This window comes from Shewanella sediminis HAW-EB3, from assembly GCF_000018025.1.
In the GTDB taxonomy this organism is placed as follows: Bacteria; Pseudomonadota; Gammaproteobacteria; order Enterobacterales; family Shewanellaceae; genus Shewanella; species Shewanella sediminis.
This window is the reverse complement of record NC_009831.1, coordinates 3171930-3229600: the sequence shown is the minus strand read 5'-3', so window position 1 is coordinate 3229600 and position 57671 is coordinate 3171930. Positions and strand designations below refer to the sequence as shown.

Annotated in this window: 55 protein-coding genes (2 of these 55 cut by a window edge); 33 read left to right on the top strand and 22 right to left on the bottom strand. The window is 45.9% G+C overall.

Going from position 1 to position 57671, the window contains the following annotated elements:
- Positions 1-334: the start of a glutathione S-transferase family protein gene (locus SSED_RS14005; RefSeq protein ID WP_012143009.1), read on the bottom strand. The gene continues 680 nt to the left of window position 1, outside the view; the window shows 334 of its 1014 coding nt (coding positions 1-334); it begins with the start codon at positions 332-334; its stop codon lies beyond the left edge, outside the window.
- A 168-nt stretch (positions 335-502) separates the two neighbouring features.
- Between SSED_RS14005 and SSED_RS14000 the strand changes: the two genes are divergently transcribed.
- From SSED_RS14000 to SSED_RS13990, 3 genes are all read left to right on the top strand, one after another.
- Positions 503-1174, top strand: a complete 672-nt coding sequence (locus SSED_RS14000; protein ID WP_012143008.1) for an alpha/beta hydrolase — start codon at positions 503-505, stop codon at positions 1172-1174.
- A 365-nt stretch (positions 1175-1539) separates the two neighbouring features.
- Positions 1540-3249 carry a bifunctional UDP-sugar hydrolase/5'-nucleotidase UshA gene (ushA, locus tag SSED_RS13995; protein ID WP_012143007.1) on the top strand — a complete coding sequence of 570 codons (1710 nt, stop codon included), beginning with the start codon at positions 1540-1542 and terminating at the stop codon, positions 3247-3249.
- Between the two features lie 303 nt (positions 3250-3552).
- Complete coding sequence (locus SSED_RS13990; RefSeq protein ID WP_012143006.1) at positions 3553-3996, top strand: Hsp20 family protein; 444 nt, start codon at positions 3553-3555, stop codon at positions 3994-3996.
- 119 nt (positions 3997-4115) lie between these two features.
- Here SSED_RS13990 and ilvN read toward each other — a convergent pair whose 3' ends face one another.
- The 7 genes from ilvN to SSED_RS13955 all read right to left on the bottom strand — a co-directional run bounded on the left by ilvN (position 4116) and on the right by SSED_RS13955 (position 11474).
- Entirely contained in the window at positions 4116-4610 is a 495-nt protein-coding gene (gene ilvN / locus SSED_RS13985) for an acetolactate synthase small subunit (protein ID WP_012143005.1), read from the bottom strand.
- Positions 4610-6331: an acetolactate synthase 3 large subunit gene (locus SSED_RS13980; protein WP_012143004.1), complete on the bottom strand. Its 1722-nt coding sequence runs from the start codon at positions 6329-6331 to the stop codon at positions 4610-4612. Before SSED_RS13980 ends, ilvN begins: the two co-directional genes overlap by 1 nt.
- Positions 6332-6893: 562 nt before the next feature.
- On the bottom strand, positions 6894-8120 hold the full coding sequence (locus SSED_RS13975; protein ID WP_012143003.1) for a multidrug effflux MFS transporter: 1227 nt from the start codon (positions 8118-8120) through the stop codon (positions 6894-6896).
- Between the two features lie 381 nt (positions 8121-8501).
- A complete protein-coding gene (locus tag SSED_RS13970) occupies positions 8502-9134 on the bottom strand; it encodes a class I SAM-dependent DNA methyltransferase (RefSeq protein ID WP_012143002.1) in 633 nt (210 codons plus the stop codon).
- Positions 9135-9260: 126 nt separating this feature from the next.
- Entirely contained in the window at positions 9261-9764 is a 504-nt protein-coding gene (locus SSED_RS13965) for a hypothetical protein (protein ID WP_012143001.1), read from the bottom strand.
- A complete protein-coding gene (locus SSED_RS13960; RefSeq protein WP_012143000.1) occupies positions 9761-10717 on the bottom strand; it encodes a YbgA family protein in 957 nt (318 codons plus the stop codon). Before SSED_RS13960 ends, SSED_RS13965 begins: the two co-directional genes overlap by 4 nt.
- 97 nt (positions 10718-10814) lie before the next feature.
- On the bottom strand, positions 10815-11474 hold the full coding sequence (locus SSED_RS13955; RefSeq protein ID WP_012142999.1) for a glutathione S-transferase: 660 nt from the start codon (positions 11472-11474) through the stop codon (positions 10815-10817).
- 217 nt (positions 11475-11691) lie between these two features.
- Here SSED_RS13955 and trhO point away from each other — a divergent pair, with 217 nt between their 5' ends.
- A complete protein-coding gene (gene trhO / locus SSED_RS13950; protein ID WP_012142998.1) occupies positions 11692-12672 on the top strand; it encodes an oxygen-dependent tRNA uridine(34) hydroxylase TrhO in 981 nt (326 codons plus the stop codon).
- 154 nt (positions 12673-12826) lie between these two features.
- Here trhO and SSED_RS13945 read toward each other — a convergent pair whose 3' ends face one another.
- Together SSED_RS13945 and SSED_RS13940 are read right to left on the bottom strand one after the other, a co-directional pair.
- Positions 12827-13627, bottom strand: coding sequence for a slipin family protein (locus SSED_RS13945; RefSeq protein ID WP_012142997.1), 801 nt, complete (start codon positions 13625-13627; stop codon positions 12827-12829).
- Positions 13608-15092, bottom strand: a complete 1485-nt coding sequence (locus SSED_RS13940) for an NfeD family protein (protein ID WP_049772118.1) — start codon at positions 15090-15092, stop codon at positions 13608-13610. Before SSED_RS13940 ends, SSED_RS13945 begins: the two co-directional genes overlap by 20 nt.
- A 167-nt stretch (positions 15093-15259) precedes the next feature.
- On the opposite strand from SSED_RS13940, the gene SSED_RS13935 reads away from it, so the two are divergent.
- The 4 genes from SSED_RS13935 to SSED_RS13920 all read left to right on the top strand — a co-directional run bounded on the left by SSED_RS13935 (position 15260) and on the right by SSED_RS13920 (position 19667).
- On the top strand, positions 15260-15769 hold the full coding sequence (locus SSED_RS13935) for an aminoacyl-tRNA deacylase (protein WP_012142995.1): 510 nt from the start codon (positions 15260-15262) through the stop codon (positions 15767-15769).
- 176 nt (positions 15770-15945) lie between these two features.
- Positions 15946-17325: a molecular chaperone gene (gene yegD, locus SSED_RS13930; RefSeq protein ID WP_012142994.1), complete on the top strand. Its 1380-nt coding sequence runs from the start codon at positions 15946-15948 to the stop codon at positions 17323-17325.
- The gene (locus SSED_RS13925; protein ID WP_012142993.1) at positions 17325-17825 is read left to right on the top strand and encodes a CreA family protein; all 501 of its coding nucleotides are present in this window, start codon (positions 17325-17327) and stop codon (positions 17823-17825) included. Before yegD ends, SSED_RS13925 begins: the two co-directional genes overlap by 1 nt.
- 273 nt (positions 17826-18098) lie before the next feature.
- Positions 18099-19667 (top strand): YadA-like family protein, encoded by a 1569-nt coding sequence (locus SSED_RS13920; RefSeq protein ID WP_041421701.1) that lies wholly within the window; start codon positions 18099-18101, stop codon positions 19665-19667.
- A gap of 166 nt (positions 19668-19833) precedes the next feature.
- Here the strand turns inward: SSED_RS13920 and metG are convergent, their stop codons facing one another.
- Positions 19834-21912, bottom strand: coding sequence for a methionine--tRNA ligase (gene metG / locus SSED_RS13915; protein ID WP_012142991.1), 2079 nt, complete (start codon positions 21910-21912; stop codon positions 19834-19836).
- 161 nt (positions 21913-22073) lie between these two features.
- On the opposite strand from metG, the gene apbC reads away from it, so the two are divergent.
- From apbC to SSED_RS13875, 8 genes are all read left to right on the top strand, one after another.
- Positions 22074-23189: an iron-sulfur cluster carrier protein ApbC gene (gene apbC, locus SSED_RS13910; RefSeq protein WP_012142990.1), complete on the top strand. Its 1116-nt coding sequence runs from the start codon at positions 22074-22076 to the stop codon at positions 23187-23189.
- Positions 23190-23201: 12 nt separating this feature from the next.
- The gene (udk, locus tag SSED_RS13905) at positions 23202-23837 is read left to right on the top strand and encodes a uridine kinase (RefSeq protein ID WP_012142989.1); all 636 of its coding nucleotides are present in this window, start codon (positions 23202-23204) and stop codon (positions 23835-23837) included.
- 253 nt (positions 23838-24090) lie between these two features.
- The gene (pabC, locus tag SSED_RS13900) at positions 24091-24906 is read left to right on the top strand and encodes an aminodeoxychorismate lyase (protein WP_012142988.1); all 816 of its coding nucleotides are present in this window, start codon (positions 24091-24093) and stop codon (positions 24904-24906) included.
- The gene (gene mltG / locus SSED_RS13895) at positions 24903-25910 is read left to right on the top strand and encodes an endolytic transglycosylase MltG (RefSeq protein WP_012142987.1); all 1008 of its coding nucleotides are present in this window, start codon (positions 24903-24905) and stop codon (positions 25908-25910) included. The genes pabC and mltG overlap by 4 nt, the downstream gene beginning before the upstream one ends.
- Positions 25907-26539 carry a dTMP kinase gene (gene tmk / locus SSED_RS13890; RefSeq protein ID WP_012142986.1) on the top strand — a complete coding sequence of 211 codons (633 nt, stop codon included), beginning with the start codon at positions 25907-25909 and terminating at the stop codon, positions 26537-26539. Before mltG ends, tmk begins: the two co-directional genes overlap by 4 nt.
- A complete protein-coding gene (holB, locus tag SSED_RS13885) occupies positions 26539-27453 on the top strand; it encodes a DNA polymerase III subunit delta' (RefSeq protein ID WP_012142985.1) in 915 nt (304 codons plus the stop codon). Before tmk ends, holB begins: the two co-directional genes overlap by 1 nt.
- A 7-nt stretch (positions 27454-27460) precedes the next feature.
- On the top strand, positions 27461-27787 hold the full coding sequence (locus SSED_RS13880) for a PilZ domain-containing protein (protein WP_012142984.1): 327 nt from the start codon (positions 27461-27463) through the stop codon (positions 27785-27787).
- Positions 27788-27899: 112 nt separating this feature from the next.
- The gene (locus tag SSED_RS13875; RefSeq protein WP_012142983.1) at positions 27900-28688 is read left to right on the top strand and encodes a TatD family hydrolase; all 789 of its coding nucleotides are present in this window, start codon (positions 27900-27902) and stop codon (positions 28686-28688) included.
- A gap of 202 nt (positions 28689-28890) precedes the next feature.
- Here SSED_RS13875 and rsmF read toward each other — a convergent pair whose 3' ends face one another.
- A complete protein-coding gene (gene rsmF, locus SSED_RS13870; RefSeq protein WP_012142982.1) occupies positions 28891-30327 on the bottom strand; it encodes a 16S rRNA (cytosine(1407)-C(5))-methyltransferase RsmF in 1437 nt (478 codons plus the stop codon).
- 222 nt (positions 30328-30549) lie between these two features.
- Here rsmF and SSED_RS13865 point away from each other — a divergent pair, with 222 nt between their 5' ends.
- On the top strand, positions 30550-31776 hold the full coding sequence (locus tag SSED_RS13865) for a spore maturation protein (RefSeq protein ID WP_012142981.1): 1227 nt from the start codon (positions 30550-30552) through the stop codon (positions 31774-31776).
- Positions 31777-31842: 66 nt separating this feature from the next.
- On the opposite strand, the gene SSED_RS13860 is transcribed toward SSED_RS13865, so the two are convergent.
- The 3 genes from SSED_RS13860 to SSED_RS13850 all read right to left on the bottom strand — a co-directional run bounded on the left by SSED_RS13860 (position 31843) and on the right by SSED_RS13850 (position 34154).
- A complete protein-coding gene (locus SSED_RS13860; protein WP_012142980.1) occupies positions 31843-32277 on the bottom strand; it encodes a hypothetical protein in 435 nt (144 codons plus the stop codon).
- Positions 32278-32621: 344 nt separating this feature from the next.
- Positions 32622-33503, bottom strand: a complete 882-nt coding sequence (locus tag SSED_RS13855; protein WP_012142979.1) for a hypothetical protein — start codon at positions 33501-33503, stop codon at positions 32622-32624.
- A gap of 279 nt (positions 33504-33782) precedes the next feature.
- Entirely contained in the window at positions 33783-34154 is a 372-nt protein-coding gene (locus SSED_RS13850) for a diacylglycerol kinase (RefSeq protein WP_012142978.1), read from the bottom strand.
- Between the two features lie 317 nt (positions 34155-34471).
- On the opposite strand from SSED_RS13850, the gene SSED_RS13845 reads away from it, so the two are divergent.
- Both SSED_RS13845 and SSED_RS25175 read left to right on the top strand, forming a co-directional pair.
- A complete protein-coding gene (locus SSED_RS13845) occupies positions 34472-35317 on the top strand; it encodes a DNA ligase (protein WP_012142977.1) in 846 nt (281 codons plus the stop codon).
- Positions 35318-35339: 22 nt separating this feature from the next.
- A complete protein-coding gene (locus SSED_RS25175) occupies positions 35340-35459 on the top strand; it encodes an arsenate reductase/protein-tyrosine-phosphatase family protein (protein ID WP_086022449.1) in 120 nt (39 codons plus the stop codon).
- A 49-nt stretch (positions 35460-35508) separates the two neighbouring features.
- Here the strand turns inward: SSED_RS25175 and ylqF are convergent, their stop codons facing one another.
- Both ylqF and SSED_RS13835 read right to left on the bottom strand, forming a co-directional pair.
- Entirely contained in the window at positions 35509-36447 is a 939-nt protein-coding gene (gene ylqF / locus SSED_RS13840) for a ribosome biogenesis GTPase YlqF (RefSeq protein WP_012142976.1), read from the bottom strand.
- 190 nt (positions 36448-36637) lie between these two features.
- A complete protein-coding gene (locus tag SSED_RS13835) occupies positions 36638-37477 on the bottom strand; it encodes an isopenicillin N synthase family dioxygenase (protein ID WP_041421700.1) in 840 nt (279 codons plus the stop codon).
- 319 nt (positions 37478-37796) lie between these two features.
- On the opposite strand from SSED_RS13835, the gene SSED_RS13830 reads away from it, so the two are divergent.
- Positions 37797-38702, top strand: a complete 906-nt coding sequence (locus SSED_RS13830) for a bifunctional methionine sulfoxide reductase B/A protein (protein ID WP_012142974.1) — start codon at positions 37797-37799, stop codon at positions 38700-38702.
- Positions 38703-38771: 69 nt separating this feature from the next.
- On the opposite strand, the gene SSED_RS13825 is transcribed toward SSED_RS13830, so the two are convergent.
- Positions 38772-40328: a SulP family inorganic anion transporter gene (locus SSED_RS13825; RefSeq protein ID WP_012142973.1), complete on the bottom strand. Its 1557-nt coding sequence runs from the start codon at positions 40326-40328 to the stop codon at positions 38772-38774.
- 132 nt (positions 40329-40460) lie between these two features.
- Positions 40461-44066, bottom strand: a complete 3606-nt coding sequence (gene rne, locus SSED_RS13820; RefSeq protein ID WP_012142972.1) for a ribonuclease E — start codon at positions 44064-44066, stop codon at positions 40461-40463.
- Positions 44067-44657: 591 nt separating this feature from the next.
- Here rne and rluC point away from each other — a divergent pair.
- A complete protein-coding gene (gene rluC, locus SSED_RS13815; RefSeq protein ID WP_041421699.1) occupies positions 44658-45617 on the top strand; it encodes a 23S rRNA pseudouridine(955/2504/2580) synthase RluC in 960 nt (319 codons plus the stop codon).
- Positions 45614-46264, top strand: a complete 651-nt coding sequence (locus SSED_RS13810) for an HAD-IIIA family hydrolase (RefSeq protein WP_012142970.1) — start codon at positions 45614-45616, stop codon at positions 46262-46264. Before rluC ends, SSED_RS13810 begins: the two co-directional genes overlap by 4 nt.
- A gap of 110 nt (positions 46265-46374) precedes the next feature.
- Here the strand turns inward: SSED_RS13810 and SSED_RS13805 are convergent, their stop codons facing one another.
- Together SSED_RS13805 and SSED_RS13800 are read right to left on the bottom strand one after the other, a co-directional pair.
- Positions 46375-47778, bottom strand: coding sequence for a sensor domain-containing diguanylate cyclase (locus tag SSED_RS13805; RefSeq protein ID WP_012142969.1), 1404 nt, complete (start codon positions 47776-47778; stop codon positions 46375-46377).
- 128 nt (positions 47779-47906) lie between these two features.
- Positions 47907-48497: a Maf family protein gene (locus SSED_RS13800; RefSeq protein ID WP_012142968.1), complete on the bottom strand. Its 591-nt coding sequence runs from the start codon at positions 48495-48497 to the stop codon at positions 47907-47909.
- A 337-nt stretch (positions 48498-48834) separates the two neighbouring features.
- Here SSED_RS13800 and yceD point away from each other — a divergent pair, with 337 nt between their 5' ends.
- The 11 genes from yceD to SSED_RS13745 all read left to right on the top strand — a co-directional run bounded on the left by yceD (position 48835) and on the right by SSED_RS13745 (position 57379).
- Entirely contained in the window at positions 48835-49359 is a 525-nt protein-coding gene (yceD, locus tag SSED_RS13795) for a 23S rRNA accumulation protein YceD (protein ID WP_012142967.1), read from the top strand.
- Between the two features lie 17 nt (positions 49360-49376).
- Complete coding sequence (gene rpmF, locus SSED_RS13790; RefSeq protein ID WP_012142966.1) at positions 49377-49547, top strand: 50S ribosomal protein L32; 171 nt, start codon at positions 49377-49379, stop codon at positions 49545-49547.
- A gap of 15 nt (positions 49548-49562) precedes the next feature.
- Entirely contained in the window at positions 49563-50591 is a 1029-nt protein-coding gene (gene plsX / locus SSED_RS13785) for a phosphate acyltransferase PlsX (RefSeq protein ID WP_012142965.1), read from the top strand.
- Between the two features lie 11 nt (positions 50592-50602).
- Positions 50603-51562: a beta-ketoacyl-ACP synthase III gene (locus SSED_RS13780; protein WP_012142964.1), complete on the top strand. Its 960-nt coding sequence runs from the start codon at positions 50603-50605 to the stop codon at positions 51560-51562.
- 53 nt (positions 51563-51615) lie between these two features.
- The gene (gene fabD, locus SSED_RS13775; RefSeq protein ID WP_041421698.1) at positions 51616-52542 is read left to right on the top strand and encodes an ACP S-malonyltransferase; all 927 of its coding nucleotides are present in this window, start codon (positions 51616-51618) and stop codon (positions 52540-52542) included.
- A 9-nt stretch (positions 52543-52551) separates the two neighbouring features.
- Positions 52552-53298, top strand: a complete 747-nt coding sequence (gene fabG / locus SSED_RS13770) for a 3-oxoacyl-ACP reductase FabG (protein ID WP_012142962.1) — start codon at positions 52552-52554, stop codon at positions 53296-53298.
- A gap of 159 nt (positions 53299-53457) precedes the next feature.
- Entirely contained in the window at positions 53458-53691 is a 234-nt protein-coding gene (acpP, locus tag SSED_RS13765; RefSeq protein WP_011496723.1) for an acyl carrier protein, read from the top strand.
- Between the two features lie 225 nt (positions 53692-53916).
- Positions 53917-55155 carry a beta-ketoacyl-ACP synthase II gene (gene fabF / locus SSED_RS13760; protein WP_041422167.1) on the top strand — a complete coding sequence of 413 codons (1239 nt, stop codon included), beginning with the start codon at positions 53917-53919 and terminating at the stop codon, positions 55153-55155.
- A 284-nt stretch (positions 55156-55439) separates the two neighbouring features.
- Positions 55440-55808, top strand: coding sequence for a hypothetical protein (locus SSED_RS13755; RefSeq protein WP_012142960.1), 369 nt, complete (start codon positions 55440-55442; stop codon positions 55806-55808).
- A gap of 96 nt (positions 55809-55904) precedes the next feature.
- Positions 55905-56387, top strand: a complete 483-nt coding sequence (locus SSED_RS13750; protein ID WP_012142959.1) for an acyl-CoA thioesterase — start codon at positions 55905-55907, stop codon at positions 56385-56387.
- A gap of 116 nt (positions 56388-56503) precedes the next feature.
- On the top strand, positions 56504-57379 hold the full coding sequence (locus tag SSED_RS13745) for an NAD(P)-dependent oxidoreductase (RefSeq protein ID WP_012142958.1): 876 nt from the start codon (positions 56504-56506) through the stop codon (positions 57377-57379).
- Positions 57380-57450: 71 nt separating this feature from the next.
- Here the strand turns inward: SSED_RS13745 and cdd are convergent, their stop codons facing one another.
- Positions 57451-57671, bottom strand: the 3' end of a protein-coding gene (gene cdd / locus SSED_RS13740) for a cytidine deaminase (RefSeq protein WP_012142957.1). Its footprint extends 670 nt past the window's final position; 221 of the gene's 891 nt are visible here — the last part of the coding sequence; the start codon falls outside the window, past its right edge; its stop codon occupies positions 57451-57453.

Below are 57671 nucleotides of genomic sequence, written 5' to 3'. Positions count from 1 at the left end.
CTTTGATATGAGAAGCAGCATCGCTTTGATTCGGGCCGGAGAACTCCCATCCGTTATGTAACATATGGGGCTCAACAACAGAGACGCTGATATAGGCTTGCAGAGATTTTAGCTCCCTGAATATCAAGGTTCGGTGCGCCCACGGGCAGGCGAGGGATACATAGAGATGATAGCGCTGCGCTTCGGCGATAAATTCAGGGGCATTTTCATCAACAGACCCTCCTTCTGGTGTTATCCTGTGCCTGAACTGTGACTTCTCACGAACGAACTTACCGCCGTTCTCTTTGGTTGGATACCACTGGTCTTTCCACACACCATCTTGAAGTAATCCCATAACTGTTCTCTTTCTCGTATCTCGATGTATTGAGTGTAGGCGGTGATATTCAACAGGAAAAGCGAAAAGACTCGACAAGAATGAACGATTTTATTGAACGTTTGGGTCATCGCCATCGCTTTGGTATGATGTCGCTCACAAAAATGACGGCGAGTTTAAAGGAAGAGAATGTCTACAAGAGTATTAGAGCGCATTACGATAGAACCTGAATCGACTGCTACGTCGTGTGTTATCTGGTTGCATGGTTTGGGTGACTCGGGGGCAGGCTTTGCGCCGGTTGTTCCGGCTTTAGGACTGCCTAGCGATCACAGCATCCGTTTTGTGTTTCCTCATGCCCCGGAGCAGGCGGTAACCATTAATCAAGGTTATGTGATGCGAGCCTGGTATGACATAAAGAGCATGGATCTGCATAACAGGGCCGATATGCCGGGCGTGCTTGAGTCTGAAGCTGCTGTTTGTGGATTAATACAGGAACAGATAGAAGCCGGCATTCCCGCCAACAAAATCGTTTTGGCTGGCTTTAGTCAAGGCGGAGTAGTGAGCCTCTTTAGCGGGCTAAGGTATCCTGAAAAACTGGCCGGGATCATGGCACTGTCTTGTTATCTGCCAACCGCAGAACAGATGCCATCTGACCTGAGCGAGGCTAATAAAACGACCCCTATTTTGCAGCATCACGGTGAACAAGATGATGTCGTTCCTGTCTCCGCCGGCAAGATGGCAAACGAGATGTTACAAGCTGATGGCTATAGTGTTGAGTGGAAAACATACGCTATGCCTCACACTGTTTTACCTCAACAACTGACAGAGATCTCAAAATGGCTCATAAGTAGATTAGATTGAGTTAATGTTTGGTTAAGAGATGGTGTTCAGGATTGCGAAAATGTAACGAGCTGTTCATGAATACAGACAATCGTTTTAATGCGTGTAAAGTGATAACGCGTTGAAATAAAAAGCTAAGCCTGATGGAGGGTCAGGCTTATAAAAATTCCTTCCTGCTTATCCTAAATTCGTTGTTACACCTGTTCTTGTATAAGGACAATAGGTTATACAATATGCTTTAGAAATAAACATTTAGCTCACGTTTATTCATAAAATTGACACAAATTCGATATATTCTTTGCTATGATGCTTGGCAGCGAGATCATAGAATCCGTAATTGTAAAAAATGATGGTAACTAATAAAGATAATCTAGGGGTTGATAGTAATGACAAATAAGCTAATAAAAGGTTTAGTTGCAACTGCAGTACTAGTGGCATTAACTGGTTGTGGTAGTGATAACGATGACAACGAAGTTGTTCTGCCTGCAACATGTGCTGAAGCCGGTGAAGCTTGTACAATTTTCACCGTACTTCACACCAACGATAACCATGGTCGTTTCTTTGAAAACAAATACGGCGAGTACGGAATGGCGGCTCGTAAGACGCTGATCGATCAGATCCGTGCTGAAGTTGAGTCAAACGGTGGTGAGTCACTCTTACTTTCCGGTGGTGATGTGAACACAGGTGTACCAGAGTCAGATTTGCAAGATGCACGTCCTGATTTCGTCGGTATGAACCTGATGGGTTATGACGCTATGGCTGTCGGTAACCACGAGTTTGACAATCCATTAGAAACAGTTGATATGCAGCGTGAACTGGCTAACTTCCCTATGTTAGCGGCTAACATTTATGACAAAGTGTCTGGCGCTCGTTACTTCGAACCATACAAGGTATTCGATGTTAATGGTCTTCGCATCGCGGTTGTCGGTTTAACGACAGAAGATACTGCTCAAATCGCTAACCCTGAGTTTATTGGTGGTCTTGAGTTTACCGATCCAAAAGAAGAACTTAAGAAAGTTATCCAGGACATTAAAGACGCCGACGCGGCTGACTTGGTCTTCGCTACTACTCATATGGGTCACTACGCCGATGGTAACAACGGTAACAACGCCCCTGGTGATGTTGCTCTGGCTCGTGCAATGGCTGAAGGTGAGCTAGCTGCTGTTATCGGTGGTCACTCTCAGAACCCAGTTTGTATGGAAGGTGATGCGTATGATCCTGAGTTCACCGCTGGTGGCGAATGTAAGCCAGACGTTCAGAACGGTACTTTCATCATGCAGGCTCACGAGTGGGGTAAGTATGTTGGACAAGCTAACTTTGAATACTTCAATGATAAGCTACACTTAGCCAGCTACAAGTTAATTCCTGTTAACTTGAAGGAGAAGAACGAAGAGGGCGAACGTGTCCTTATCGGTGAAGCAATCACGCCAGATGCTACTGTACTTGAAATTATGCAGCAGTATCAGGATAAAGGTCAGGAAGAGCTTCTTGAAGTTATCGGTTCTACCGATGGCAAGCTTGAGGGTGACCGTGGCGTTGTTCGTACACAACAGACTAACCTGGGCCAACTGATTGCCCAAGCGCAGCGTACTAAAGTTGATGCCGATTTTGCGGTAATGAACTCTGGTGGTGTCCGTGATTCTATCGAAGCCGGTGAAATAACATACAAAGATGTACTGACAGTGCAGCCATTTGGCAACTCAATCACCTTGAGCACACTGACAGGTGCTGAGATCACTGAGTACCTGAATGTCGTTGCTACTGTAGATATCGGTGAAACTGGTGCTGGTGCATACCCTCAACTTGCGGGTATTAAGATGGATGTTGATTGTGAAGCTAAGACCGTCGCTATTAACGACATCAATGGCAAAGGTTATGACGCTGCTTCAACTTATACCTTCACTGTACCTAGCTACAATGCCGCAGGTGGTGATGGCTACCCGGTACTGACTCCTGTTATGACTGGTTATGTTGATGCTGAAGTTATGTACACCTTCATCAAAGATACTGGTGATATCAAGGTTGCTGATTTCGCTCCTGTAGCGAGTGACATTCAGTTCTTGAACAGTAACAGCACTTTAGCTTGTCAGCGTTAATTTAGAGTTTATTACTTTCAAAAAGCAGCCTTCGGGCTGCTTTTTTTATGCCTGTTTTCATGCTTATCTGCAAGGTCTCCTCAATATATAAAAATAATTTTAAACTTTCCCTTGAAAACAAAAAAACTGACTACATATATTGAATATGGGACGCTCAATGAGGTTCCAGGTTAATGAAAATCTTGATGCCTTCGGGGTCAAAGCTAATTAACCGACAGAAGAAAGGTGCGATAGATTGCAGTATGTTCTGCAGATGTTGGCCAACTTAAATTATCTATATTGCTTTATAAAAAGGATATACACATGCGTAATTATGATTTAACTCCCCTATACCGTAGTGCCATTGGTTTCGATCGTTTAGCCCAGCTTGCAGAGCATGCGGCCTCGAACAAAGGTAACTCAGGGTATCCCCCGTATAATATCGAACTGCTTAACGAAAACCGTTATCGTATCACCATGGCCGTCGCCGGCTTTACAATGGATGAACTCGATATCACCAGCGAAGGCGATAAGCTACTGGTGAAAGGCACTAAAGCTGAGCAGCAAGAGAAAGAGCGTAAATACCTCTATCAAGGCATTGCCGAACGTGGTTTCGAGCGTACGTTTCAGTTGGCAGATTATGTGACCGTAATTGGAGCCAATCTTGAAAACGGCTTACTCAATATCGATCTTCAACGTGAGATCCCCGAGGCATTAAAGCCACGTAAAATTGAGATCGGTACATCGAGAGTTATTGACTCTGAATAGTTGTATCAGGTATTAGTTTATGGCCTGGACTCTGTGAGCTAAAAACCGATTCAATTAGAGTAGTGAAAAGTAAAAGGGAGCCTGAGCTCCCTTTTTTAGTACTTAAGTTGATATGGTTATCAGGCTCTCATAGCCTTCTCACCGCGAGCGAGGCCTACAACGCCTGAGCGTGATACTTCAACGACTTTGGTCACATCACCGACTGCAGTAATAAAGGCATCGAGTTTTTCACTCGTTCCAGTGAGCTGCACCGTGTAGAGATCGGCGGTAATATCGACGACCTGTCCACGGAAGATCTCCGCAGTGCGTTTGATCTCATCACGCATATTGCCTTTGGCTTTTACTTTAACCAGGGCTAGCTCTCTCTCAATATGATCCGACTCGGTAATGTTTGAAACCTTGAGGGTATCGATAAGCTTATGCAGCTGTTTCTCTATCTGTTCGAGTGCCGCTTCATCAGCCACCAAAGAGATATTCAGACGAGATAACGTGATGTCATCTGTCGGCGCAACGGTTAACGTTTCGATGTTGTAGCCGCGCTGAGAAAAAAGCCCGACAACCCGTGAAAGTGCACCAGGTTGGTTTTCAAGTAATACAGATATAATACGACGCATTAGCTTTTCTCCGTTTTGCTCAGCCACATTTCGCTCATCGCTCCACCGCGGATCTGCATGGGGTAAACGTGTTCAGTTTCATCGACATTAATATCGACAAATACCAGCTTATCTTTCATGGCCAGGGCTTTTTCAAGGCCGGATTCAAGTTCAGCAGGATCGCTGATGGTCATCCCCACATGGCCATATGCTTCGGCAATTTTTGCAAAATCCGGTACCGAGTCCATATAGGAGTGAGAGTGACGCCCGGCGTAGATAATATCCTGCCACTGTTTAACCATGCCTAAGAAACGGTTATTGAGGTTGATGATCTTGACCGGAGTATCGTATTGCAGCGCTGTAGAAAGCTCTTGAATGTTCATCTGAATCGAACCATCTCCGGTTACACAGATAACAGTCTCATCGGGCTTTGCCATCTTGACCCCCATCGCTGCGGGAAGGCCAAAGCCCATGGTGCCGAGTCCACCGGAATTGATCCAACGACGTGGCTTATCGAACGGATAGTAGAGCGCGGCAAACATTTGATGTTGGCCCACATCGGATGCAACGTAGGCATCACCATTGGTTAGTTTGTGAAGCGTTTCAATTACTTGTTGTGGTTTGATTTTTTCACTGGTTTTATCGTAATCCAGGCTCTTACGACTGCGCCACTGACTGATCTCACTCCACCAAAAGTCGATAGCAGCTTCATCTGAATTCGTTTCACCGCTTGAGTCCAATTGCGCTAACATCTCATCGAGGATCTTTTCGGCAGAGCCAACGATGGGGATATCGACTCTAATGGTTTTCGAGATAGAGGAAGGGTCGATATCGATATGCAGTATGGTTGCGTTAGGGCAATACTTGTCAATATTGTTAGTGGTGCGATCGTCAAAGCGTACACCTATGCCGAAGATAAGGTCGGTATTGTGCATCGCCATGTTGGCTTCGTAGCAGCCGTGCATGCCAAGCATACCTAAGCTATTTTTATGGGTGCCGGGAAAGGCACCCAATCCCATCAATGTGCTGACAACCGGAATATTTAACTTTTCAGACAGGGCTAAGATCTGCTTATCACACTCAGAGATAATCGCGCCACCACCGACATACAGAACGGGCTTCTTTGCTTTTAACAGCGCCTGCACGCCACGACGGATCTGCCCTTTATGCCCGGTTGTTGTTGGGTTGTATGAGCGCATACTGATGTCATCAGGATATTTATATTCATGCAACATGGCTGGATTCATGCAGTCTTTCGGTACATCGATAACCACGGGGCCGGGACGGCCGCTGGCCGCGATAAAAAACGCTTTCTTTACTATCGTGGGGATATCTTTTGCGTCTGTGACCAGGAAACTGTGTTTAACGACGGGTCTTGAGATACCTATCATGTCACATTCCTGGAATGCGTCATTACCAATTAAGTTACTCGGTACCTGTCCGGATATCACCACCATAGGGATAGAATCCATATAGGCAGTGGCAATACCTGTAATTGTGTTCGTCGCTCCGGGACCCGATGTGACGAGTACTACGCCGACTTCACCCGTTGCACGAGCATAGCCATCGGCCATATGTACGGCTGCTTGTTCATGACGGACGAGAATGTGTTCGATTTTAGATTTTTCGTGCAGAGCATCATAGATATCTAACACAGATCCGCCTGGATAGCCGAATATATGTTTTACGCCTTCGTCGATAAGAGAACGGACGATCATGCTGGCGCCTGATAGCTTTTCCATTTGTAAACCCTCATAAGTTACCGCTACGGTATGCAGTATCTCGCTACAGCGACGGTAATCGCTTGAATTTATGAGTTTGGATGGTGATCCTAAACTCTCGATATGTCGATTAACTTAAGGTATGAAGTTAATGTTCACCTTGTAAGGTGCGACACCTGTTTCAAATGAACAGAATTTCATCATATAAAATTAAGCGCGCAATTCAAGCATTTTATTGAAAAAAAAGTGATAAATGAAAAAAATTCACTGTTCATCATAGGGGCTAATGGCTGAATGTAAGCCTATAAGCTGAAAAGTGAGAAATATTGAGAGCTTAAATCTAAGAATTTAAACAGATGTGAACATCAGTGAATGTACGAAATTAGTCATTACACTGGCTAAAAATGACATTCGGGCTAGAGGTAAACGATTACTTTTGTCCTTTATCGTAGGACTAAGGCGTAAAAACGCCATAATGACAACTATGTCGATTGGTATTATTACGCATAGATCTCGCCCCGATCCGAGTCTTTAGTTATCAGAATCGGGGAGATTTTCAAATAAGGTATTAAGCCAGTCGATATTAATTTGGGTTTTGAACACCTGTAGGTGCATAAAACTGACAGACTCCTACTAAGACCACAGAGCTCAACATCAGAGCTGAGAAGGGGACTGCTGTTCCGGTATAAAACAGGGCTAATAATGGACCCGCGAGCGCACCGCACCCGAAACGAAGAGTGCCAATGACCGCGGTAGCCGTACCGGTTTCCTGTTTAAATTTCATTAATACTATCGCGTCGGCATTGACTGACATTACACCGAGAAACCCCATGAAAGGAATAAGGGTTGCGACAGTAAAATAGAGGCTCAACCCAAACCAGTTCACCAGAAACAGCGCCGAACCGGCAAGCATGGCCAGTATGGTCGATACTCTGAGCATTCTTCTCGAACCATAACGGCCTACGATACGGCTGTTGATCACGTTGGCCAACATGAGAGCGCCTACATTGGTACTAAACAGTATGGCGAACAGAGATTTATCAAGACCGAATACCTCCATATAGACGAAGGGTGAAGCGGTAAGGTAGCAAAAAAAGGCAAATGAGGTTAATACGCCACTGGCAATATGCAGTTTGACTCCGGGTTTAGTGAATACGACCGCATAGGCGCCGAAGAAAGACTTCTGGCTACGGTTTCCTTTATCGCTGTCACTGGGCATTTTCAGCTTCCATAGCACCAGAGATAACAGGATGCAGGCATAAAAAGCTAAGATAAAAAAGATAAGGTGCCACTCACCAAACTCTAAAATTAAACTCCCCAGACTGGGGGCCAGCAGTGGTGCCAACATCATGATCAGGCTGACATAGGACATACCTTTGGCCGTATTCTCTCCATAGACCTCTTTTATATACCCTGGCACAACGACGGTTGCGGCGGCGCCGATAAATGCCTGGGCGAACCGCAGCGTAAGAAACACCTCGATACTGGTGACAAAAGCCAATGCCAGGCTGATCAACATAAAGCCTGTCAAACCCATAATGACCAGTGGGCGTCTGCCTATTCGGTCGGCTAATGGCCCAAAACAGAGCATTCCCAAGGAATAACCCGCCAAATATAGGCTTAAAGATTGCTGTACCGTAGTGATGTCGGAATGAAAACTCGCGGCTAAGGTAGACATGGCCGGTAGGTACATGTCGATTGCCAATGGGGTGATTGCTACTATCGCCGATAACATAGGGATCAGTAGGGCAAGGTTTAAGATGGCTGCGGGTTTGGAAACGGTTTGCGCTTGAATTGGACCTGTTTGCACTGATACCTCTTAGGAGAAGAAATTAATAAATTGGTTAACTCGCTGTCATCGAATGACGATTTTTTACCGAAACACTATCTAATACCGATTAGTATAAACAGGGCTGAAACCTGTTATTTGAGAGAGTAAATATTGTACGGCCAATGATGAATATTAGCCACGGCTATTTATCCTGATTTCCCGATTTGAACGCTAAAATTTGTAACTAAACTTTTGCTTTCAAGTCGGGGTTACCACAGATTTAACGTCGCTAAACTACCGAGTATGTGCTCAGGGAAAGACTGATGATTGTCGAAGCAGTCCACATACACGATTACATAGGAATTAGAGAGAGGCTTATCACTTCTGAGCTTAGTAACTGCTGATAGCATACCCTAGAGGTTAGAGTTGTGCGACGATAAACAGATCTGTGTTGTCAGTTCCATCTGGCTTAGAGGTGGTTTTACGTTTCACATCGATAATTTCAAACCCACTTTCGTTCAAGCACTGGGTTAAGTGTTCGGCTCGATGGAAGTAAGTGAAGACCCTATCTCCTGAACTCGACACATCAAATTTAGAGGCTTCATAATCGCCCTCCATGGTGCTGAGATAGATGATGCCTTCGTCCCTCAACAAACCTGAGGCATCGGCTATTAGCTTTCTTGCATCATCTTTCGAAATGTAAGGTAAACAAAAGCCACACATAATCGCATCGTATTTGCTATCGACCGTGTGTATCTCTCTGCAGTCCATCACTTCAAACGTCGCGCCAGGATTATTCAACTTTGCCAGTTCAACCATATTGGGCGCCAAATCGGTGCCATGAATGGTTAATTCGGGACACAGGTTTAATAGGAACCGACTGATATTGCCCGGTCCACAACCAATTTCGAACAGTGAGGGGGTATCTTTATCATTCAGTCGCTGACAGAAAAGATCAAAGGTGTCGTCATATAGCGCCATATCCATATATTTGTCTTGATACTTTTGGGCTAATTTATTAAATGTATTGACGGTAATGCTGTATTTATCCAACTAAGAGGCCTCGGTGATAATAGCTGACTGGAATTAGATTTATATTTACATATTAATCATTAGTAATGCAGATAAATTTTCCTTTAGGAGAAGAGGGGCCTGAAGAGGGGCAATATCGCTTCATCTCTATATATTTCTTGAGTCGTAGGCCCAGTGTAATAAAGCCTGTCTCTGTTTCTTTCGGCATTGATAGTCAAAGGGTTCGCAAAACTTCCTTACAGCCCCCGCATGGCGACTGAAAGACTTCCACCTGTTGATCTGACGAATGTCCTCTTGAGCGGTTCGCCTCCCCATATAATATCGGCAGTACCATTGAAACCAGCCTCTGGGATCTTGTGGGTGGATCCACCCCTTTCGTACCCATTCGCTTAAAGGAAGAGAGGCGTTCACAGAAAAATAATTCAGGCTGATATCTTTCTCTTGTTTGGCCAGCTTCGCATCTGCAAACCAATCGCTGGGGAACTCTTCTGTGCAGTCGTTTAAATACTTGCCGCCAAATACTCCAAGTTGCAGCATCTCTTTCGGAGTCAGCTCAGGCCTGAAGTTGATGGCAAATTCAGCCCCCATGGGCGCGACACATTCATAGGAGTAATTTGTTTGCATTTTGTCGGTGACCAGGACCTTAATCATAAATTATTTAACAACATAAGTTCACCCGGGTGAGGCTGCATGTAAAAGGACTCGGTAATATAGGTATTTGGGTAGAGCCTGAAGTGATGACGCAGGAGTGTAATAGGGACTATCAAAGGTAACAACCCTCTGCGATATGCTTCAATGCTTGCCTGCATTTCCTGTTTGTCGTCAGCCGTTAACTGCTTTTTCAGGTACCCCTGAATATGTTGCAATGTGTTGACATGATTATTTCTGCTGGCGACTTTTTTCAATAGGGCCATCATCTCGGTGAGATAGGTTGAACAGAGATCCTCCAGCTCGGTAGCGCTTCCATTGGCGAGCAGGTTACCCAGTTGCTTAGCCCTGATCTGGTCGTGGCTCATAAAAATATATTTATGTCGGGCATGAAAATTTTGTAACTCACTCAGTGAAAAGCCATTTTGCTTTACTGATTTCCATCTCGAAAAGATGTAGACCCGTTGAATAAAATTTTCTCTTAATCTTGCATCTCCTAGTCGACCTTCCTCCTCCACCGGAAGGTTAGGAAAGTTTTCCATCAGGCGTTCTGCATACAGACCAACGCCTTTACGTTCTGCCATCTCCGATTTGTAGAGTTTCACCCTCTCCATTCCACAACTGGGTGAATCCTTCTTTAATATGTAGCCGCATAACTCCTCATGCCATCTTTTTTTCTTTTCTGCCGATTGATAGAGAAGTTCTGTGACATCTAACTCGGGAGTCCTGGAGCCGACAGCTTTCACCCCCTCAACTGATGAAACCAGGCGGATAGCTTGCCTAGGAACGCCTAACCCTATGTCCATTTCAGGGCAGAAAGAGGTGAACTCAAAATAGTCACTTAAGGTCCCCTGGATGTAGGTATTATTCTTATGCCCGGAATCGAAGCGCACTTTTTCACCCATTAGGCACGCGCTAATACCTATTTTGATCTTAGGTATATCGGATTCACTCATAACTATCTGCCCTCATCCTTTGCGATAACTTTAATCTTAGCTAGTTTGATGGACTTCGGTAGAATGGACTGTGGCGGAACCGACTATGGTAACTCTTTTACTTCGATTCCTTGCCGAAGAGAAACTCCTCTTCACTCTCGAGCCAAGTGGGGTACTTCTTCATAATATGGGTATAAGTGGTGCTTGTCAGATGACCGCTCAGCCAACGCTGCACATTAAGATAGGGGGACTCTTTGAACCAGGGCTTGTTTACATGGGCAAATTGACGGACAAAAGGGAAAATGGCGAAGTCGGTGATACAGGGCTTTGATCCCAGCAGTTGTTCATGTTTAGCGAGTAGTGTTTCAAGCTTAGCGATAAATTGCTCACCCTGTTCCCGGTAATTTTCTTCGCGCTGCTCCGGATGTCGATCGGCATATTTATACTTATCAAGCCAAGGTTTAAATTCATTATCGTTGGCGTCGATCAATGCCTTAGCTATCTCCTGCTTGTGTGGCTCCCCCACAAGTAAGAGATTATCTGGATCATTGTGCTTCAGAGCCCATAGCATGATATCCAGGCTTTCATCGATAACCTTGTTATCTTCCAGAATCAAGACCGGGACTGTACCTTTAGGAGAGACCTGAAGCATGGGCTCTGGTTTATGTTTAAGCACTATCTCACGTAAGGAAACCTGAGATCCCGAAAGATAAACCCCTAAGCGCGCCCGCATGGCATAGGGGCAACGTCTGAAAGAGTATAGGGTTGGCAGTGTCATATGAGTCTCATTTTTATTGTTACTTTCGTGCCCATGTTGTGGCTTTTGGGCTCAAAAAACAAATCTGTCCTTTGATGCCATAATACCCCTACATTTTGTCTCTGTTTACACGCGTGTGACTCAGGTATGATTCTCAGCCGTTTTGAGTGTTGGTTCACGTTGCTGGGCTGACTATTTTGCACTGGGGATTAAGCCCCAGCGAGCAGTTGAGGTTGATATGTCCCAAGTTGTTGTGTGCGCGCTTTATAAATTTGTTTCTCTGCCCCATTTTGAATCGATACAGAAACCGCTATTGGCGTTGATGGAAGAGTCAGGCGTTAAAGGGACCTTACTGTTGGCAAGTGAAGGGATCAATGGCACGGTTGCCGGAAGCCAAGCCGCCATCGATAGCTTATTGATGTGGCTCTATCAGCAACCCGGGCTCGATAATATAGTGCATAAGCGCTCTTTCGATGAACAGATGCCTTTCTACCGCACTAAGGTCAAACTTAAAAAAGAGATTGTCACTATGGGGGTCGAGGGTATCGACCCTCTGAAGGTCGTAGGTACCTATGTTAAGCCGCGAGACTGGAATAAATTAATCTCAGATCCCGATGTATTGCTGGTGGATACCCGTAATGAATATGAGATCCAGATAGGTACTTTCAAGAATGCCGTAGACCCTAAAACCGATACCTTTCGTGAATTCCCAGCCTATGTCAAAGATAATTTGGATCCCGCGAAGCACAAAAAGGTGGCGATGTTCTGTACCGGTGGTATTCGTTGTGAGAAGTCTACGGCCTACCTGAAAGAGCAAGGTTTCGATGAGGTATACCATCTTGAGGGGGGCGTGCTTAAATATCTCGAAGAGGTTAAGCAGGAAGAGAGCCTATGGGAAGGTGAGTGTTTCGTATTCGATAATCGCGTTGCCGTAAATCATAACCTGGAAAAAGGTCAGTATGATCAATGTAATGCTTGCCGTATGCCAATAACTGAAACTGAAAAAGCGAGCGAAGCCTATGTTCAGGGGGTGAGTTGTCCCCACTGTATCGATTCCACTTCAGATAAACAGCGTCGTCGTTTTGAAGAGCGCGAGCGTCAGATGCTTCTGGCAGCTAAACGAGGTGAGGCGCATATTGGCAGCGATGTCAGCCAAGTGATCTTATCGAGACGCACTGAGAAAGAGGATCAGAGACAAGCACAGAATAAAAAAGCTTAAATACAGTATGTCGCCTACACTCCTTTGTAGTGTGAAAAAGTTACGCTGCATCGGGCGATAGCTCACGCTGTATTTAAAAAAGCCATCTAGTGCTAGCACTAGACGGCTTTTTTATTGGGTTCCCCCCGTCCTAAATAAGGTTGTTACTGACTATTTAGTTCTGTTTATCCGAATTTTTTGATGACTCATCTTTATCTTTGTTAAGCACACCATTGAGCAAGTCCATCGGCAGCGGGAATAAGATGGTCGAATTTTTCTCACCGGCAATCTCGGTCAGGGTCTGTAAATATCTCAGTAAAATAGCATTGGGTTCCTGAGCGAGCTTAGTTGCTGCTTCAACCAGTTTTGCCGAGGCTTCCATCTCACCGGATGCATGAATGACTTTGGCCCTACGGGTACGTTCGGCCTCGGCTTGACGTGCGATGGCTCTCACCATGGTTTCATTGAGATCCACATGTTTTATCTCAACATTAGAGACTTTAATGCCCCAACCATCGGTACGGGTGTCGAGAATGCTTTGTATGTCGGTATTTAGCATCTCTCTATTGGCGAGCATTTCATCGAGTTCATGTTGGCCGAGTACCGAACGCAGCGTCGTTTGAGCCAGTTGTGAGGTGGCCTGCAGGTAATCCTCTACATTGATAATCGCTTTTTGAGCATCTATCACCCTAAAGTAGATCACTGCATTCACTTTGACCGATACATTGTCCCGGCTGATCACATCTTGGGTTGGTACATCCATGACAACAGTACGCAGATCGACTCTGACAATCTGTTGAATGATGGGAATAACGATGATGAGTCCAGGCCCTTTCACCTTGTAAAAACGCCCGAGCAGGAAGATGACTCCACGTTCATATTCTCGCAAAATTCTAAATGCACTCAATAGCAGTGCGACGACCAGAAATACTATCGCAAGACTAAACATAGCGCCATTATGAAGGATGGGATCCATTGTCACGCTCCTTGTTGTTAGAACAATTCTCAACACCTGATGCAAGCTTGTCCTGAGTATTGTCGCTTGTTGCTTTCAAAATAAGGGTTAACTCATTAATACTAACCACGGTGACCCCTTGCCCCTTGCACAGTGGGGTATCGGTCTTGGCTGCCCAGCGTTCACCACCAAGCAATACATATCCAAGCTTATCAAAGTCATCGAGCACGACCGCTTCGGCACCAATAATGGCTTCCTGGCCGCTGACAATGCTGTTCTTCCGTGAGCGCCACAGAAAGCTTAAGATGAAGAGGAAAAACAGGACACTGAAAGTGGTGACTGCGGCAATAACCGGAATAGATATTTGAAATTGAGTCTGCTTGGTATCGATAAGAAATATTGAGCCTGTGGTGAAGGCAATGATCCCGCCTACACCAAATATGCCGAAACTCGGCATCATGGCTTCGGTGATAAGCAAACCGATTCCCAAAAGCAGCAAAGCCAGACCCGCATAGTTGATCGGTAAGAGTTGAAATGCATAAAGGGCGATGACCAGACAGATGGCACCAGTGATCCCGGCGACGCCAATCCCCGGACTATAAAACTCGAGTAATATGCCGTAGATGCCCAGGAGCATCAGGATATAGGCAATATTAGGGTTGGTAATGGTGGATATAAATTCGTTGCGCCAGTCAGGAATAACGGGTTTCAGACTCGCCTGCTTTAGTGACAGGGTACGCGGCTGATCTTTTACTTTTACCTCCCATCCATCCAGGGTGTTCAACAGATCCTGAGGGGAGTCAGCAAGAAGCGTGATCACATTTTGTTCGAGTGCCTCTTTAGCCGTTAATGTCGCGGCTTCCTTAACGGCTAACTCTGCCCACTCTTCGTTGCGTCCACGTAACTGGGCCAGGGAGCGTATATAAGCGATAGAATCGTTGAGGACTTTCTTCTCCATCGCAGATTTAGCTGGTGCCTTGTCCTGATCTTTGTCGTCTTTGCCGGTGGGGGAGGTCGGTGCGGCGGGGCCGCCTATACTGACCGGTGTTGCGGCGCCCAATGTTGTTGCCGATGACATGGCCGCAATGTGACATGCATAGAGTATATAGGTCCCTGCGCTGGCTGCACGTGCACCCGGTGGATGCACCAGACAGGCAATGGGGACATCAGAATTAAGTATGACTTGGTTTATGTCGCGTAAGCTGGAGACTAAGCCGCCTGGAGTGTCTATGACAATAATGACCAGAGGAGAGGCGTTGTGATTTGCAGCCTTTATCCCGGTTATCAGATAATCACTTACGGCGGGGCCTATTGCCCCTTTAATGCTTAAGACCGGCACCTCTTGCGTAGTGTCAGACACAGACGTTAACAGGACCGAGCTTACCTGAGCCTGTGCAAGAGCCAGGAAAAAAAGGGGAAGTAAAGCTGTTATCAGTTTAAGGGGAATTAGCCTCAAAGCCGATAACTTAGAGATAGATGCATACATAAGATAACTCTTCGATAGCATTATCTTTTAGTTTAGGCGATATAATACCAGTCGGTATAAGAAAGTGATCTACTCAGCGTTTTTTTGGCAAACTAATGTTCAGCCTTAGCTATAATTAGCTTAGCGTCATTTCACGTTCAAACTACCAACGATGGGAGGTTATTATCATGGCCATAGCAATGACTCTTGAATCGTTTCTTAACAACAACAAGGTTAAATACTCCCTTGTTAAGCACCGCAAGACCTTATCATCTCTCGATTCATCGGCATCGGCGCATCTGCCGAGTTCTCAGGTAGTGAAAGCTGTCTTATTAGTCAATAACGATGGCGATTACCTGATGGCTGGCGTGGGATCCGGTCATAGGTTATCTGTATTAAAGGTCAGTGAGCAGATGGGGGAGGCTTATCACCTGGCTGATGAAGATGAGCTATCGAGTCAGTTTTCCGATTGTGTTGAAGGTGCCATTCCGGGTCTCGCCGAGGCGTATGGGTTAAAAATGATGTTAGATAAGCGGTTATTCGATGAGGAAAAAGTCTATCTCGAAGCCGGAGATCACCGACATCTTATCGAGATCAATCATCAGCAATATACACCATTACTGTCCGGTACCCTGTTAGCCGATATAGGAGGCACGCCGATCGGTGCGCCGGAATTTGGCGATCTTGAGCAGGCCTGATTTGAAACATGGGTATTATCGCAAGTTAATACCCATTTTTTCTCATAATTGACTCAGGATCGTAACGATGATCTTAACTTTTGTCATGAAATGACGCTTCCCCCTTTTTACTCCCGCCATAGTGTGCTATTTTTCACGGCTTTTTTATTTGTAGCTTTTACCTTTGGGGCGAGTGAATGTTTGTTGGTTTTGATTATGGTAGTGCGAATTGCGCCATAGGGGTTATGGAAGAGGATGACGTCAGATTGCTGCCTTTGTCGGAGGGATCAAACTATCTGGCCTCTACTCTTTACGCGTTAGACAGAGAGCTTATAGCCGAAGCGGTATATCAGCAGATGCCGACTCACCTGAAAGCCGATTATGCCAAAGCCCGTTCGGCTCAACTGAGCCGTGCTCGTCACGCAAGACGCGAGTTAGATTTAGATAGTGACGAACAGGCTGTTTTCGTCGGTGAACAAGCCGTTAAGGCATACCTGGATATGCCTGAGGATGGTTTCTATGTCCGTTCGCCAAAATCATTCTTAGGGGCTACAGGTTTAAGAGCCGATCAGGTGGCCCTGTTTGAAGATATCGTCACCATGATGATGCAGCATATAAAGCAGATTGCCGAGTCGAAACAAGGCTTAGATAACAAACATGCAATCACCCACGCCGTTATCGGCAGACCCGTGAATTTTCAGGGGATCGGCGGTGAAGAGAGCAATAAACAAGCTGAGTCGATTCTTCGCCTGGCAGCAAAAAGAGCTGGCTTCGTCGATGTCGATTTCCTGTTTGAACCATTGGCTGCGGGAATGGACTTTGAGGCGAGCTTAAACGAGGACAAAGTGGTTCTGGTCGTCGATGTCGGTGGCGGTACTACAGATTGCTCAGTAGTCAAGATGGGACCATCACATATTACTTCAACCGACAGGACGGATGACTTTCTCGGTCATAGCGGGCAAAGGGTCGGCGGGAATGACTTAGATATTGCACTGTCTATGAAGGCCTTCATGTCTCACTTAGGCTTAGGTTGTCATATGGTCAACGGTCTGCCAGTACCGAGTAAACCTTTCTGGAATGCCGTGGCCGTTAACGATATCAGTGCTCAACGTGACTTTTCATCATTAAGCTCTCGCAAGATGATCGAGGAGTTGATTAAAGATGCTAAGAAACCTGAGCTGTTAGAAAGGCTACTCAAGGTGCAGCAAGATCAGTTGGGCTATCGAATTGTGCGCAGTGCTGAGCAGGCTAAAATTAGCCTGTCGGATAATGAGTCTGTAACAATGGAGCTCGATTATATCTGCTCTAAACTCAGCGCCGATGTGAGTCGGGCCTTGTTCGCCGAGGCGGTTGCAGCGCCGAGTGCAAAAATCGAAGCCTTGATGCAAGAAGCGTTAGCGACTGCCGGCGTTGAACCCGATGTGATCTACGTGACCGGTGGTACGGCAAGAAGCCCTGCAATCTATAACAAGATCGCAGGATTATATCCCGCTATCCCTATCGTAGTAGGTGATCATTTTGGTAGTGTAACGGCAGGATTAACGCGATGGGCGCAAAAAGTATTTAAGGAAGGATGATGAAAGTATTGACGACACTCGGCAAAATAACCTCTGCACTCATTTTGCTGGGAGGCCTGAGTGCCTGCGGCGATGATGTCGGTAAAGTCAGCCTGGGGCTCTTTACCACTAAAGATGTGATTATCGACGCCAAACAAGATCCCAAAATTGCTGGTGTCACCTGTCATATCAGCCGTGTCGAAGCCAACCTAAGCTTGGCCGATCCCTCTGACATGAGTATCTCTTGCAGACAGACCGGACCTATCTCGGCGATGGATATTGCCAATATCGACAGGAGTAAGAATGGCGAGATTGTCTTTAAACAGTCTCTCAGCATCTTGTTTAAGACCCTAAAAGTGCGTCGTATCTATGATGCAGATAATCAGACGTTACTCTATCTCTCATATTCGACCAAAGAGACCGAGGGCAGCCACAAACACGCTCTGTCGACCGTGCCTCTCTATGGCACAGATGCGTGGATACAATCCGGTGTGCCGATTGAAAAGGTTGAGGCGCTGTAAGGCTGGGAGAATTTACTGACTTTTATATATTTTCACTAGATAGAGTTTCAAGTTTATAGCTCACCCCCGTCGAGCCAGTTTTTAATATCCCTTAAAAGCCCCTATCTATGGGGCTTTTTTGCGTCTGAGTGTTTTTGGCGAGGCTTTCAGTGTCTTTCGCCCAGATTAAAGGTTGTTATCACGAGCACTCACCAATTCTCCTAGTGATGTCGAGTGTTTAAATTTTGTTGATACTCCGCCCCGAATTAATTTAAACCAATGGAAAATTCGGGAATGAAAAAATCGATTATTGCTTTAACTATTATGACTGTTGTCTCTACCTCTGCTTTCGCTGAAACGGCGAGTTCTGTAGAAGTCCCAGAATGGCTGCAAAAGAAAATCATGAACAATTCTACTCGTAGCATGAAAAACGAGGATATGGTTTTTGCTCATGAGACTATGATCCGTGACAATGCTAGTGATGTTAAGAATAACGGCGTCAACATTAATAATCTGACAGATAGTCAAGCTAAGCTACGCGCTGATGGAAAAGCTAATAAAGTTGATATTGGTCGCATTGATAAAACTATTGGTGATTGGGAAGATCCTAAGTGGGAAAATCGCTCGATGACTGAGGTCATTACTGAGAATTCTAATCTAATTGAAACAAACCAAGCATCTATTGGTGGTGAAAGACAGCTTGCGGATATGGTCAGATTAACGGGCTCAGAAACACTTGCACAGGGGGTAATTAATAACTTCGAAGCAAACGAAAGTCTACGTAAGGAAGGTGTCGATGAGGCTGCTCGATTAGATGAGCGTATCGAGAAGATCAATGAATCTGGATACGATGATGCTCAGATCCGCGCAGATGGCGAAAAGGCCATTAATGCTAGTAACTCTGAAATTAACCACAACCGCTACAATATCGTAGAGAACCAGAAAGAGATTGTTGATCTGACAGGTGCTCAAGCCCTGCTACGCAGTGATGGCGAAAAGGCTATTGAAGCGGGTAAAGAATATATTGATGACCGTATCGAGAAGATCAATAAATCTGGATACGATGACACTCAGATCCGTGAAGAAGGCAGAGCTGATTCTGCTCGTCTTGATAAGCGTATCGATGAAGTCGCTAGTAAAGGATATGACGATAGCGTGATCCGCAACGATGCAGATAAAGCGCTAACCAGTCTAAGCCAAGATGTTGACTCTCGTTTGAACAGTGCTGTCTCTCAAGGTGGCGAAGAGGTCGCACTTTTAAACAAGCGTATCGATGAAGTTCAAAGCAATGGCGGCAATCCGATCACCGAAGAAGATATCGAGGCCGCTCGAAAAGAAGCTAAGGACATAGCGAACAAGGCAGTTGAAGACGCAGCAGCAAGTATTGATACCGCCGCACTTGAAAAAGCTATTGAAGGTAAGATCGATGACGCAATTAGCAAGATCGACACTGACGCCGCACTTAAGAAATTCAAAGAAGAACTTGATAACTACGACCGAGAAATCCGTGGAGATGGAGCTAAACAAGTCGCAAGGCTAGATAAGCGCATCGATGCGAACGCTGAAAAAATCGACCAAAACAGCAAGAAGATTGAAGCCCTTGAGAATCGTATTGACGGCTTCCAAGACTACATGAATGAGAATGCCGCCATGACTAACGCACTGTCTGGTTTACCGCAGCCTTACAATGTTGGAAAAATGCAGGTTGGTGTTGGTCTTGGTTTCGCAAGTGACAAGAAAGCGGTAGCGGTTGGTTTCGGCTACCGAGCTACTGAGGCCGTTGTTATCCGTGGCGGTGTTTCTAAGTCTGCAGGCGACCGTGGCGATGTCCAAGGTAACATCGCAGTTGGTTATGAATTCTAATTAAAGATTTCCCGAGCCAAGGATGGCAACCAACTTATCTCAGGACGGGGCTCTTATCATAGGGCGGGGACTGGTTAAATAAAAAGGGCCGCATCACTGCGGCCCTTTTTTATGTTTAACTATCACTTACTGCGAGGGTCACTCACTTCGGGTAAATCACAGCGGGTTACTTAACTCGCATACCCGGTTGGGCACCTTCGTGAGGCTCCAGTATCCACAGATCTTTGTTACCGGGACCCGCAGCAAGCACCATGCCTTCAGACATACCGAAGCGCATCTTACGCGGCGCAAGGTTGGCCACCATCACGGTGAGCTTGCCTTCCAGATCTTCCGGCGCATAAGCTGACTTGATACCGGCAAAGACCTGCTTGGTCTCACCGCCTAAGTCTAACTGAAGTTTCAGTAGCTTATTGGCTTCCGGTACATGTTCGGCCTTAGCGATACGTGCAATACGCAAGTCGAGTTTGGCGAAATCATCGAAGCTTATCTCATCTGAGATAGGGTCGCTTTCCAGCGGACTGCGGGTATCTACTGCGACATCAGCTGTTTCAGCCGATTTCTTAGCTTTCTTCTCTGGTGCAGCCTCGGTGGTTGCTTGCAAGTTGTCCTTCGACGCTTCGATGATAGCTTCGATATTTTTCATATCGATGCGTTGCATCAAGGCTTTGAACTTAGCAATTTCATGACCGGCGAGATCGGCGCCTAAATTGTCCCAGGTAAGCGGGAACTGAAGGAAGGCTTCGACATCGTCTGCAAGTTTTGGCAGTACCGGCTTGAGATAAGTCACTAAGATGCGGAACAGGTTTAGTGCATTACTGCACACCTGATGTGCCTCATCTTGCTTAGCCTCATCTTTAATTAACTGCCATGGTGCAGCGTCGGCAACATAAGCGTTGGCGATATCAGCCAGTGCCATGATCTCACGCATCGCCTTACCGAATTCACGGTTCTCGTAGAGATCTGCAATGACCTCCTGCTTCGCCAGGAAAGTCTCTTCAAGTGTGGTGTCGGCGATTTTAGCCAACTTGCCATCGAAACGCTTGCTGATAAAGCCCGCGGTGCGTGAAGCCAGGTTAACTAACTTACCAACCAGATCTGAGTTAACACGCTGGGCAAAATCTTCCAGGTTAAGGTCGAGATCGTCAATACGATTGCTGAGCTTAGCCGCATAGTAATAACGCAGGTATTCAGGATCTAAGTTATCAAGGTAAGTACGGGCCTTGATAAAGGTGCCTTTAGACTTTGACATCTTAGCGCCGTTAACCGTGACATAGCCGTGAGCGAATACACTGGTGGGTTTACGGTAACCCGCACCTTCGAGCATGGCTGGCCAGAATAAACTGTGGAAGTTAACGATATCTTTACCGATGAAGTGATACACCTCGGCAGTAGAGTCTTTAGACCAGAAGTCGTCGAAGTTAAGATCTTCACGTCTGTCACACAGGTTTTTAAACGAACCCATGTAACCGATAGGGGCATCGAGCCATACGTAAAAGTACTTACCCGGCGCATCAGGGATCTCGAAGCCGAAGTAAGGGGCATCACGGCTGATGTCCCACTGCTGCAGGCCCTGTTCGAACCATTCAGCTAGCTTATTTGCGATCTCATCTTGAATTGCGCCAGAGCGAGTCCACTCGCTAAGCATGTTTTCAAATGCAGGCAGGTCGAAGAAGAAATGCTCAGAGTCCTTCATCACAGGAGTTGCACCAGATACGGCCGATTTAGGATCAATCAGATCTGTAGGATTGTATGTGGCGCCACAGTTATCACAGTTATCGCCGTACTGATCTTCACTCTTACACTTAGGGCAGGTGCCTTTAACGAAGCGGTCCGGAAGAAACATCGACTTTTCTGGATCAAATAACTGCGAGATAGTGCGAGTCTTGATAAAACCGGCATCACGTAACTTGAGGTAGATTTCACCCGAAAGTTCGCGGTTTTCAACACTGTGAGTGCTGTGGAAATTGTCAAATTTGATATTGAAGTCAGCAAAATCCTGCTGATGCTCTTTATTGACCTGAGCTATCATCTCTTCCGGCTCAATACCCAGCTGCTGAGCCTTAAGCATGATAGGCGTACCATGGGCATCATCGGCACAGATATAGTGACATTCATGTCCACGAAGTTTTTGGAATCGTGACCAAATATCGGTTTGAATATATTCCAGCATATGGCCTAAATGGATAGGTCCATTGGCGTATGGAAGTGCGCTTGTCACCAGGATTTTACGTTGTGAATTTGCCATCTTGTCTCAAAATCAGTAAGGAGCCCAAAAAGAATGGCATAGATACTAACCGATCCCAGCGAGACTTTCATCAAAAGGTGATTTAAGTGGGTTAAATCTACACGAATATTCGGGTCATTTTCTGGTACACTTGGTCAAATTTTTTATAGGGGGTAGCACTTTTGTCTTCAGCTTCTCAGAATTACCGTCTCACCGACGATCTTCTCGGGCCTGTTTTGGCCATTTTGGATGCATATCAAGATCCGTATTTAGCACAAGGTTTGGTCAGCGCCGGCTGCGTAAACAAGTTATCGATGGATGGTAAACGTTTGCAGTTGGGTCTGTGTTACCCATATCCATGCATGACACAGTACCGTGATACCGTTATGGCGATAACGAAAAAGCTTGCTGTGCTAGATGCAATCGATGAAGTGGAATGCGAAATCGACTTCCAACCTGCGTCTATTTCAGCCATTGGTGGTGTTGAGCCGATTGAGAATGTGAAGCAAGTGATTGCCGTCGCTTCCGGTAAAGGTGGTGTGGGTAAATCAACGACCGCGGTCAACCTGGCATTAGCCCTTGCAGCCGAAGGCGCTAAAGTGGGCATCCTGGATGCCGACATCTATGGTCCCTCTATTCCGTTAATGTTGGGTGTGACTGATTTTAAGCCAGTCTCGCCTGATGGAAAAATGATGACGGCAGCGACAGCCCATGGCATTACGGCACAATCTATCGGTTTTATGCTAGCCGATGATGAAGCCGCGGTATGGCGTGGCCCTATGGCTGCAGGTGCATTAGCCCAGTTGTTGAATGAAACTCAATGGCCGGAGCTCGATTACATGGTTATCGATATGCCACCGGGGACGGGTGACATTCAACTGACCCTCTCTCAAAAAGTGCCGGTGACAGGTGCAGTGGTGGTGACAACGCCTCAAGATATCGCCCTTGCCGATGCCAAGAAAGGGATCAGCATGTTCCGCAAAGTGAACATTCCTGTGTTAGGCATTGTTGAGAATATGAGTTTTCACATGTGTAGCGAATGTGGTCATAAAGAGCATCCGTTTGGTAGTCACGGTGGCAGTAAGATGGCCGAGCGTTATCAGGTTCCTCTTTTGGGAGAGTTACCGCTTAAGCTCAACATCCGTGAAGATGTAGATAACGGCACACCTACGGTCGTAGCCGACCCTGACGGTGAAGTGGCAGCACTTTATCGTGAGATAGCAAGAAAAGTGGGAGCTCAGCTCGCACTCACCAAAGTACAATCCAGTGTTTCAATTAGTATTTCAGATGACGAATAAGGTTTTATCAGCATGAATTCTCAGTGTGTCATTATCGGTATCGCGGGGGCGTCAGCCTCTGGAAAAAGTTTAATCGCAAAAACCATCTACGAAGAGTTGTGCCGTGATCTTGGTACCGACCAGATAGGTGTTATTGCCGAAGATGCCTATTACAGAGATCAGGGACATCTTTCGATGGATCAGCGGATACTGACTAATTACGATCATCCTAAAGCACTCGACCATGAGCTTTTATGCAGCCATTTAACGGCCTTGAAGTCTGGTGAAGCGGTAGAGATCCCTACCTACAGCTATAACGAGCATACGCGTATGGAAGAGACCATTAAGATGACGCCTAAGAAGGTGATCATCCTGGAAGGTATCTTGCTGCTGACCGATCCGGTACTTAGAGATACTATGGATGCGAGTGTCTTTATGGATACGCCACTGGATATCTGTTTTATGCGCCGCCTTTCTCGCGATGTTGCCGAGCGTGGCCGTACTATGGAGTCTGTAATGTCACAGTACACAGAGACTGTTCGTCCTATGTTCCTGCAATTTATCGAACCATCTAAGCAGTATGCGGATATTATTGTGCCGCGCGGTGGTAAAAACCGTATCGCTACCGATATTCTCAAGACTCGAATTCAGCATCTGTTAGCAAAATAATACGCTTTATACCCGAGCTATTTCGTGAAGGCCGCCATGGAGGGGGGAGATGTCGTTTATGTTGGGGGTGACTAACGACCTTAAGTTGTGCATATTGGAGACGCTTGGCTATAGAAAGCGAATCTACATTTTGATTCTATTTTTGTCACAGTAACGAACATAGTGAGCACAACCCAAGGACAGAGGAGTGTATGGGTTTTAAAGGGAGTAAGCGAATGGTTAATATTTGCGCCAAACACAGGTTTGTGTGGTCATGACTGAAGTTTGGGTGAATGGGAAACAAGACTGCCAGATTGATCCGTTTGAACGTGGATTAGCCTACGGTGACGGACTGTTTGCGACCATGCGTTTCAGTGGTGGTGAGGTCTTGTTTTTACGGGCCCACTTGCAGAGGCTGACTCAGGGCGCGAAACGGTTAGGTTTCGACTGGTGCGCCAGTGATCCGCTTATTGCCCAGATGAACCACCTCGCGATGACCCATGGAGATGGCTGTATTAAGCTATTACTCGGCCGGGGCGTCGGCGGACGAGGCTACGCTGCGCCAGCCTCCGCGACCATTACCGAAATCGTCTCGCTTCATGCTATCCCCTGCCATTATTCACAATGGCAAAGTGATGGAATATCGTTGAAGAGCAGCGATGTTAAGCTGGCACATCAACCCTTGCTAGCCGGTATTAAACATCTCAATCGCCTCGAGCAGGTACTAATAAAATCAAAGCAACTCGCTTCAGGTTTTGATGATTGGCTAGTGATGGATCAAAAGCACAATGTTATTGAGTCATCGATGGCCAACCTGTTTCTGGTTGATGGTAATAAAGTCGTCACACCAAGCATTGCTTTGGCGGGGGTTGCCGGAGTGATGAGAGAGCAGGTCATCTATGCACTCATAGATCGAGGTTTCGATCTGCATATTACTGACGTTAGCTATCAGCAACTGTCTCAATTTGAGCATGGGTTTATTACTAATAGCCTGTTTGGCCTTGTCGATATTAACCGAGTCGATGACCTTACCTTTGAGCGGTCACCTTTTACAGATTCAATAAGACACTCTTTGCACCTTACCTTATGAAAAAAATTATTATAGCGCTTGTCGCAACCAGCTTAACTCTGCTTACCCTCGCTGGTGGGATTGGTTTTTGGGGTTATAAACATATAATCGAGTATAGTCAGTCTCCGCTGAGCGTCGCTCAGCCACAAGATCTTGAACTCAAACGCGGTACCTCATTTTCACAGCTGGTGACGACGTTGGAGAAACGGGAAATAGTGACCGAGGGCTGGAAGTTGAAGGTATTGGCTCGTCTTAAACCAGAACTTGCTAAAATTCGCTCAGGATTTTACGTTATAGAGCCCGGTGAGACAGTTAACGAACTGCTTGAAAAGTTGGTTGAGGGAAAAGAGAAAGTCTTCAGTGTGACGCTTATAGAGGGGCAGAGCATCAAGGAGTGGTTGGCGATATTGGAAGCCTTACCTCAAAGTCAGTTTGTTGATGATGTATTCAGGCGCGTTTTAGCCGATCAGGGAGATGAGTCAGGTCTGCCTGAAGGTAAATTTTATCCCGACACTTATCACTATGTTGCCGGTGATGATATTCAATTGGTGGTTACTCAAAGTTATAACAAGATGCAGCAAGAGTTAGCCGCCGCCTGGGCGCAACGGGCTGAGGACCTTCCCCTTAAGTCTCCTTATGAGTTATTGATCATGGCATCGATAATTGAAAAAGAGACTGGCAAGGCCAGCGAACGTCCCTGGATATCGGCAGTATTTGCTAACCGCCTCAATAAAGGGATGCGCTTACAAACCGATCCGACCGTGATTTACGGCATGGGAGAAAGGTACCAAGGCAATATTACGCGCAAGGACTTAAGAGAGCTAACCCCCTTTAATACTTATAGAATTAATGGGCTGACGCCAACTCCCATTGCGGCGCCAAGTGGCGCATCGCTGCTTGCTGCGGCGCAACCGGCAGACGTAAACTACCTCTATTTTGTTTCCAGAAATGATGGCAGTCACGTATTTTCAAGAACATTAGTCGAGCACAACCGTGCCGTAAACAAGTATCAGAGAAATCGATGAATAGCGAAAAAACCAGTAAATTTATTGTGATCGAGGGGTTGGAAGGCGCAGGCAAATCCAGTGCGATATCCCTTGTTCGGGACTTTATCGAGAAGCATACAGGTACAGCCCCCGTTTGTACCCGTGAACCCGGCGGTACGCCATTGGCTGAACGTATGAGGGATCTGGTTAAAATCGCCGATGAGAGTGATCCTCTCTGTGACGAGGCCGAGTGTCTTCTCCTTTACGCGGCAAGAGCCCAGTTAGTCGCCAACGTGATTAAGCCCGCCCTAACTCGTGGAGAGTGGGTGCTTGGGGACAGGCATAACCTTTCATCCCTGGCCTATCAAGGGGGAGGGCGGGGCTTGATGGATTTAGTCGAGGTCGTGAGTCACGCCACGCTGGGAGAGTTTAAGCCTGATTTAACTATCTATCTGGATATCGACCCTGAATTGGGTCTGAGTCGCGCCGCAAGTCGGGGTGAGTTAGATAGAATAGAGAAGCAAGAGCTGGCTTTTTTTGAGCGCGCCCGTGGGACTTTTCTCTCCTTCGCATCGAAAGATGATTCCATCGCCGTTATCGATGCAGGCCAAACGATGGCTGAAGTACATAAAGATATTCTTGCGTTATTACAATCAATGGAGTGGTAATGGATCTGCCTTGGTTGACCCCTGTTATCGGAGATTTTAGTGAGCAACTAAAATCACAGCATATCGGTCATGCATACCTTGTTGGGGTGCATAACGGATATGGTGGTGAAATTCTCTCTTTAGCCTTGGCAAAAGCCGCACTATGCCAATTGGTGACATCGCAGGGAGCATGCGGATTCTGTAAAGCGTGTCAGTTAGTCGAGGCGAATAATCATCCGGACTTTTATCACATTGTGGCCGACGGAAATCAAATTAAGGTCGATCAGGTGAGGGAGCTTTGTCGAAAGCTGACGTCGACGTCACAGCAAGGCGGAAGGCGCGTTGCCGTTATCAGTAATTGTGAAAAGTTAAACCAGGCCTCGGCGAATGCCCTGTTAAAAACACTCGAAGAGCCCGGTAACGAGACATTACTGCTGTTACAGTCTGATACGCCTTCGCGGTTGATGGCTACCATAAGTAGTCGCTGTCAACGGATCCATTTTCAGGCACCAACACGCGAAGAGATCAAGGCTTGGCTATCACTGGTAGCGGGTGTTAAATCCGATGTAACCTGGTGTCTGCCGGTGATGGGCGGACCCTTGGAGTTAGCTAAGGCACTGGAAGGCGACCGATATGCCGCCTTGCTTCAGCTAAGAAAAGACTGGTCTCAAAGTTTGTCCTCTGGTCACCTGTGTGCTAATTTAATTAATATAAATGAAAAGCAAGTTTCTGATGCACTTAAAGTTTTATACCTACTTTTAAGGCAGAAATTAGTGAAACAGACAGAATTAGATGCATTGTTGAGAGTGAGAATAACAGAGTTCAGCGCGAAGGTGATGGCGACTTACCATCGTCTTTTACTTATGCCGAATGTAAATTATTTAGCCTTATTTCAATCATTTATATTAGAATACAACGAGATGGGCAAAAAGTGATCGGTTTATGATAGATCTAGTTGTTAATTTTGACACCCTACATCAGCTTTACCGCGCTTACATGCCCTTTATTAAGCCGGCAGGTTTGTTCGTTGCGACCACGGAAAGCCATTATCTGGGGCAAGAGTTAACGATTGCATATCAACTTCCCGGCTCAACCTCTAAGCACCAGTTTGAGGGGGTCGTGGTTTGGATCAATCCATTAGGAGCCTCAGGTGGTCGGCCCGCAGGCATTGGTGTGAAAATATTAACGGATCCCGATACCCACAAGCACCATATTGAAAACCTGTTATCCAGAGAGCTCGCGTCCGGTGATTTGACCTGCACCATGTAGGTCTGTATCCTTCCATCCTCTGTAATTACTCAGCTAAATCCCGGCTAAATTAATCACTGCTTGGCTTTACTGATTAGATCTTTTTTGTACCAATTAACTGCTGGAAGTTCCCGTGCTCATCGATTCTCATTGTCATCTTGACCGTTTAAAAGCGGCACCCGATCATCAAACTCTTCAACATATCCTCAAAGAAGCTAAAAGCAGAGGGGTTGATTACTTCCTCTGTGTTAATGTTCGTCAAAATGGCTTCGAGTCTATGCGCGATAAGATGGCTGAGTTTGATCAGGTGTTTCTTTCGGCAGGTGTTCACCCTCTGGATGTTCAAGAGGGGTTAGATGCCGTTCAGCTACAGGAGTTTGTAAAAGAGCCAAAGGTGATTGCCATAGGTGAGACCGGCTTGGATTATTTTTATGCCAATGAAACAAAGGCCTTACAGCAGACTTGCTTCGAGCAGCAGATCGAGCTGGCGGTTCAGGTCAATAAGCCTTTGATCATTCATACTCGTGACGCGCGTGAAGATACGCTTAATTTTTTGAAAAATGGACACGGTGACAAGGTCGGTGGTGTCTTGCACTGCTTTACCGAAAACTGGGAGATGGCTAAGGCTGCTATCGATTTAGGCTTTTATATTTCGGTTTCGGGTATTGCGACCTTTAAAAATGCGGGTGAGTTGAGAACCGTCATTCGTAAGGTGCCTAAAGACAGGTTACTTGTCGAGACCGATGCCCCCTATTTAGCCCCGGTTCCTCATCGCGGTAAAGAGAATCAACCCGCTTTCGTCAGGGATGTGGCCGAGTATATCGCTCAGTTACGTGGCGAGAGCTTCGAGGAGTTGGCTCAATACACCACAGATAACTTCTTTAATCTGTTTACCGATGCAGCCAAACTTGCTGGTCGCTGATAAGTAGGGTGAAAAAAAGACAAAAAAAGACCCAAAACTATTCCAATTGTTCTGGGTCCAGGGGAATGGCTCTGTTTAAAGAGCCGTGCGCTACTGGTGAGATCCTCGCGGGAATTAACTCTCTGGCTATTAGTGTAGTAGAGAGTGAAAGCTCCTAGCGAGAATATGACTCTTTTTTAATGTAGCTTTGTAACTAAATGTTTCAGGCTGTTGTGCTGGCATCCGAATCGGCAATTTTATCCCGCACTAAATCTCTCGGAAGAGTGTTTTTAAGTCGACTTCCCAAATGTTTTGCCACACCCAATGCAGACCCATGATAGGTCACTATCAGCTCTCCCTGTGGCTTACCGCCATCAACGAGGGGAATATCTCTTCCCATCAGGTATTGTATGGCCTGCGCTTGGGAGAGTTCATAGCCTGTCGATTTTTCGGCTAAGGCCACGATGGCTTCATGCCTCGCCTTAAATCCTTTTTTCAACCCATCCGCGAGTTTTACGCCAATTCTTTGAAACCGCATTTTACCGATCAACGTTTTCATACCGGCCGGAAACAACCAATACTCCAGATCTCGCACCATGAGCATGTCATCGGTGGGAATGTCGATGTCGAAGGTTTGTTTGAAATACTGGCGCAGTTCAAGCTCAACTTTCGAGGATATGGGGGTAAACGGAAAATTTTTCTGTCTCTTCGGCTCAGGCTTTTGCCTTTCAACATCGCAGGTTTTGGTTATCTTGGCGATGAAGAAGCCTTCACTATCATAAATTTGTGGCCATACGTGAAGGAAACCTTCATCCGTACAGGCTTTATCTGCGTCGGGGAAGAGAGTGGCAAGGGATTCAAACTCTACCGCCTCAGGAAATGTGGATCTGAGGTGTTCACACACGTCTTGGTTTTCCAATTTGCTCAGTGCGCAGGTGGAATAGACTAAACTCCCGCCAGTTTTTAATGCGAGGAAGGCCGATTCAAGCAGTGCTTTTTGGGTTTCGGCGATGGCGCTGTTTTCCGCTAAGCCCCAATTATTGAGTGCTAAGGGGTCTTTTCGAATGGTGCCTTCGCCGCTACAGGGAGCATCGAGTAAAATAGCATCGAATTGGTCATACAGGTATTCACCGAATACTCTGGCATCGAAGTGGGTGAGGGCGGTGTTACTGACTCCCATTCTAAGCACATTGGCGTGAAGTACTTTCACACGGCTCGATGAATATTCATTAGCTATGAGTAGGCCAGAGTTGTCCATCATTGCCGCTATCTGTGTGGTCTTAGAGCCGGGAGCCGATGCCATATCGAGTATGGTGTGTTCAGCCTTGTCTGTTTTTGTCGAAAAGAGCGCTATGGGTGGTAACATAGAGCTTGCTTCCTGGATATAAAACAGGCCCTGTAGGTGTTCTACCGTGTTACCGAGCTGCACGTCACTGTCTAGTGAGATCCAAAAGCCGTCTTGGCACCAGGGGATCGGCTCGAGTGTCCACCCTTTAGGAGCCATCAATGCAATGAAATCCTGGGATGAAATTTTTAGGGTATTGATTCGAATGGACGGTCGCAAAGGTTTGCTGCTGTAGCTGATAAAATCATCCATTGAGAGGTGAGCAGGCATATCTTTAGCAATGCTCTTGATAAAATCTTGATTTAGTTGAACCATAGGACTCTGACAGTTATCTAGCGGTGTGTCTTTTGGCGCGATTATACCATAGCATTTAGCGGCTCGCTCTTAAGCGAACTCCATTGAGGTCGTGAGCATCACGCTTTAAGCGGCAATAAGAGCGCTTGGGTTTATTATTTAGAGTGTTCGGGTTTATTAATGAGAGTGCTCGGGTTTGTTAATCAGATAGCGCAGATTCAGTCTTAATTAAAAGGAAGTAGTGTGTTAAATCGGATTTGGTTTTTTTTCTTTATGACGGCCATGCTGGCTATTGGCGTCCAACTCTTTAATGGTCAGCTGGATGTACTATCTGCGTCAGTGACCGCACTATTTGATAGTTCGAAACTTGCTGCCGAAATAGCTCTGGGATTAATTGGTGTACTCTCTTTGTGGATGGGTCTGATGCGAGTCGGCGAGAAAGCCGGCGTCGTCGGTTTTTTCGCTAAAATTTTTGAACCGCTTTTGTCCAGATTAATGCCTGAGGTGCCCAAAGGACACCCTGCGTATGGCAGTGTCACCATGAACCTGACGGCCAATATTTTGGGCCTGGATAATGCTGCAACGCCTCTTGGCCTTAAAGCGATGCAAGACCTACAGACGCTGAATCCGCAAAAAAGTGTCGCAACCAATGCGCAGATCCTTTTTTTAGTACTCAATACTTCGTCGGTGACCTTAGTGCCGGTCACCGTCTTTCTGTATCGTGCGCAGCAGGGAGCTGCTGCGCCGGCGGATATTTTTCTTCCCATACTCCTGGCAACCTCTGCTTCAACCATTGCCGGGGTGTTGGTGGTTGCGATGTTTCAGCGTTTGTCTTTGTTAAATAGCGTTATCTTGGGCTATGGCGCGTTAATTTTCGGCTCAATAATGGCGTTGGTCTTCTATTTGGGGACACTAACCACGACGGCGATAGGCACGCTATCTACCGCGATGGGCAACGGTGTACTCCTGCTATTAGTGTTTAGTTTTATTCTTGTCGCCGGACTGCGAAAGGTTGCAGTTTATGATGAGTTTATAGTCGGCGCTAAAGAGGGGTTTTCACAGTCAATAAAGCTTATCCCTTATCTGCTTGCCATGCTGCTGGCGATTGCCATGCTCAGGGCATCTGGCGCCTTAGATTATTTGCTACACCTTATTTCGGTGGTGGTCTCAGTATTGGGGGGAGATACTCGTTTTGTGGATGCCCTGCCGACGGGAATAATGAAACCATTTAGTGGATCAGGCGCCAGAGCCATGATGTTAGAGACCATGGAGCACCATGGTGTCGACTCGTTTGCGGGTCGTTTGGCTGCGATATTTCAGGGAAGTACCGAGACAACTTTCTATGTATTGGCCGTGTACTTTGGTGCGGTGGGGATCCGCAACGGGCGTCATGCGCTGGTATGCGGCTTAACGGCCGATCTGGCGGGTATTCTTGCCGCTATTTTTGTCTGCTATCAATTCTATGGTTAAGATGCGATGGACAGCCAGTGCCCGACATGTCGGCGCAATGACTGTTCACTGTTTAATCTGTGAAGGTTAATCGTGATCGGGCATATGGCGTTTATGTTTCTTCTTTCCTTTTGCACGGGTGTTTATCACCATACAGGCGGGATCACAGACGATATCGACTTCGACAAATCTCACACCATCCTGTCCTGACGAACCGATATTTGACAGGCGATATTTAACGATACCGTTATATCTTTTTCCTGCGCTTCCATCGCTAAGGGGAGGCAGTGACGATGACGTTAAGTCCATAGATAAAATTTCAATCGGGACTGTGGTTGGTTCTCGCTCCCCTTTCATTATTGTCGCCACTCCGCGCAGATCGGCAGGAGAGGTAGATTCGGCAACTTCGATATCGAAGAAAACATCGAAGAATGAATCGGTGGCGGCGTTAACAGCTCCGGTAAACAAGCTTAAAATAAATGTATACAGGGCAAGATGACGCCAGTGAGTTAATTTGTTCATCTCTTTTTCCTCAATTGACTACTTATACCGATTGGTATTACCTAATATAGTTGTTGGCAAAGAAAGGATCCAAGTGCTAGTCAGCGTAACGACATGATAATCTAAATCGTTTATGATTTTGTTTGCGATCGAATGAATTTAATCTAAATATCAATAGATTAGAACTGAGTTTACGCTAGATTTTTTAGTGGCTTTCTCTAAGCTTGATAATACTTATTGGAATATAGTCCCAATGGAAGGGCTTGGGCAGTATCGATTGAGATGGGGGAGAAACATTGTTAAACAGGGAGTAGATGCGGCCCCTGCTGCCAGCTATGGCTGAATGTGTATCTTTTTTGACTAACTTAAAAACGGTAGCTTACAGACAGCATAGGTCCGATAAAACTGTATGACAGGTTATAGTTGGCAATATTAACGTCATCAATACCCGATTTTTGTTCGTAGTCTACATCGACCTCATAATAGTTAAATGCGGCAGTCATATGCCAGTTCTCGGATATTTCGGCTTCAATCCCGGCTCTCACATCTATCAGTCGCCCATCTAAGTCGTCGAGTTTTATTTGAAAATACTGAGCGTGAGCCCTGAAACTGAATCCCGGTGAGAACTCATAGGTACCATACAGCCCTATGTCTGGAAGTGGCGCTGTTATTTTTTCATCTACAACATTTGGGATCGCAGCTATCCCACAATCATCGATATTTTCGCCTTCGATACAGGTGCCCACTTTACCTTCAAATCCGGTTTTGATAAACATGGCGTGTAGACCCAGTGAGACGCCTATGTTGAAGTTATTGCCATGATAGAAGTTATAGCCATAACCAATTCTTGCGATATCGATATTGAGTGTCGTCTTGAGTTGACTGCCAAGCTTTACATCGAATATCTTGTCGTCAAGATCGACCTGAAATGGTGTCGAGAGGCTCTGGACTGTTGCACTTCTATGTAATTGTTTCCAGTCGATAAACATAAGGTGTTTATCGTTGAAATGATGAAATATTTCGAAAAAAGGCAGAAATTGAGACTCTTCAAGATTCAGGTCTTGCTCGAAATCAATCTTAAAGTCTTCACCTAAAATGGGATTAGTAACATCCATAGTGGAATTGGAATTAGAGTAAAATCCTCCAATTCTAATCACAGTTTCACTGACTAATTGACTGTCCTCTGTAGCTAAACAGGGGGTAGCAACCATCAGAGCTAAAACTGAGATGCCTAATTTTTTTACCATTAAGGCGACTCCACGAATATTCTTATTATTATTTTAAATTGTTGATTCTGTGTAAACGAATCTATCTATGCCCGTTATACTAGCAGCTTGTTTCTATTTGTGAATGATTTGTATCAAAAAATGTCAAAGTAACTGCATTTTTATTATGGGTTTGTAGGCTGCGTCGCTGAAATAGTCGTTTTGGGGTTTGTGAACTAGCAAGAGCCTATCGGCTTAGTGACTCTCAGAGGGGGAAAAGAAAAGGGAAAAGGAGTCATTGAGCATGACTCCAGATGTTAATCAGAGGTATCGGCTTGTAAGTATGACAGCCCAGGTAATGCCACATAAGGCCAGACTCATAAATACGGCGGCTGAAGCGACATCTTTGGCTTGGCCACTCAGAGGGTGTATCTCATGACCAATCCTGTCGACCACGGCCTCTATTGCCGAATTTAACAACTCTACGATGAGGACAATAAAGAGGGTCAAAATTAAAAAGAGTCGCTCAACTGTGGTGATATCAACCAAAAGCGCTATCGGCAGCATAATGATGGCTAACATCAATTCTTGCCTGAATGCGGCTTCATGCACCCATGCTAGCCTGAGTCCCTGCATGGAGAACCCTGTGGCCCTAAATATGCGTTTTAATCCGTGATTATTTTCAGGTTTCATAACATCCTATTAAGTTTCAATTTACTGACACTTTTACTCTATGAGCCGATTGCGCGTGAGTATATCATCGTAAAATTTTCATACCAATTGCATTATTGCAACAAACCGGAACTGATGACGGTATTTACATGGTTGAAGCGATCTTAAGCTAGTACTGCATGTGTCTGCGCGCGGCTACTCTGTGTTAGCAGATATTTGGGGGTAATTAGCAATCATGTCCTACACTGTTTTCAGTGGCAGATTTTTGTAGCATAAAAATCGAACCTGCTAAAAGCCGAAGGAAGCGGCTTGAGTCATCACACGAAGGAGTGTTCAATATGTATTATTCTCAAGCATGTCGGTTGTCCATATTTCTTATTCTCATCATTTTTTCCATCGGTCTCAGTGAAGCGCATGTCAACGATATTCAGCTGGCCGTCGAAAAGCGGGCAGAGGCGCCGATCAGTGAGTACCTTGTTAGTGAAAAACTCGACGGAGTGAGAGGGTATTGGGATGGCACTCAACTGTTTACGCGTTCGGGAAGGCTGATATCTGCGCCACAGTGGTTCACTCGTGGATTCCCCGATTATGCACTCGATGGCGAATTATGGATGGGAAGAGGAACGTTTGAGCAGATTTCGTCATTAATAAGAAGTAAGCATCCCAAACAGGAACGCTGGCGCGAGGTTAAGTTTATGGTGTTTGACTTGCCATCGCATAGCCAAGTGTTTACTGAGCGATATGCTATAGCAAAAAACGAGTTAGCGAACAATTCTATCTATTTATCGGTTATAGAGCAGAAACGTTTCGACAGTGTACAAGCGCTCGATACTTGGTTTAGTCGTGTCATTGAGCAAGGTGGCGAGGGCTTGATGTTACACCACAATCAATCTCTGTATCTTAGCGGCAGAAACAGAGACGTGATAAAACTTAAGCCACTTTATGATGCCGAGGCTCGCGTGGTCGCTCATCAAGAGGGGCAAGGTAAGTTTAATGGGATGTTGGGTGCTTTAGTGGTTGAAACCCCGAGTGGGATCCGTTTTAAACTCGGTACCGGGTTTACCGTGAGTGAAAGGCGTCACCCTCCAAAGATCGGCTCTATAGTCACTTATCAATACTCAGGATTAACGCAAAAAGGTACCCCTAGGTTCGCCAGCTTTCTTCGGGTAAGATTTATGGAGTGATGACTCTTGACTGGCAGTCATAATGAAACAAATAACCTCCGTCCTCTTTGTATGTATGGGTAACATATGTCGTTCACCCACGGCTGAGGCCGTTTTAGAGCAGAGCTGTGATAACTTAATTGAGCAGATAAACAGCCAGTAAAAAGCCTCACCTATTTAATAGCTGAGGCTTGTCTGATTCATATATATGGCTATTTGTGGCGTTTACCCGCACGCTTTAATCTTTCCGCTTCCTGCTTAGCTTGTTTTTCTGCTTCTTTTTCAGCGACTAACTTAGCAACTTCTGCTTTTTCAATATCGGCCATCTCCGGAGTTTCCAGAGACAGCTGGCCAATTTTTCCTGAACGGAACTCATGTAGCACAAGCTCAGAAACTTTATGAAGGTCGATACGTCCACCGGGACGTAGCGCTCCTCTTTTACGGCCTATGGCTTCGAGAAGTTCGATATCGGTATCGGGCAACTCTTTAAGTTTATAACGCTCAGCAATCGCTTCAGGATAGGCTTGTAGAAAGTATTCAGCGGCGAACATGGCGACATCTTCATATTCCATGGCAGTGTCTTTAATGGCGCCGGTTATGGCCAGGCGATAACTACTTTTTTCATTATCGACTTTTGGCCACAAGATCCCCGGAGTGTCAGAGAGAACGATACCGTTTCTCAGGTTGATACGTTGCTGCACCTTAGTGACCGCAGGTTCATTACCTGTCTTAGCGATGGTTCTGCCTGCGAGCGTGTTGATGATGGTGGACTTACCGACGTTCGGGATCCCCATGATCATGGTGCGGATATCTTTTTCGAGTTTGTCACGGCTGGGAACAAACTTTCTGCAAAGATCCGGGATTTTCTTGACTTGAGCAGCCTGTAAAGTGGTAATCGCCATCGCCTTCACCCCCTGTTCACGCTCCAGGTATTCGATCCAACGTTGGGTGGTTTCAGGATCTGCCAAATCAGATTTATTGAGCAGCTTAATACAGGGCTTATCACCACGCAGTGTTGAAACCACAGGGTTTTCACTACTATATGGGATCCTTGCGTCGAGCACTTCAATAACCAGATCGACCTGAGGCATGACCTCTTCAATCTCTTTACGTGCCTTGTGCATATGTCCCGGGTACCACTGAATTGCCATTTTAACGCTCTGTATTAATTCTGTTAGGGGGATTTTACCTTGTTAAGGAAAAATTTCATCAATAAAAAAGCGCCAATAGGCGCTTTTGTATGCGGGCTACGAAAAGCCCAGCCCTGAACGGCTGTGAATTAAGCATAGCCATGATGTGAGTGTGGCTCCTTCTCTCTTTTTGAGAGAGAAGTTATTGGGATTAGATAACCCCGAGTTCTCTTAACCGTTCCATCAGGTAGCTGTCAGCTGTATATCTGCTGGAGAGAACGACTTCCGGTTTAGGGTGTAAAAATAGAGGCAGCGAGACTCTCGCTTTGGAGGTATCGGCGCCTTCAGGGTTTACGACTCTATGTGTAGTGGAAGGGAAATAGCCTCCGGAGGCTTCTTGCAACATGTCGCCGATATTGATGATGAGATTACCGAAATCACAAGGCACATCTAACCAATTCCCATCTTTGGTTTTTACCTGTAATCCGGGTTCATTCGCCGCCGGCAAGATCGTCAGTAAGTTAATATCTTCATGAGCCGCAGCGCGAATGGCACCGAGCTCCTCATCTCCTGACATTGCCGGATAATGTAGAACGCGCAGTAAGGTTTTATGGCTGCCTTCTATCATCTTAGGCAGGGCGATAGAGTAATTCACTGCGACATCGGCAGGCGTGTGTGTTTCAACCCACTGCAGTAACTCGGCTGCCAACTCATTTGCCCGTTGATAATAGGTTAAGATGTTTTCTCTTAGTGAATCAGGGATCCGGCCCCATGGATAAACGTGGTAATACTCCTTGATATCTTTAACGGTATGACCCTTAGCCGTTTCAGATATTTCTGAGGGGAAAAAGCCATCTTGTGTTTCCGGTTTAAACATAAAATCATGTTTCTCCGGGCTATTGAAAAATGCCTGCCACTCTTGGTAGATAGCTTCTACCAGGGATTTATCTATGGTGTGATTGGAAAGTACGCCGAAGCCGGTGTCTCGTAAGGACTGTACAAATTTTTCAGCACTATCATGTGCTTGATAGTTAATTGTTTCTAGTTTCATCTCAATTCTTCTTGTTTTATGACCCCGGCGCATTCTAACCAGCAGATGGCTAACTCGCAACTAAGTGTGATTGAAATCACGTTTTTATTGTCCGGTAATCTAGGTCAATGTTATTTGAGGGTTCAAATACTTCCATATTAATAGTTGGATAGGGGGAAACGAGGTAAAAAAGTTAAAGTGCGATTAATTCCGACTAAAATGATAAGGATTAGGTCGCTTTGGTATAGTTGTCTAGCGGGGTTGCCGGTTAGGGAAGTGAAAGGGATCATACTTATATCGGGTCTAATGAATATGATTTTTTAAGGGGGGAGATAGCGTCATGAGTAAACTAACTGAATTTGAACGGTTTGTCATCGAGGACAGAGGGACGGAACGACCTTTTAGTGGCGAATATCACCTGCATGATGCGAAGGGTGTCTATCTGTGCAAACGTTGTGATGCACCTCTGTATCTGTCTGAGAGTAAGTTTAATGCCCATTGCGGTTGGCCGGCATTTGATGATGAGGTCAAAGGGGCCGTTCAACGAGTTGTTGATAGTGACGGTATTCGCGTCGAGATCATCTGCGCGGCGTGTGGTGGCCATTTAGGTCATGTCTTTGAAGGTGAGTACTTAACGGATAAGAATGTCAGACATTGTGTCAACTCAGTGTCTTTACGTTTTAAGTCGAGCGATGAGATTAATTTGAAGTCCGAAACGAGTTTGGCGACATTCGGTGGTGGTTGTTTCTGGTGTATCGAGGCCATTTATTCTGAACTCAATGGCGTTAAAGACGTCGTTTCCGGCTACAGCGGCGGTGATGCCGAGATGGCTAACTATAAAGATGTCTGTAGTGCGTCGACAGGCCACGCCGAAGTGGTACAGATTAAATTCGAGCCTGAAACTATCAGCTTCGATGAGCTGTTGGAGGTATTTTGGATGAGTCACGATCCAACGACACTCAATCAGCAGGGCAATGACGTGGGTCCGCAATACCGCTCAGTAATCTTTGCCCATGATGCGCAGCAAGTGGATAGCGCAAACCGCATGATTGAGCGGTTAACAGAGGCCAAAGTCTGGGACAGGCCTATAGTGACAGAGGTCACCGCATTTAAGTCATTTAATCCAGCTGAGAATTACCACAAGGATTATTTTGAGCTTAATGGCGAGCAGCCATACTGCCAGATGGTTATCAAACCTAAGCTCGAAAAATTCAGACTGGCATTTGCGGATAAATTAAAGAAGTGAGCCTTGGGATATAAAAAAGGCGAGTTATTCACTCGCCTTTTTTTCACTGTCTTGCTGCCAGAAAAATTATTAATCTAATTTATCGTCGGCAATTTTGTAGTGAGGATCTTCGATAAGGTTAACTTCAACCAGATCGCCTGCCTTGTGTAGTAACTTCTTACAGTCATTACTGAGATGGCGTAGGTGCAGTTTTTTACCGTTTGAACCATAGCGCTCTGCAAGGGTATCGATGGCATCCAGTGCCGAGTGATCACATACCCGAGAATTTTGGAAATCAACAATCACATCGACAGGATCGGTATTTGAGTGGAAAAGCTCTAAAAACTCGGCGGCTGAACCAAAAAATAGTGGTCCATTAAGCTTGTATACTTTCCAACCATTAGCATCTTCGCTGATCTCTACATTGATGTGCTTCGCATGCTCCCAGGCAAAAACCAGGGCAGATACGATAACACCGACGAAAACGGCGAAAGCTAAGTCAGTAAATACGGTGACGATAGTGACCAGTATGATGACAAAAGCATCGTGTTTAGGTACTTTGCTCATCACCTTAAAGCTGGCCCATTCGAAGGTACCAAGCACAACCATAAACATCACACCGACGAGTGCTGCTAACGGGATCATTTCGATGAGTGCAGAACCGAAAAGGATAAAGGCGAGTAGGGCAAGTGCCGCAGTGATACCAGATAAACGTCCACGACCACCAGAGTTGATGTTAATCATAGACTGACCAATCATGGCACAACCACCCATGGCACCAAAGAAGCCACTGGTAATATTACCAACACCTTGGCCGATACACTCTTTGTTTCCTTTACCACGCGTGTTTGTCATCTCATCGATAACGGTCAGTGTAAGCAAAGATTCTATCAAGCCTACAGCTGCCAAGATCAGAGAGTATGGAAGAATGATGTATAGCGTTTCGAGATTAAATGCAACGGCAGGAATAGAGAAGCTAGGTAGACTTCCGGCAATGGTCGCATTTTCATCACCACTCATGGATTTCAGGAAATCTAAAACGGTGCGGGTATCAAGCTCTAAAAACACGACCATTAAGGTGACTGTCACGATTGCTGCCAACGAAGAGGGGATGGCAGTGGTGAGCTTTGGTAAAAACTGAATAATCGCCATCGTTAACAGTACAAGGCCCATCATCAGCATTAACTGGCCTTGAGGCAACCAGGTTAATACACCATCCGCGTCAGGTACCTTAAATTGCCCAAGTTGGGCAAGAAAAATAACAATCGCCAGTCCGTTAACAAAACCGATCATCACAGGGTAAGGAACGATTCGAATGAACTTACCTAATTTCAGTAGACCAAAGGAGACTTGAATGAGGCCGGCCAGAACGACTGCGGCAAAGAGGTATTGCACTCCGTGTTCAGCGACCAAAGCAACCATAACAACAGCCATAGCGCCCGTAGCACCCGAGATCATACCTGGACGACCGCCAATAAGCGCAGTGATAAGCCCCATAATAAAGGCGGCATATAAGCCCACCATAGGCTCAACACCTGCGACGAAAGCGAATGCAACGGCTTCAGGAATAAGTGCAAGTGCCACAGTTAAGCCCGATAGAAGATCGGCTTTGCTGCTGGAAGTTTTGTGACGAATGAGATCGAACATTTAGCCTCTGTTGTAATTTTGTTGATTTAGATTGAATTGCGGCCGCGCATACTAACAAATAATCCGCAGTAAGAAAATGAAAAAGCCATGCTGTGATGCATGGCTTTCTCGTTAATACAGCTTAACTATAGGTTATGGTTTAGCCATTTCCGAGTTTGCTGTATTGGCCGTTCTGGATTTTTCGCTAGGTGCAGTAGATTCTGAGGTGGCATATTGACGCCCTGAAGGCGTCGCAATATTTTCTCGGTTTTCTACAACAGGCTTAGTCATATCAGAGGTGACCATAGTGCCGAATCGACTTGAGCTTACAGATTTTGCTTTTGGAGCTTTTTGAATCTGTGGAGCTATCTCTGTCGGAGTCGATACTTGCGTTTCAACAGGCGCTTCAGCTTTAACAGGAGCTTCAGCTTTAACAACAGTCTCTGCTTTTACAGGAGCGGCAGGTTTAGCTGGTGCTGCAGCGGCTACAGATGCTTTGGTTTTAGCTGGCACTTCTGTTTCAACTGGAGCGGCAGGTTTAGCTGGTGCTGTAGCGGCTACAGACGCTTTGGCTTTAGCTGGCACTTCTGTTTCAACAGGAGCTTCAGCTTTAACTGGTGCGGCTGGCTTAGCAGGTGCAGCTGCAGCAACAGATGCTTTAGCTTTCACAGGGGCTTCTGCTTTTACTGAAGCCTCAACTTTCGCTGGCGCGACGGGTTTAGCTGGCGCCGCTGTGGCAACTGATGCTTCAGTTTTCACAGGGGCTTCTGCTTTCACCTGTACTGCTGGTTTAGCTGGCGCTGCTGCGGCAACTGATGCTTCAGTTTTCACCTGGGTCTCAGCTTTCACCGGTGTGGCTGGTTTAGCAGGTGCCGCTGAGGCAACAGATGCTTCAGCTTTAACCGGAGCGGCAGGCTTTGCGGGTGCAGCCATGGCTTCAGATTTTACCGCTGTTTTCGGCTTAGCTGGTGCCTGTTTTTTAGCAGGAACGGCTGGCTTTGCTGGAGCGGATGCTGCAACGGATGCCGTAGCCTCTGGCTTAGTTGACTCAGGTTTAGTCGCTTCAGACTTAACTTCAGTGTCAGCTTTTTGCGTATCTTCAGCTGGAATCTCAGGTGTTTCAGGTTGAGCCGGAGTAGATACAGCGACAGAGGCGGCTTTAGTCTCGTTGGCTTGATTTTCTACTTCAGTTTCATTTGAAACGAATGCCGGAGCAGCATCAGATGAAGACTCGCCTTCGGTATCTTCATCGCGACGACGACGTTGACCAGCGGCGCGAAGATGGCGAGGGCTACGACGGCTGCGACGTTGACCTTCACGTGGCTCACGCTGCTCTTTGTCATCAGTGGCTTCAACTTCAACTTCTTCTGACGAAGAGATTTCAACCTGATCGGCGTCTGTCACAGGTGTCGTTTGAATCGAATCAACGGCTACCGGCGCAGTCTGCTCGACCTTTGCTTCAACTTTTGCTTCAAGAGTCTCAGTTTTAACTGTCTCGGTTAGCGATATGTCAGATACTTCGGCTTCAACCTGAGTTGCAGCCTGAGCCTCTTGTGTCGCTTCCTGTTGAGGTTTTGGCTTATTTGACTTTCTTGGTTGACGCTTTGGACGCGTGGTCTTCTCTTCACTTACCGCAGCTTTTACCGGAGTCTCAGCTAAAACCTGGGTCTCTTCAACTTGAGCTTGCTCATTCTCAACGCGAACCTTACGACGCATATTACGGCGTTGACGACGTTCTCTGGCAACCTCTTGCTTAGGCTGTTCTTTCGATTCGGCATCGCTTTCCTGAGCCGGACGACGAGATTTACTGTCATTGCGAGATTGACGCTTGGCTTGCTCGTCTTTCCCTCTGACTTGCTTCTCTACCTTGTCAGACTTGGCAGAATCCGCGCTCTTGTTGCGGCTATTGCGTGCGCCTTTGTCACTCGCTTGATCTTTGTCATCACGATTACGTCGATTGTCATTACGACGAGTGTTACGACGGTTATTGCGGTTCTGACTGTCGCGGTTCGACTGAGGTTTCTTTTTTGGTTCCTCTTTTTTCTCTTCAGGCTTGAATAGCGCGCTGATGGCAGAGAATAGCTTAGAGATTAAACCGGGTTCAGCATCTTTTTTGGACTCAGTTTTGACATCTTTTTTGATACTAGAAGGTTTTTCAACTTCCTTAACCGGCGCTGAGAAACCTTTCAGTGCAGGTTGAGGTGGTGCAGCACGTTCAAGTTTACGAGGCTCGTAAAGTTTTGCTTCGGGCTGGTCTAATAGCTTATAGCTGGACTCACTGATCTGATCATCTTTACGATGACGCACGACACGGTAGTCAGGGGTAGTCATGTTAGGATCTGGGATCACATAGACTTCAACATCATGACGCTGCTCTGTAATTCGAATGGCTTTACGCTTTTCGTTAAGCAGGAATGCGGCTACGTCAACTGGAACTGTAGCTTCAATTTGAGAGGTGTTCTCTTTAATTGCTTCCTCTTCCATCAAACGAAGAATAGAAAGGGCTAAAGACTCTGTCCCACGGATTGTACCTTGACCATGGCAACGAGGGCACAGGTGAGCAGCTGACTCTTCAAGAGATGGACGTAGACGCTGTCTTGACATCTCCATGAGTCCGAAGCGAGAGATACGACCCAGTTGAACTCGAGCTCTGTCATGATGCACTGCATCACGCATTCTATTTTCAACTTCACGTTGATGACGCACTGGTGTCATATCGATGAAATCGATAACAACCAAACCACCCAGATCACGCAGGCGTAGCTGGCGAGCAACTTCATCTGCCGCTTCTAAGTTGGTATTCAGCGCAGTCTCTTCAATGTCACCACCTTTCGTTGCTCGAGCAGAGTTGATATCGATAGAGGTTAGGGCTTCAGTAGGATCGATAACAATCGAGCCACCGGAAGGAAGACGAACTTCACGCTGGAAGGCCGATTCGATCTGTGTTTCGATCTGGAAATGAGTGAATAGTGGCACTTCAGCATCATATTGCTTGATGCGATCGACAAAGTCTGGACGTACCAAAGCAACATGCTGTTTGGCATCTTCAAAAATACGCGGGTGATCGATAAGTACTTCACCAACATCACGACGAAGGTAGTCACGAATCGCACGTACGATGACGTTACTTTCCTGATGGATCAGGAAAGGAGCCGGACGGCCTTCAGACGCTTCTTTAATCGCAGTCCAATGATGCTCGAGTACTTTTAGGTCCCATTTAAGTTCGGCTGAATCTTTTCCTACACCTGCAGTACGGACAATTAAACCCATACCTTGAGGTACTTCAAGTTCAGACATAGCCGCTTTAAGTTCGGTACGCTCATCACCTTCGATTCGACGGGAGATACCACCGGCACGAGGGTTATTTGGCATAAGAACCAGGTAAGAACCCGCCAAGCTGATAAAAGTAGTTAACGCGGCACCTTTGTTGCCTCGCTCTTCTTTATCAATCTGAACAATAACCTCTTGACCCTCTTTAACCACCTCTTTGATGTTGGGGCGGCCTTGGAAAGAGTATCCTTTTGGAAAGTATTCTCTGGCAATCTCTTTTAATGGAAGGAAACCGTGACGATCGGCACCATAGTCAACAAAAGCAGCTTCGAGAGAGGGTTCTACGCGGGTAATTTTACCTTTGTAAATGTTCGCTTTTTTCTGTTCGTGACCAGGACTTTCAATATCAAGATCGTACAGTTGTTGCCCATCAACAAGGGCAACGCGCAACTCTTCAGATTGAGTTGCATTAATTAACATCCGTTTCATTATGACGTAATTCTTCTAAAATAAGGTCATCAAACGATTTTTTCGGTGCATTACGGGCCTAGCATTATTAACAAGACCTCACGGTCGGTGTCTAGGCAAGGTGCGCATTTCTGTAAGACGCATTCGCTGCGTGTCGCATCCATTTATGGCTTATTTTTTAATATTTACAAAAACAAGGAATTCGTTGTAAAACGTCAACCAACCCCATAAATTATTCAGTACTTTCCGGTAATGCCAAAATCGAATTAGTGTGCGTCTGATGATAAGTTAAAATTAAACTTCGAATTTTGGGTGCGTTTTGTAGAGAAACCACCTTGTAATGTGGCTTTTCCTATTTGTTTAGTCGTTAAAACTCATTTTCGGTTTTATATTAATAAAACGACTTGCAAATCAATTATTTGCGACAAATGAAAAAGGCTTTTAGTCTCTACTTCTTGCACTAGTGATGGAGGATTTGTGAACACTTTATTCACTGATTATCCCCAACCGCCGATGAAATATAGCAATAATCAATAAAATCAGCAAATGGAAAGACACAATATTCTTGTAACTTGATGTACAATACGCTTCCTGATGTACAAAAGGCGCGCCATGAATACCGAAGCACCCAAATCTAAAGTCCAGCTGGTCACAATCGACGAAGATAATGTTGGACAACGTATAGACAATTTCCTACTGACAAAACTAAAAGGTGTGCCTAAAAGCATGATCTATCGGATCGTGCGTAAAGGCGAGGTCAGGGTTAATAAAAAACGAATTAAGCCTGAGTATAAGTTACAAGATGGCGATATTGTTCGGGTGCCACCAGTGCGCATGGCCGATAAAGAGGAGCGACCGGGTCCTTCAGCAAAACTGAGTAAAGTGTCTCAATTAGAAGACCGTATTTTATTTGAAGATAAACACCTCATTGTCTTGAATAAGCCTGCAGGGCTTGCCGTTCACGGTGGAAGCGGTGTCGATTTCGGCATTATCGAAGCCATGCGTTCGCTTCGGCCTACTCAGAAGTTCCTGGAGCTGGCACATCGCTTAGACAAAGATACCTCTGGGGTATTACTTATTGCAAAGAAGCGTAGCGCACTGCGACATCTACACGATCAGCTTCGTTTTAAGAAGATGCAAAAAGATTATCAGGCTCTGGTTAAAGGGACTTGGCAAGCTCGGGATAAGGCCATTAAAGCACCTTTGCTTAAATTAACCCTCAAATCCGGTGAGCGTATAGTCCGCGTCAATCAAGAGGGAAAAGAGTGTGAGACCCGCTTCAAGATTATTCAGCGCTATCAAGGCTCAACCTTAGTTCAGGCTAGCCCAGTGACGGGAAGAACGCATCAAATTCGTGTTCACTGCCAGTATACCGGTCATCCAATCGCTTGCGATGAAAAATACAGTGAGCAAAAGTATGATGACAGCATAAGAGCGTTGGGGCTTAATCGTTTGTTTCTGCATGCCGCACAACTTAGGTTTACTCACCCGGGAACAGAAGAGGTGATGATAGTCAAAGCGCCTTTGGATCCAGTCCTCATTAAAACATTAGATAAATTGGTCAAAGTATGAAGCAATATGAGTTGGTGATATTCGACTGGGATGGAACCTTAATGGATTCTATCGGTAAAATTGTGAATTGTATGCAACAGACGGCGCTGACACTGAATGTCTCTATGCCTTCAGAGCATGCTGTCCGGGATATCATCGGTTTATCTATGAATGAGGCGCTTAATGTTCTTCACCCCGATGGGAGTTCCGATTTCCATGGTGAGATGATTGAAGTTTATCGCCAGCAGTATCTCAAGCTCAATACAACACCTAGCCCCCTGTTCGATGGTGTCGAATCACTGCTAACTCAGCTTAATCAAATTGGCTACCAGATTGCCGTTGCGACAGGTAAAGCTAGAGCCGGTTTAAATCGGGTAATGGGTGAGACGGGTCTGGACTTTCATTTCATTGCCAGCAGATGTGCTGATGAGGCGCAGAGTAAACCTAATCCTGAGATGATTTTTCAGTTGCTTAATGAACTGAATATAGCGCCGGAAAAGGCTGTCATGATTGGTGATTCGGTACACGATCTTAATATGGCTAACAATGCCGGTATCGATGCAATTGGGGTTGATTATGGTGCTCACGGTATAGAACAGCTGCAGCAAGCGAACCCTAAGGTGATAATAAGCTCACCGTTAGAGTTACTTCAGCATCTGGGACATTAAATTTGAGGAAGAGAGATTATTTTACTTTTAATCTCTCTTCCTATTCTTCCTGGCCGGGACAGTCATTTGTTTATTCTTGAGTTGTATACCGGCCTGATAATCACACCTGTTTAGCCCAAGTCCGGATCATGGTGTGCATCTTCTTCTGTACATAAGTTACATTTAGCTTTTTTCGCGTTATACATCTCTTTGTCAGCCTTACAGATGATAGCCGATAGATCGCTATCGTCATCATCTGCAATATAACTTCCGATACTGGCGCTTACTGGCAAGTGTTGCCCATTTACTTCAATATTCATCCTTAGCTGGACTAATAATCGTTCGCTAAGCGCCTCCAGCTCTGCTTGATAGCTGGATTGTGGCAGGCCGTAGGCAAAACTTGTCAGTACAACAAATTCATCGCCTCCTATTCGAGAGATAAGCTCATTCGAGCCTGCGCAATCTTGAATGCGAGTGGCAACGTCTACGAGTACCTTGTCTCCCTGGTGGTGTCCGAATCTGTCGTTGATCTGTTTAAAACCATCCAAGTCGATATACATAACGGCTAACTGCAGTTGGCCGGCCTTTTGGGCGTTAATTTTGTGTTGAATAGCTTCGAATAACGCCCGTCTATTGGCTAATCCGGTGAGAGGGTCGTGATTGGCAAAGTGTTCTATCTCTACTTTTGCGGCATGGATCTCACTAATATCATGGGCAGAGACAATCACTCCAATGAGATCGCCACTATCACTGTAGTAGGGGTTATGGTGAACATTGAGGTACATGGGGGAGTTTTGATTAGGCGGGTGGATCCAGGTTTGTGTATTAATGGTTTCACCCGCTAATGAGCGATCCAGCAGAGGTTTTAAATGTTGACTAAATACTTCCTCTCCATGGATCTCTTCAACAGTTCTTCCTACGAACTCCTGCACGGCACGACCAAACATGGTCTCGTAGCCCTTTGAGACAACGTGATAGCGGTAATTATTATCGACAAATGACATAAATTGCTCTGAAACGGCGATCATCTGTTTATGTAAGGCAAGTTCACGGGAGATGAGCAGCCTTTTATACTCAACCCCGATCCTCTGTGCCAGCAGTCTGAAAAACTCCCGGGATTTGATGGAGTCTGCCTGAGGCTCTGTGTCCATGACTAATATGTGGCCTATGGGGGTGCCATCGTCGGCCAATATAAGCTCAGCCTGATAACTATTAGCTCCTAAATTTTTAATTAATTGAAAATTCGGAAATAGCGACTGAAGATCCTTGGGGTAAAGAATATGAGTATCGGGATATCTGAGTTGGTAAATTGTTTCGCAAGGAGAGCCTTTAAGGTCGAACTCAAAGCCGGGAATACTGTGTTTTAGATCGCAAAAGGCAACAACTTCAGCCATACCTCTGTTCTCTGAGGGTCTTCCAAAAGCAGCCCACCGACACTGCGTCACCAGTGCGAGTGCCTTTAAGGCTCGTTGGAAAAAACGCTCATCGGTACAAGGAGCCGCGAGTAGCGCTAATGCTTCTTCTATATCTGCCATCAACCATTTCCATTGAGCAGTCCTCTGCTCGAATAACTATATTGTAGTGGCTATGGTGAGATTATTCCTTGTTTGACTTTGCCGATATAAATGAGACTGAAAAGGCCCTAATTTAGCCTACTTGGCTATTAATGATGGTCCAGGACCACATAACCTTGACGAGAAAGCATATCGATGAGCGTTATCAAGGGGAGTCCGATTAATGTGTTGGGGTCTTTCCCCTCTAATTGATTAAACAAGGCAATACCTAAGCCTTCACTTTTAAAGCTACCAGCGCAGAAATATGGCTGCTCTTTCTTCAGGTAGTATTCTATTTGCGCTGTGGTTAATGCTCTAAAATGAACCCGAAATGTTTCACAGTGGGCTTCGCACTCACCGGTGGTGATATTGTGAAGTGCAATACCCGTATAGAAGGTGATCACTTGATTGGACGCTGCAGTTAACTGAGATACTGCGGCCTCATGATTTATCGGTTTGCCGACAATCTCGCCATTGATCACGGCAACCTGATCGGAGCCAATCACAAGACCTTGTGTAAATAAGTCTGCACCAACGCGGGCTTTATCCTTAGCGAGTCGAACAACATGTGCTTCCGGCGTCTCTTGTTTGAGCGGAGTTTCATCAATATCTGGTGAGCAAGTACAAAAAGGAATGCCTAGCTTAGATAGTATCTCTTTCCGATATGATGATGTTGAAGCTAAAATAATCTGAGATGGCATAAATAGTGTGTTCCTGAAGATAAGAGTTGGTATTGTCCGAGAGGTGATTTTTTCACAATAAGCTAAGATTTAGTATCGGGCTGATTTGATTCGATTGGAAGTTTAGCTTTGTTTCATGTCGAACATCACTCTCTTTTGATATTTCTACGGCTTAATATGCACAACCGCTTCTATTTTAAGCATGGGCTACTTGAGTAAATCTGGCCGCTTGGGTAAAATCTGCAATCCATCAATTTTTGTTTTTAGGGTCAGAATGTGTGGTTGATTTAGCTTCTTATTTAAAGAAGGTGAATTTTCCTTTGACTCTGAGGATTTCAAACTATAATATGCGCGCCTTATGCAAACAGTAAAGATACCGGTTTCAATTGATCCAATACGCGCTTCGGCGAGTCAGCTTTCTTATGAAGGTGTGGTTCCGCATAAGCAATTAAAACGATTAAATGAGTTAAGTGCCGGCGACTGTTCCGATGTGACAGTGTCGTTGGAATGTGGCGTAGATATACAGGGGATAGTCTACCTTAAAGGGAAGGCTGTGACGGAGCTCACTCTGAATTGTCAACGTTGCATGACGCTATTTACCACTGAGGTTACGGTCGACTTCAACTTCAGTCCCTGTGGGAATGAAGCTGAAATCGATGAGCTCCCGGATGCGTATGACCCTATTGAGTGTAATGAAATAGGCGAAGTTCGTCTGCATCAATTGATTGAAGATGAATTGATAGTCGCTATGCCTTTAATACCAATGCATGCTAACGAAAGTTGCAGGCAAGGTAGTCAAGACATAGTAGTAGGCGAGATCGAACCCGCTCAACAGGAGCGTCCAAATCCGTTTGCAGTGTTAGAAAAACTGAAGAGCAAGTAATCTAGGAGACAGGTCAAATGGCTGTACAAAAGAACAAAAAATCTCGTTCAAAGCGCGGAATGCGCCGTTCACATGATTCATTGAGCACTCCTCAATTATCAGTGGATTCAACGAGTGGTGAACTACACCTTCGTCACAACGTGACTGCGGATGGTTTCTACCGTGGTCAAAAGGTTATCAACAAGTAATTTGTTGCTACCTTTATGACTAATCTGACGCTTGCGTTAGATGCGATGGGGGGCGATTATGGTCCCCGCATCACAGTGCCTGCAGCCTTGCAGGCACTTCGTTTATATTCCTTTCTAAATTTTTATCTTGTTGGTAATAAGACAGACATTGAGAAATACCTTTCTCAGGTTGAGTCTGATGTTCTTCGACGCATTGAAATCATTCATACGACAGAAGTTGTCACCATGTCTGACCGTCCTGCACATGCGCTCAGAAACAGAAAACAAAGCTCTATGAGGCTGGCAATTGAGTTAGTCAGAGATGGCAAAGCCCAAGCCTGTCTAAGTGCCGGTAATACCGGTGCGCTGATGGCTATGTCAAAAGTGTTGCTTAAAACGCTTCCGGGTATTGACAGGCCTGCGCTTGTGAGTTGTCTACCCGCTGTTAATAAAACACCGGTTTACCTTCTCGACTTAGGTGCCAATGTCTCTTGTTGCTCTGAAACACTCTTTCAGTTTGCCGTTATGGGTTCTGTGTTATGTGAGGCTGTTGACAAGAACTGTTCGCCCAAGGTCGCTCTGCTTAATGTCGGCATTGAAGAGATCAAGGGAAATGATCAAGTACAACAAGCGGGTCAACTTTTACAACAAAGTCCACAGATCAATTATACTGGTTTCATTGAAGGGAACGATCTCTTTTCCGGCCGTGTCGATGTGATTGTTTGTGATGGCTTTGTAGGTAACATCACTTTAAAGACATCTGAAGGTATAGCTCGTTTATTGGTGCATCAATTAGAAAAGGGCCTTACCAAAGGTTTTTTTGTACGGTTAATGGCCAAAATGATCGCTCCCCGTATAAATTCTGTCCTAAATCAGATGAACCCCGACCACTACAACGGCGCAAGTTTGATAGGATTGCGCGGAATTGTAGTAAAAAGTCATGGAAGTGCCGATGAATCTGCTTATTTACAAGCAATTAGTCTAGCTGTTACAGAGGCACAACGTCGACTCCCTCAGATGATTGAAGAACGTCTCGAGTCGATTCTTTTAGACATTAATAACTGATATCTCCTTATATGCATACAAAAATTCTTGGAACTGGTAGCTATCTACCAGCGCAAGTGCGTAGCAATCAAGATCTGGAACAGATGGTTGAAACCACTGATCAGTGGATTGTTGAACGTACAGGTATTTCAGAGCGCAGAATTGCTGCCGCCGATGAGTCCGTTTCTACTATGGGCTATGAAGCTGCGGTAAAAGCACTCGAGATGGCAGGTATCGACGCCAATGAACTCGATATGATCGTGTGTGGCACGACGAGCGCCAGTAATGCGTTTCCGGCGGCGGCTTGTGAAATTCAGGCAAAGCTTGGTGTTCATACTATTCCTGCGTTTGATATCGCAGCGGCCTGCTCAGGCTTTGTTTATGCGCTTTCGGTCGCCGACCAATTCGTTAAGTCGGGTGCCGCTAAAAAGGTATTAGTGATCGGTGCGGATGTGTTATCCCGACTATGTGAGCCTGAAGATCGCAGTACCATTATCCTGTTTGGTGATGGTGCCGGTGCTGCAGTCGTTGGTGCCTCGAGCGAACCAGGTATCTTGTCTACACATATCTATGCCGATGGCAGGCAGGCTGATCTGCTGAAATGCTCTTTCCCTCCTCGAATGGGTGAAGCCACAGAGGCGGTCGGTTACATGACAATGAAAGGCAATGACGTTTTTAAAGTTGCCGTGACTCAACTGTCACAGGTTGTCACAGATACATTACGAATCAATCAGATCGATAAATCTGAAATTGACTGGTTAGTTCCGCATCAAGCCAACTTCCGAATTATTAAGGCTACGGCTAAGAAGCTCAACATGAGCTTAGATAAGGTTGTTTTAACCTTAGCTAAGCACGGTAATACCTCTGCAGCTTCGGTACCCATCGCTTTGGATGAGGCTGTCAGGGATGGCCGAATTCAGCGTGGCCAGCTGATCATGCTCGAGGCTTTCGGTGCCGGGTTTGCGTGGGGAAGTGCACTAATTCGTTTTTAACTCTTGTTTAAAACAATGAGTATTATTTTTTGAATTGTCATAGGTAATAAATGATGGAAAATTTTGCTTTTATTTTTCCAGGTCAAGGTTCTCAAGCGATTGGGATGTTGGCCGACCTTGCGTCAGAGCATCAAATCGTTGCTGACACATTTTCTCAAGCGAGTGAAGTATTAGGTTATGATCTGTGGGAACTTGTTCAACAAGGTCCAGTCGAAACGCTGAATGAAACAGATAAGACTCAGCCTGCACTGCTTACCGCGAGTGTTGCCATTTGGCGAGCCTATGAAGCTACCGGTAAGGCAATGCCTGCAGTGCTTGCCGGCCATAGCTTAGGTGAATATTCTGCACTTGTTTGTGCGGGTGTGATCGACTTTATCGATGCCGTCAAACTCGTAGAATTACGAGGTCAACTGATGCAACAAGCCGTGCCGGCAGGCAGCGGTGCTATGTTCGCAATTATCGGTTTAGATAACGAGTCTATTGCAAAGGCATGTGAAGAAGCCGCACAGGGTGAAATAGTGAGTCCTGTGAACTATAACAGTCCTGGACAAGTTGTTATTGCCGGAAGTAAAGCAGCAGTAGAAAGAGCTGCAGGCTTGTGCAAAGACAATGGTGCCAAAATGGCGGTAGCCCTTCCCGTTAGCGTACCCTCACATTGTGAATTGATGCGTCCGGCAGCAGAAAAGCTAGCGTTGGCACTTGAGGCTATCGAGTTTAAAACTCCCAAAGTAAAAGTGATCAATAACGTCGATGTTGCCAGTCCTGAAACTGCGACAGAGATCAAAGATGCCTTGGTCAGACAACTATATTGTCCTGTCAGGTGGTCTGATAGTGTGACTGATATGTCTGAAGGTGGCATCACTCATCTTTATGAGGTTGGGCCGGGTAAAGTGTTAACCGGGTTGGCAAAACGAATTAATCGATCGCTTACTGCAAAAGCGGTCAACGATGCTGCATCATTCGCTGCATTGACCGAATAGGAGATATTCATGAGTGTAAGTATAGATTTAACAGGCAAAGTGGCGCTTGTTACAGGTGCAAGCCGTGGAATTGGCCGTGCTGTTGCTGAAACGCTGGTTGCTGCAGGTGCGACAGTGGTAGGGACTGCAACGAGCGAACGTGGCGCTGCTGCTATTCAGGAATATTTGGGTGACAATGGTTTAGGCTTAGTCCTCAATGTTACCGATAGCCAGTCTGTTACGGATCTTTTTGCTCAGATAAAAGAAAAATCAGGTGATGTCAGTATTTTGGTTAACAATGCCGGCATTACTCGTGATAATTTATTGATGCGTATGAAAGAAGATGAATGGAGTGATATCATAGATACCAACCTTACATCTCTATTTCGTACCTCAAAGGCCGTTATGCGACCTATGATGAAAAAACGTAATGGTCGTATCATCAATATCGGCTCAGTCGTTGGTTCTATGGGAAATCCGGGACAAACGAATTACTGTGCTGCTAAGGCCGGTTTAATCGGTTTTACAAAATCTCTTGCAAGAGAGGTTGCATCTCGTCAAATAACAGTGAATGCTATTGCTCCTGGATTTATCCAGACAGATATGACTGATGAGCTGACGGAAGAGCAGCAACAAGGTATCATGTCTCAGGTTCCGATGGAGCGTTTAGGTCAGGCACAAGAGATCGCTAATGCCGTGGTCTTCTTGGCTTCAGACTCCGCTGCATACATCACAGGAGAAACTCTCCATGTGAATGGTGGCATGTACATGGTTTAAGTGTGATCGGTAAATAATGCGGTTAATTATTGATGATCCTCATCAAAGTGTGTTTAAATTCGTGGTTAGACCACAAAAGTTAAGCTTGCATTGTTTGCCAAATTGAATAAACTACTCTCAATCTTGCGCAAGTGCGTAATTTGAATAGGAAAGAAACTAATGAGCAACATCGAAGAACGTGTAAAGAAAATCATTATTGAGCAGCTAGGTGTTAAAGAAGAAGACGTTAAGTCTGCAGCATCTTTCGTTGACGACTTGGGTGCAGATTCTCTGGACACTGTTGAGTTGGTTATGGCTCTGGAAGAAGAGTTTGACACCGAGATCCCTGATGAAGAAGCTGAAAAGATCACTACTGTTCAAGCAGCGATCGACTACGTTTCAAAGAATCAGTAATCCTGAATTCTAGAAAACAGGCAGCATTTATGCTGCCTGTTTTTGTTTCTGGCTACTGGAATTTTTCGTTCAACTATTTCATGTTCTGAACTCCATTACTTCTCGAGTTGCTAAACTCTGTATCTTGAAGTGGTTTGGGTATATATTTTATTCCTCTGGTTAGAAATTCTCCATCGCAGCGTTAAGTCGCTGTAGTCGGTTAACTCAATGTATATAGGTGAAAGTGTGTCTAAACGTCGTGTAGTCGTAACAGGACTCGGTCTGGTCACTCCTGTAGGGAATACTGTTGATTCTTCCTGGAAAGCCCTTGTTTCAGGTAAAAGTGGTATTGCGCCGATAACTAAATTTGATGCCAGCGAGTTTTCGACTCGTTTCAGCGGCTCGGTCAAAGATTTTGATGTCGAGCAATATATGTCTAAAAAAGACGCTCGCAAGATGGATCTGTTTATCCAATATGGTATGGCCGCCGGTATTCAGGCTGTAACCGACTCTGGTCTCGATATGGATAAGCTCGATCCTGCCCGTGTGGGTACGGCTGTCGGCGCCGGAATGGGCGGTATGCCACTGATTGAAAAAGGTCATGCTGCGTTGATGAAAGGCGGGCCTCGTAAGATCTCACCTTTTTTCGTGCCAAGTACCATTATCAATATGATCTCGGGTCATCTTTCGATTAAATATGGCATGACAGGGCCTAACTTTGCCGTGACTACAGCCTGTACTACCGGTGTGCATAACATAGGTTTTGCCGCACGGACTATCGCTTATGGCGACGCCGATGTGATGGTTGCCGGTGGTGCTGAAGATGTGACTTGTCCTTTAGCCGTTGGTGGTTTCGGTTCGGCTAAGGCATTATCGACCCGCAACGATGATCCGCAAGCGGCGAGTCGCCCTTGGGACAGAGACCGTGATGGCTTCGTTATTGGTGACGGCGCTGGTGTCATGGTTATGGAAGAGTATGAGCATGCTAAGGCACGCGGAGCGACCATTTATGGTGAGCTCGTTGGTTTTGGTATGAGTGGTGATGCATTCCACATGACATCGCCTCCAGCCGATGGTGCGGGCGCTGCAGCGGCGATGGTCAATGCCATTAATGATGCAAAACTTGCAAACGAAAGTATTGGTTATATTAACGCTCATGGTACATCGACCCCTGCGGGTGATAAAGCCGAAGCGGCGGCGGTTAAATCAGTATTTGGCGATCATGCTTATAATCTACTCGTTAGCTCGACTAAATCTATGACGGGGCATCTGTTGGGTGCTGCTGGCTCTGTAGAAGCGATTATTACCTTGCTTGCACTTAAAGATCAGGTTATTCCTCCAACATTGAATTTGGATAACCCGGATGAAGGTTGTGATTTAGATTTCGTGCCTCACACCGCAAGGGATCACAAGTTTGATTACGGCCTTTGTAATTCATTTGGCTTTGGTGGCACAAACGGCTCTCTGTTGTTTAAGAAAGTATAATTGTTGATCTATACCGATTGGTATTACTCTTTGAAAAGCGCCTGTGGGCGCTTTTTTTATGCCTTTTAAACATCAGTCCTTCCTCCTCGATTAACCCTATGACAACCTTTATTAACGTTTTGGCTTTTATGGTGTAACCCTTTTACTGGTAGTCATTAACTTGCTGATAAAGCGGGAGATTAATCCATGGTAACGGTTAGATTAACCTTAGTTCATCTCTATTGGATCTTGCCTGCGATAGGCAGATAATTGCGATCTGTAACTTCGGGTTTAAGGAACCTCACGTGTTAAATCTTACTGTACTTCCCCTACTGCCGCTTGTCGGTGCGTTAACGGCAAACCTGAATGAGCTTATAAGAGGTGAGACTGTCAATGTCCACCCGAAGTTAACTATTGGAATGAAAACCTTCAGTGTTGCCGCTGCAGGCTTTGCTATCGTGTGGTTTGCCCTGCTGGTGACGGCCATTTATGCCGGAGGTGAGGCTGATAACATCGCTGGTATCGAGGTGTTGATGCTTTTCTTAGCCGGCTTCTTTATTCATTCCGGAATCCATGCCTCGCGCTTATTGAGTGAACGTGCACAGCTATGGGTTTACCGACTCTCAATTCCTTTCATTCTCGTTTCAAGTTTAATCGTTCTAAAATTTGGCTAACCGGTTAAAACAGTCATAAATCTCTTATTATACTTGTACGTCATTTACTATTTATGGCGTACACTTACTGCATCCTCCAATTGTTTTGAGATTAAAATGGCCGGTAAAGAGCGAGCGATAACCTTAAGGTTTTTGGCAGAGCCTGCTGATGTGAACTTCGGTGGTAAGGTACACGGCGGTGCGGTCATGAAGTGGATCGATTTAGCCGCTTATGCGTGCTCGGCGGGCTGGAGTGGTAAGTACTGTATCACTGCCTACGCCGGTGGGATCCGCTTCGTGAAGCCGATCCATGTGGGCAATATTGTCGAAACGACGGCGAAAGTAATCTATACGGGTCGGTCATCGATGCATCTGGGGATTGATGTGCGTGCCGGAGACCCTAAGAACTCTGAACGTCATTTGACCACTCACTGTGTTGTGATTATGGTCGCGGTTGATGATGCTGGACATCCCACCGAAGTGCCTGAGTGGGTGCCTCAAACAGATGAAGATATTAAGTTGCGTGATTCGGCCATTCGATTGATGGAGATGCGTAAAAAAATTGGTGCCGAGATGGAAGCCCATGTAAGCCAGGCTTAATTAAATTGCAGTATGATAAGGCACCTTAGGGTGCCTTTTTTCTATCCGACTTTCATAAAAAATATACAGGGTGATAGACTAGCTCAGCTAAGAACTAAAACTAATAAGGGATAAAGATGGCAAAAGTAGCATTTATCGGTCTGGGTGTAATGGGTTACCCAATGGCTGGTCACTTGGTTAGCAATGGGCACGATGTCACCGTATACAATCGTACTGTTGGTAAGGCTGAGGCTTGGGTAAACGAATATGACGGACAATCCAAATCTAGCCCTGAGCTTGCAGCACAGGGGCAGGATTTTGTCTTTATCTGTGTCGGTAACGATGACGATCTGCGTGATGTGACCTTAGGTGAAGCGGGCGTGCTCAAAGGAATGGAGGCGGGAGCGATTCTTGTCGATCATACGACAGCCTCTGCCGATGTAGCCCGAGAGATAGGTGAAGTGGCATCACAATCCGGGATCGGCTTTCTGGATGCGCCGGTGTCTGGCGGACAAGCTGGTGCCGAGAATGGCGTGCTGACCGTGATGACAGGCGGTGATCCGGAGATATTTGAGCAAGCCAAACCCATTATCGATGCCTATGCTCGTTGTATCGAACGTCTTGGCGATATTGGCGCAGGACAACTCACTAAGATGGTCAATCAAATCTGCATCGCAGGTGTGGTTCAGGGGTTGGCTGAGGGGCTTCATTTTGCCCGCAGCGCCGGACTCGATGGTGAGAAGGTTGTCGAAGTGATCAGTAAAGGGGCCGCACAATCCTGGCAGATGGAGAATCGCTATCAGACGATGTGGCAGGGAGAGTATAATTTAGGTTTCGCCGTAGACTGGATGCGAAAAGATCTGAATATTGCATTAGATGAAGCCAGAAAGAATGGCTCACATCTCCCCCTGACAGCTTTGGTCGATCAGTTCTACTCTGAGGTGCAGGCCATCGGCGGTAATCGCTGGGATACGTCAAGCCTGTTGGCAAAACTTGAGCGCAACAGAAAGTAACTTAAAAAAGTAATTCAGAAAGAAAAAAGGACTGCTTCGGCAGTCCTTTTTGATTGACTAGTCTAACGTGCTTACTCTGGGTCGAGGACGATATGTTCAAGCTCTACCGCAGCAACGGCGTGAAGGGCATCCATCGTCGCGCCAACCAGAGAGATTTTTCCACCCGCTGACTCGATAAGTACCGCACGAGAGATCTCACAGAACTCTCTGTTATGTCTGGCCATGGTAGAAAGCGCCATCTGCATGGGTAACATAGAGGGGTTAAATGCCGCATTTTCAGCATATCGGCCAC

What these genes read in the sequence shown, in the direction of transcription:
- SSED_RS14000 (WP_012143008.1), top strand. Translation starts at nt 503, where the DNA reads ATGTCTACAAGAGTATTAGAGCGCATTACGATAGAACCTGAATCGACT.
- ushA (WP_012143007.1), top strand. Translation starts at nt 1,540, where the DNA reads ATGACAAATAAGCTAATAAAAGGTTTAGTTGCAACTGCAGTACTAGTG.
- SSED_RS13990 (WP_012143006.1), top strand. Translation starts at nt 3,553, where the DNA reads ATGCGTAATTATGATTTAACTCCCCTATACCGTAGTGCCATTGGTTTC.
- ilvN (WP_012143005.1), bottom strand. Translation starts at nt 4,610, where the DNA reads ATGCGTCGTATTATATCTGTATTACTTGAAAACCAACCTGGTGCACTT.
- SSED_RS13980 (WP_012143004.1), bottom strand. Translation starts at nt 6,331, where the DNA reads ATGGAAAAGCTATCAGGCGCCAGCATGATCGTCCGTTCTCTTATCGAC.
- SSED_RS13965 (WP_012143001.1), bottom strand. Translation starts at nt 9,764, where the DNA reads ATGATTAAGGTCCTGGTCACCGACAAAATGCAAACAAATTACTCCTAT.
- SSED_RS13960 (WP_012143000.1), bottom strand. Translation starts at nt 10,717, where the DNA reads ATGAGTGAATCCGATATACCTAAGATCAAAATAGGTATTAGCGCGTGC.
- SSED_RS13955 (WP_012142999.1), bottom strand. Translation starts at nt 11,474, where the DNA reads ATGACACTGCCAACCCTATACTCTTTCAGACGTTGCCCCTATGCCATG.
- trhO (WP_012142998.1), top strand. Translation starts at nt 11,692, where the DNA reads ATGTCCCAAGTTGTTGTGTGCGCGCTTTATAAATTTGTTTCTCTGCCC.
- SSED_RS13945 (WP_012142997.1), bottom strand. Translation starts at nt 13,627, where the DNA reads ATGGATCCCATCCTTCATAATGGCGCTATGTTTAGTCTTGCGATAGTA.
- SSED_RS13940 (WP_049772118.1), bottom strand. Translation starts at nt 15,092, where the DNA reads ATGTATGCATCTATCTCTAAGTTATCGGCTTTGAGGCTAATTCCCCTT.
- SSED_RS13935 (WP_012142995.1), top strand. Translation starts at nt 15,260, where the DNA reads ATGGCCATAGCAATGACTCTTGAATCGTTTCTTAACAACAACAAGGTT.
- yegD (WP_012142994.1), top strand. Translation starts at nt 15,946, where the DNA reads ATGTTTGTTGGTTTTGATTATGGTAGTGCGAATTGCGCCATAGGGGTT.
- SSED_RS13925 (WP_012142993.1), top strand. Translation starts at nt 17,325, where the DNA reads ATGAAAGTATTGACGACACTCGGCAAAATAACCTCTGCACTCATTTTG.
- SSED_RS13920 (WP_041421701.1), top strand. Translation starts at nt 18,099, where the DNA reads ATGAAAAAATCGATTATTGCTTTAACTATTATGACTGTTGTCTCTACC.
- metG (WP_012142991.1), bottom strand. Translation starts at nt 21,912, where the DNA reads ATGGCAAATTCACAACGTAAAATCCTGGTGACAAGCGCACTTCCATAC.
- udk (WP_012142989.1), top strand. Translation starts at nt 23,202, where the DNA reads ATGAATTCTCAGTGTGTCATTATCGGTATCGCGGGGGCGTCAGCCTCT.
- pabC (WP_012142988.1), top strand. Translation starts at nt 24,091, where the DNA reads ATGACTGAAGTTTGGGTGAATGGGAAACAAGACTGCCAGATTGATCCG.
- mltG (WP_012142987.1), top strand. Translation starts at nt 24,903, where the DNA reads ATGAAAAAAATTATTATAGCGCTTGTCGCAACCAGCTTAACTCTGCTT.
- tmk (WP_012142986.1), top strand. Translation starts at nt 25,907, where the DNA reads ATGAATAGCGAAAAAACCAGTAAATTTATTGTGATCGAGGGGTTGGAA.
- holB (WP_012142985.1), top strand. Translation starts at nt 26,539, where the DNA reads ATGGATCTGCCTTGGTTGACCCCTGTTATCGGAGATTTTAGTGAGCAA.
- SSED_RS13880 (WP_012142984.1), top strand. Translation starts at nt 27,461, where the DNA reads ATGATAGATCTAGTTGTTAATTTTGACACCCTACATCAGCTTTACCGC.
- rsmF (WP_012142982.1), bottom strand. Translation starts at nt 30,327, where the DNA reads ATGGTTCAACTAAATCAAGATTTTATCAAGAGCATTGCTAAAGATATG.
- SSED_RS13860 (WP_012142980.1), bottom strand. Translation starts at nt 32,277, where the DNA reads ATGAACAAATTAACTCACTGGCGTCATCTTGCCCTGTATACATTTATT.
- SSED_RS13855 (WP_012142979.1), bottom strand. Translation starts at nt 33,503, where the DNA reads ATGGTAAAAAAATTAGGCATCTCAGTTTTAGCTCTGATGGTTGCTACC.
- SSED_RS13850 (WP_012142978.1), bottom strand. Translation starts at nt 34,154, where the DNA reads ATGAAACCTGAAAATAATCACGGATTAAAACGCATATTTAGGGCCACA.
- SSED_RS13845 (WP_012142977.1), top strand. Translation starts at nt 34,472, where the DNA reads ATGTATTATTCTCAAGCATGTCGGTTGTCCATATTTCTTATTCTCATC.
- SSED_RS25175 (WP_086022449.1), top strand. Translation starts at nt 35,340, where the DNA reads ATGAAACAAATAACCTCCGTCCTCTTTGTATGTATGGGTAACATATGT.
- ylqF (WP_012142976.1), bottom strand. Translation starts at nt 36,447, where the DNA reads ATGGCAATTCAGTGGTACCCGGGACATATGCACAAGGCACGTAAAGAG.
- SSED_RS13835 (WP_041421700.1), bottom strand. Translation starts at nt 37,477, where the DNA reads ATGAAACTAGAAACAATTAACTATCAAGCACATGATAGTGCTGAAAAA.
- SSED_RS13830 (WP_012142974.1), top strand. Translation starts at nt 37,797, where the DNA reads ATGAGTAAACTAACTGAATTTGAACGGTTTGTCATCGAGGACAGAGGG.
- SSED_RS13825 (WP_012142973.1), bottom strand. Translation starts at nt 40,328, where the DNA reads ATGTTCGATCTCATTCGTCACAAAACTTCCAGCAGCAAAGCCGATCTT.
- rne (WP_012142972.1), bottom strand. Translation starts at nt 44,066, where the DNA reads ATGAAACGGATGTTAATTAATGCAACTCAATCTGAAGAGTTGCGCGTT.
- rluC (WP_041421699.1), top strand. Translation starts at nt 44,658, where the DNA reads ATGAATACCGAAGCACCCAAATCTAAAGTCCAGCTGGTCACAATCGAC.
- SSED_RS13810 (WP_012142970.1), top strand. Translation starts at nt 45,614, where the DNA reads ATGAAGCAATATGAGTTGGTGATATTCGACTGGGATGGAACCTTAATG.
- SSED_RS13805 (WP_012142969.1), bottom strand. Translation starts at nt 47,778, where the DNA reads ATGGCAGATATAGAAGAAGCATTAGCGCTACTCGCGGCTCCTTGTACC.
- SSED_RS13800 (WP_012142968.1), bottom strand. Translation starts at nt 48,497, where the DNA reads ATGCCATCTCAGATTATTTTAGCTTCAACATCATCATATCGGAAAGAG.
- yceD (WP_012142967.1), top strand. Translation starts at nt 48,835, where the DNA reads ATGCAAACAGTAAAGATACCGGTTTCAATTGATCCAATACGCGCTTCG.
- rpmF (WP_012142966.1), top strand. Translation starts at nt 49,377, where the DNA reads ATGGCTGTACAAAAGAACAAAAAATCTCGTTCAAAGCGCGGAATGCGC.
- plsX (WP_012142965.1), top strand. Translation starts at nt 49,563, where the DNA reads ATGACTAATCTGACGCTTGCGTTAGATGCGATGGGGGGCGATTATGGT.
- SSED_RS13780 (WP_012142964.1), top strand. Translation starts at nt 50,603, where the DNA reads ATGCATACAAAAATTCTTGGAACTGGTAGCTATCTACCAGCGCAAGTG.
- fabD (WP_041421698.1), top strand. Translation starts at nt 51,616, where the DNA reads ATGGAAAATTTTGCTTTTATTTTTCCAGGTCAAGGTTCTCAAGCGATT.
- fabG (WP_012142962.1), top strand. Translation starts at nt 52,552, where the DNA reads ATGAGTGTAAGTATAGATTTAACAGGCAAAGTGGCGCTTGTTACAGGT.
- acpP (WP_011496723.1), top strand. Translation starts at nt 53,458, where the DNA reads ATGAGCAACATCGAAGAACGTGTAAAGAAAATCATTATTGAGCAGCTA.
- SSED_RS13750 (WP_012142959.1), top strand. Translation starts at nt 55,905, where the DNA reads ATGGCCGGTAAAGAGCGAGCGATAACCTTAAGGTTTTTGGCAGAGCCT.
- SSED_RS13745 (WP_012142958.1), top strand. Translation starts at nt 56,504, where the DNA reads ATGGCAAAAGTAGCATTTATCGGTCTGGGTGTAATGGGTTACCCAATG.